The organism is Thermostichus sp. OS-CIW-30 (assembly GCF_054060215.1).
Genome location: NZ_JBSSCZ010000026.1, coordinates 1 through 55,092, shown reverse-complemented (window position 1 = coordinate 55,092; position 55,092 = coordinate 1). Strand labels below are relative to the sequence as shown.

55 protein-coding genes, 2 tRNA genes and 1 pseudogene are annotated in these 55,092 nt (G+C 58.2%); 35 read left to right on the top strand and 23 right to left on the bottom strand.

Annotated elements, in window-relative coordinates; translation table 11 throughout:
- Positions 1-74: 74 nt before the first annotated feature.
- Entirely contained in the window at positions 75-2,858 is a 2,784-nt protein-coding gene (topA, locus tag ACVWZF_RS11455; protein ID WP_457411485.1) for a type I DNA topoisomerase, read from the top strand.
- Positions 2,859-2,918: 60 nt separating this feature from the next.
- Here the strand turns inward: topA and ACVWZF_RS11450 are convergent, their stop codons facing one another.
- The 6 genes from ACVWZF_RS11450 to grxD all read right to left on the bottom strand — a co-directional run bounded on the left by ACVWZF_RS11450 (position 2,919) and on the right by grxD (position 7,315).
- A complete protein-coding gene (locus ACVWZF_RS11450) occupies positions 2,919-3,119 on the bottom strand; it encodes a hypothetical protein (RefSeq protein WP_457394488.1) in 201 nt (66 codons plus the stop codon).
- Between the two features lie 37 nt (positions 3,120-3,156).
- Positions 3,157-4,317, bottom strand: coding sequence for a SpoIID/LytB domain-containing protein (locus ACVWZF_RS11445; protein ID WP_457394491.1), 1,161 nt, complete (start codon positions 4,315-4,317; stop codon positions 3,157-3,159).
- 51 nt (positions 4,318-4,368) lie between these two features.
- Positions 4,369-5,925, bottom strand: coding sequence for a B12-binding domain-containing radical SAM protein (locus ACVWZF_RS11440; protein ID WP_457394494.1), 1,557 nt, complete (start codon positions 5,923-5,925; stop codon positions 4,369-4,371).
- Positions 5,926-6,252: 327 nt separating this feature from the next.
- Entirely contained in the window at positions 6,253-6,609 is a 357-nt protein-coding gene (locus ACVWZF_RS11435; protein ID WP_011433930.1) for a phage holin family protein, read from the bottom strand.
- 44 nt (positions 6,610-6,653) lie between these two features.
- A complete protein-coding gene (locus ACVWZF_RS11430) occupies positions 6,654-6,944 on the bottom strand; it encodes a BolA family protein (RefSeq protein ID WP_414383123.1) in 291 nt (96 codons plus the stop codon).
- A 29-nt stretch (positions 6,945-6,973) separates the two neighbouring features.
- Positions 6,974-7,315, bottom strand: a complete 342-nt coding sequence (grxD, locus tag ACVWZF_RS11425; RefSeq protein WP_011433932.1) for a Grx4 family monothiol glutaredoxin — start codon at positions 7,313-7,315, stop codon at positions 6,974-6,976.
- Between the two features lie 450 nt (positions 7,316-7,765).
- On the opposite strand from grxD, the gene arsB reads away from it, so the two are divergent.
- Together arsB and ACVWZF_RS11415 are read left to right on the top strand one after the other, a co-directional pair.
- The gene (gene arsB, locus ACVWZF_RS11420; protein WP_457411484.1) at positions 7,766-8,776 is read left to right on the top strand and encodes an ACR3 family arsenite efflux transporter; all 1,011 of its coding nucleotides are present in this window, start codon (positions 7,766-7,768) and stop codon (positions 8,774-8,776) included.
- Positions 8,777-9,193 (top strand): arsenate reductase ArsC, encoded by a 417-nt coding sequence (locus tag ACVWZF_RS11415; RefSeq protein WP_414328749.1) that lies wholly within the window; start codon positions 8,777-8,779, stop codon positions 9,191-9,193.
- Between the two features lie 51 nt (positions 9,194-9,244).
- On the opposite strand, the gene ACVWZF_RS11410 is transcribed toward ACVWZF_RS11415, so the two are convergent.
- The 3 genes from ACVWZF_RS11410 to hrcA all read right to left on the bottom strand — a co-directional run bounded on the left by ACVWZF_RS11410 (position 9,245) and on the right by hrcA (position 12,618).
- Positions 9,245-10,141 (bottom strand): T9SS type A sorting domain-containing protein, encoded by an 897-nt coding sequence (locus ACVWZF_RS11410; RefSeq protein WP_414328748.1) that lies wholly within the window; start codon positions 10,139-10,141, stop codon positions 9,245-9,247.
- 288 nt (positions 10,142-10,429) lie between these two features.
- Entirely contained in the window at positions 10,430-11,413 is a 984-nt protein-coding gene (gene tilS, locus ACVWZF_RS11405; protein ID WP_457411482.1) for a tRNA lysidine(34) synthetase TilS, read from the bottom strand.
- 53 nt (positions 11,414-11,466) lie between these two features.
- Positions 11,467-12,618, bottom strand: coding sequence for a heat-inducible transcriptional repressor HrcA (hrcA, locus tag ACVWZF_RS11400; protein WP_414344420.1), 1,152 nt, complete (start codon positions 12,616-12,618; stop codon positions 11,467-11,469).
- 427 nt (positions 12,619-13,045) lie between these two features.
- On the opposite strand from hrcA, the gene ACVWZF_RS11395 reads away from it, so the two are divergent.
- The 3 genes from ACVWZF_RS11395 to ACVWZF_RS11385 all read left to right on the top strand — a co-directional run bounded on the left by ACVWZF_RS11395 (position 13,046) and on the right by ACVWZF_RS11385 (position 14,202).
- Complete coding sequence (locus ACVWZF_RS11395; protein WP_457411481.1) at positions 13,046-13,348, top strand: urease subunit gamma; 303 nt, start codon at positions 13,046-13,048, stop codon at positions 13,346-13,348.
- A 49-nt stretch (positions 13,349-13,397) separates the two neighbouring features.
- Positions 13,398-13,826: an urease subunit beta gene (locus ACVWZF_RS11390; RefSeq protein ID WP_414383119.1), complete on the top strand. Its 429-nt coding sequence runs from the start codon at positions 13,398-13,400 to the stop codon at positions 13,824-13,826.
- A gap of 121 nt (positions 13,827-13,947) precedes the next feature.
- Positions 13,948-14,202 (top strand): hypothetical protein, encoded by a 255-nt coding sequence (locus ACVWZF_RS11385; protein ID WP_011433939.1) that lies wholly within the window; start codon positions 13,948-13,950, stop codon positions 14,200-14,202.
- 95 nt (positions 14,203-14,297) lie between these two features.
- Here the strand turns inward: ACVWZF_RS11385 and ACVWZF_RS11380 are convergent, their stop codons facing one another.
- A complete protein-coding gene (locus tag ACVWZF_RS11380) occupies positions 14,298-16,733 on the bottom strand; it encodes an endonuclease MutS2 (RefSeq protein ID WP_083757661.1) in 2,436 nt (811 codons plus the stop codon).
- Positions 16,734-16,740: 7 nt separating this feature from the next.
- Complete coding sequence (locus ACVWZF_RS11375; RefSeq protein ID WP_187147233.1) at positions 16,741-16,911, bottom strand: hypothetical protein; 171 nt, start codon at positions 16,909-16,911, stop codon at positions 16,741-16,743.
- Between the two features lie 295 nt (positions 16,912-17,206).
- Here ACVWZF_RS11375 and ACVWZF_RS11370 point away from each other — a divergent pair, with 295 nt between their 5' ends.
- The 6 genes from ACVWZF_RS11370 (at position 17,207) to ACVWZF_RS11345 (ending at position 20,516) form a co-directional block, all read left to right on the top strand.
- The gene (locus ACVWZF_RS11370; protein WP_011433941.1) at positions 17,207-17,611 is read left to right on the top strand and encodes an NIL domain-containing protein; all 405 of its coding nucleotides are present in this window, start codon (positions 17,207-17,209) and stop codon (positions 17,609-17,611) included.
- Between the two features lie 112 nt (positions 17,612-17,723).
- On the top strand, positions 17,724-17,945 hold the full coding sequence (ndhL, locus tag ACVWZF_RS11365) for an NAD(P)H-quinone oxidoreductase subunit L (RefSeq protein WP_011433942.1): 222 nt from the start codon (positions 17,724-17,726) through the stop codon (positions 17,943-17,945).
- A 28-nt stretch (positions 17,946-17,973) separates the two neighbouring features.
- Positions 17,974-18,309, top strand: coding sequence for a DUF3007 family protein (locus ACVWZF_RS11360; protein WP_011433943.1), 336 nt, complete (start codon positions 17,974-17,976; stop codon positions 18,307-18,309).
- A gap of 266 nt (positions 18,310-18,575) precedes the next feature.
- Positions 18,576-19,148, top strand: coding sequence for a DNA-binding transcriptional response regulator (locus ACVWZF_RS11355; RefSeq protein WP_187147234.1), 573 nt, complete (start codon positions 18,576-18,578; stop codon positions 19,146-19,148).
- A 273-nt stretch (positions 19,149-19,421) separates the two neighbouring features.
- Positions 19,422-20,345 carry an NAD(+) kinase gene (locus tag ACVWZF_RS11350; protein ID WP_011433945.1) on the top strand — a complete coding sequence of 308 codons (924 nt, stop codon included), beginning with the start codon at positions 19,422-19,424 and terminating at the stop codon, positions 20,343-20,345.
- A 90-nt stretch (positions 20,346-20,435) separates the two neighbouring features.
- Positions 20,436-20,516, top strand: a tRNA-Leu gene (locus ACVWZF_RS11345).
- A gap of 76 nt (positions 20,517-20,592) precedes the next feature.
- Here the strand turns inward: ACVWZF_RS11345 and ACVWZF_RS11340 are convergent.
- Positions 20,593-21,084, bottom strand: coding sequence for a pentapeptide repeat-containing protein (locus ACVWZF_RS11340; protein ID WP_041436730.1), 492 nt, complete (start codon positions 21,082-21,084; stop codon positions 20,593-20,595).
- Between the two features lie 167 nt (positions 21,085-21,251).
- Positions 21,252-21,548: a hypothetical protein gene (locus ACVWZF_RS11335; protein ID WP_457411479.1), complete on the bottom strand. Its 297-nt coding sequence runs from the start codon at positions 21,546-21,548 to the stop codon at positions 21,252-21,254.
- A 265-nt stretch (positions 21,549-21,813) separates the two neighbouring features.
- Between ACVWZF_RS11335 and lptB the strand changes: the two genes are divergently transcribed.
- Positions 21,814-22,542, top strand: coding sequence for an LPS export ABC transporter ATP-binding protein (gene lptB / locus ACVWZF_RS11330; RefSeq protein WP_457411478.1), 729 nt, complete (start codon positions 21,814-21,816; stop codon positions 22,540-22,542).
- A gap of 12 nt (positions 22,543-22,554) precedes the next feature.
- Here lptB and ACVWZF_RS11325 read toward each other — a convergent pair whose 3' ends face one another.
- The gene (locus ACVWZF_RS11325) at positions 22,555-24,024 is read right to left on the bottom strand and encodes a pyruvate kinase (protein WP_041436732.1); all 1,470 of its coding nucleotides are present in this window, start codon (positions 24,022-24,024) and stop codon (positions 22,555-22,557) included.
- Between the two features lie 254 nt (positions 24,025-24,278).
- On the opposite strand from ACVWZF_RS11325, the gene ACVWZF_RS11320 reads away from it, so the two are divergent.
- Positions 24,279-25,400, top strand: coding sequence for an LptF/LptG family permease (locus tag ACVWZF_RS11320; RefSeq protein ID WP_414344403.1), 1,122 nt, complete (start codon positions 24,279-24,281; stop codon positions 25,398-25,400).
- Between the two features lie 72 nt (positions 25,401-25,472).
- Positions 25,473-25,625: a hypothetical protein gene (locus tag ACVWZF_RS11315; RefSeq protein ID WP_414328994.1), complete on the top strand. Its 153-nt coding sequence runs from the start codon at positions 25,473-25,475 to the stop codon at positions 25,623-25,625.
- A gap of 75 nt (positions 25,626-25,700) precedes the next feature.
- On the opposite strand, the gene ACVWZF_RS11310 is transcribed toward ACVWZF_RS11315, so the two are convergent.
- From ACVWZF_RS11310 to upp, 3 genes are all read right to left on the bottom strand, one after another.
- Positions 25,701-26,408 carry a tetratricopeptide repeat protein gene (locus ACVWZF_RS11310; protein ID WP_457411477.1) on the bottom strand — a complete coding sequence of 236 codons (708 nt, stop codon included), beginning with the start codon at positions 26,406-26,408 and terminating at the stop codon, positions 25,701-25,703.
- Positions 26,395-27,279 carry a hypothetical protein gene (locus ACVWZF_RS11305; RefSeq protein WP_457411476.1) on the bottom strand — a complete coding sequence of 295 codons (885 nt, stop codon included), beginning with the start codon at positions 27,277-27,279 and terminating at the stop codon, positions 26,395-26,397. The genes ACVWZF_RS11310 and ACVWZF_RS11305 overlap by 14 nt, the downstream gene beginning before the upstream one ends.
- 270 nt (positions 27,280-27,549) lie before the next feature.
- Positions 27,550-28,239, bottom strand: a complete 690-nt coding sequence (gene upp, locus ACVWZF_RS11300) for a uracil phosphoribosyltransferase (RefSeq protein ID WP_011433955.1) — start codon at positions 28,237-28,239, stop codon at positions 27,550-27,552.
- Positions 28,240-28,810: 571 nt separating this feature from the next.
- On the opposite strand from upp, the gene ACVWZF_RS11295 reads away from it, so the two are divergent.
- The 4 genes from ACVWZF_RS11295 to ACVWZF_RS11280 all read left to right on the top strand — a co-directional run bounded on the left by ACVWZF_RS11295 (position 28,811) and on the right by ACVWZF_RS11280 (position 32,617).
- Positions 28,811-29,887 carry an ABC transporter substrate-binding protein gene (locus ACVWZF_RS11295; protein ID WP_011433957.1) on the top strand — a complete coding sequence of 359 codons (1,077 nt, stop codon included), beginning with the start codon at positions 28,811-28,813 and terminating at the stop codon, positions 29,885-29,887.
- Between the two features lie 536 nt (positions 29,888-30,423).
- Complete coding sequence (locus ACVWZF_RS11290; protein ID WP_457411489.1) at positions 30,424-31,572, top strand: FAD-dependent oxidoreductase; 1,149 nt, start codon at positions 30,424-30,426, stop codon at positions 31,570-31,572.
- Positions 31,560-31,757 (top strand): sulfur carrier protein ThiS, encoded by a 198-nt coding sequence (gene thiS / locus ACVWZF_RS11285; protein ID WP_457387925.1) that lies wholly within the window; start codon positions 31,560-31,562, stop codon positions 31,755-31,757. The genes ACVWZF_RS11290 and thiS overlap by 13 nt, the downstream gene beginning before the upstream one ends.
- Positions 31,758-31,789: 32 nt before the next feature.
- Positions 31,790-32,617: a thiazole synthase gene (locus tag ACVWZF_RS11280; protein ID WP_457411474.1), complete on the top strand. Its 828-nt coding sequence runs from the start codon at positions 31,790-31,792 to the stop codon at positions 32,615-32,617.
- Positions 32,618-32,639: 22 nt separating this feature from the next.
- On the opposite strand, the gene ACVWZF_RS11275 is transcribed toward ACVWZF_RS11280, so the two are convergent.
- Positions 32,640-33,272, bottom strand: a complete 633-nt coding sequence (locus tag ACVWZF_RS11275; RefSeq protein ID WP_414416753.1) for a class I SAM-dependent methyltransferase — start codon at positions 33,270-33,272, stop codon at positions 32,640-32,642.
- 159 nt (positions 33,273-33,431) lie between these two features.
- Here ACVWZF_RS11275 and ACVWZF_RS11270 point away from each other — a divergent pair, with 159 nt between their 5' ends.
- From ACVWZF_RS11270 to ACVWZF_RS11260, 3 genes are all read left to right on the top strand, one after another.
- A complete protein-coding gene (locus ACVWZF_RS11270; protein WP_457411487.1) occupies positions 33,432-34,163 on the top strand; it encodes a M50 family metallopeptidase in 732 nt (243 codons plus the stop codon).
- 131 nt (positions 34,164-34,294) lie between these two features.
- Entirely contained in the window at positions 34,295-34,435 is a 141-nt protein-coding gene (locus ACVWZF_RS11265; RefSeq protein WP_414330515.1) for a hypothetical protein, read from the top strand.
- 139 nt (positions 34,436-34,574) lie between these two features.
- Positions 34,575-35,690 (top strand): glycosyltransferase family 4 protein, encoded by a 1,116-nt coding sequence (locus ACVWZF_RS11260; protein WP_457411472.1) that lies wholly within the window; start codon positions 34,575-34,577, stop codon positions 35,688-35,690.
- 95 nt (positions 35,691-35,785) lie between these two features.
- Here the strand turns inward: ACVWZF_RS11260 and ACVWZF_RS11255 are convergent, their stop codons facing one another.
- On the bottom strand, positions 35,786-36,769 hold the full coding sequence (locus ACVWZF_RS11255; RefSeq protein WP_011433966.1) for an ABC transporter ATP-binding protein: 984 nt from the start codon (positions 36,767-36,769) through the stop codon (positions 35,786-35,788).
- A 415-nt stretch (positions 36,770-37,184) separates the two neighbouring features.
- Between ACVWZF_RS11255 and ACVWZF_RS11250 the strand changes: the two genes are divergently transcribed.
- The gene (locus ACVWZF_RS11250; protein WP_414419232.1) at positions 37,185-37,844 is read left to right on the top strand and encodes a CDP-alcohol phosphatidyltransferase family protein; all 660 of its coding nucleotides are present in this window, start codon (positions 37,185-37,187) and stop codon (positions 37,842-37,844) included.
- Positions 37,845-37,966: 122 nt separating this feature from the next.
- The gene (locus tag ACVWZF_RS11245) at positions 37,967-38,824 is read left to right on the top strand and encodes a methyltransferase domain-containing protein (protein ID WP_457411470.1); all 858 of its coding nucleotides are present in this window, start codon (positions 37,967-37,969) and stop codon (positions 38,822-38,824) included.
- 47 nt (positions 38,825-38,871) lie between these two features.
- On the opposite strand, the gene ACVWZF_RS11240 is transcribed toward ACVWZF_RS11245, so the two are convergent.
- A complete protein-coding gene (locus ACVWZF_RS11240) occupies positions 38,872-39,612 on the bottom strand; it encodes a uracil-DNA glycosylase (protein ID WP_457384204.1) in 741 nt (246 codons plus the stop codon).
- Between the two features lie 160 nt (positions 39,613-39,772).
- On the opposite strand from ACVWZF_RS11240, the gene ACVWZF_RS11235 reads away from it, so the two are divergent.
- The 7 genes and pseudogenes from ACVWZF_RS11235 (at position 39,773) to ACVWZF_RS11205 (ending at position 46,266) form a co-directional block, all read left to right on the top strand.
- Positions 39,773-41,233 carry a TldD/PmbA family protein gene (locus tag ACVWZF_RS11235; RefSeq protein ID WP_457387919.1) on the top strand — a complete coding sequence of 487 codons (1,461 nt, stop codon included), beginning with the start codon at positions 39,773-39,775 and terminating at the stop codon, positions 41,231-41,233.
- Between the two features lie 20 nt (positions 41,234-41,253).
- Complete coding sequence (locus ACVWZF_RS11230; protein WP_457394531.1) at positions 41,254-42,120, top strand: DUF4351 domain-containing protein; 867 nt, start codon at positions 41,254-41,256, stop codon at positions 42,118-42,120.
- A gap of 4 nt (positions 42,121-42,124) precedes the next feature.
- Positions 42,125-43,474: pseudogene (locus ACVWZF_RS11225) on the top strand (RNA-guided endonuclease InsQ/TnpB family protein).
- A gap of 54 nt (positions 43,475-43,528) precedes the next feature.
- Positions 43,529-44,869 (top strand): TldD/PmbA family protein, encoded by a 1,341-nt coding sequence (locus tag ACVWZF_RS11220; RefSeq protein WP_011433975.1) that lies wholly within the window; start codon positions 43,529-43,531, stop codon positions 44,867-44,869.
- A 15-nt stretch (positions 44,870-44,884) separates the two neighbouring features.
- On the top strand, positions 44,885-45,682 hold the full coding sequence (locus ACVWZF_RS11215) for an MBL fold metallo-hydrolase (protein WP_011433976.1): 798 nt from the start codon (positions 44,885-44,887) through the stop codon (positions 45,680-45,682).
- A complete protein-coding gene (locus ACVWZF_RS11210) occupies positions 45,679-46,107 on the top strand; it encodes a DUF2358 domain-containing protein (RefSeq protein ID WP_011433977.1) in 429 nt (142 codons plus the stop codon). Before ACVWZF_RS11215 ends, ACVWZF_RS11210 begins: the two co-directional genes overlap by 4 nt.
- A gap of 74 nt (positions 46,108-46,181) precedes the next feature.
- Positions 46,182-46,266: transfer RNA gene (locus ACVWZF_RS11205), tRNA-Ser, on the top strand.
- Between the two features lie 346 nt (positions 46,267-46,612).
- Here the strand turns inward: ACVWZF_RS11205 and ACVWZF_RS11200 are convergent.
- Both ACVWZF_RS11200 and ACVWZF_RS11195 read right to left on the bottom strand, forming a co-directional pair.
- Positions 46,613-46,990 carry a hypothetical protein gene (locus tag ACVWZF_RS11200; RefSeq protein ID WP_457411468.1) on the bottom strand — a complete coding sequence of 126 codons (378 nt, stop codon included), beginning with the start codon at positions 46,988-46,990 and terminating at the stop codon, positions 46,613-46,615.
- Between the two features lie 43 nt (positions 46,991-47,033).
- Positions 47,034-49,445 (bottom strand): DEAD/DEAH box helicase, encoded by a 2,412-nt coding sequence (locus ACVWZF_RS11195; protein WP_414406825.1) that lies wholly within the window; start codon positions 49,443-49,445, stop codon positions 47,034-47,036.
- 195 nt (positions 49,446-49,640) lie between these two features.
- On the opposite strand from ACVWZF_RS11195, the gene ACVWZF_RS11190 reads away from it, so the two are divergent.
- The 3 genes from ACVWZF_RS11190 to ACVWZF_RS11180 are packed head-to-tail and all read left to right on the top strand — an operon-like array spanning position 49,641 to position 51,680.
- Positions 49,641-50,294 (top strand): anthranilate synthase component II, encoded by a 654-nt coding sequence (locus ACVWZF_RS11190; RefSeq protein WP_011433980.1) that lies wholly within the window; start codon positions 49,641-49,643, stop codon positions 50,292-50,294.
- Positions 50,291-51,109 (top strand): MBL fold metallo-hydrolase, encoded by an 819-nt coding sequence (locus ACVWZF_RS11185; RefSeq protein WP_041436742.1) that lies wholly within the window; start codon positions 50,291-50,293, stop codon positions 51,107-51,109. The genes ACVWZF_RS11190 and ACVWZF_RS11185 overlap by 4 nt, the downstream gene beginning before the upstream one ends.
- Positions 51,110-51,113: 4 nt before the next feature.
- Complete coding sequence (locus tag ACVWZF_RS11180; protein WP_011433982.1) at positions 51,114-51,680, top strand: ankyrin repeat domain-containing protein; 567 nt, start codon at positions 51,114-51,116, stop codon at positions 51,678-51,680.
- Positions 51,681-51,690: 10 nt separating this feature from the next.
- On the opposite strand, the gene ACVWZF_RS11175 is transcribed toward ACVWZF_RS11180, so the two are convergent.
- Positions 51,691-52,668 carry a deoxyhypusine synthase family protein gene (locus ACVWZF_RS11175; protein ID WP_457411466.1) on the bottom strand — a complete coding sequence of 326 codons (978 nt, stop codon included), beginning with the start codon at positions 52,666-52,668 and terminating at the stop codon, positions 51,691-51,693.
- Positions 52,669-53,037: 369 nt separating this feature from the next.
- On the opposite strand from ACVWZF_RS11175, the gene ACVWZF_RS11170 reads away from it, so the two are divergent.
- The gene (locus ACVWZF_RS11170) at positions 53,038-55,038 is read left to right on the top strand and encodes a HAMP domain-containing sensor histidine kinase (protein WP_041437572.1); all 2,001 of its coding nucleotides are present in this window, start codon (positions 53,038-53,040) and stop codon (positions 55,036-55,038) included.
- Positions 55,039-55,092: the final 54 nt, after the last annotated feature.

Sequence of the window (55,092 nt, the reverse complement as noted above, 5' to 3'; positions counted from 1 at the left end):
CAGTGTATGCTGGCCCGCCCAATCCTTGGGGCGGGAAATGCGACAACCTAAGCCGATTGCTGCCAACCTCAATTATGCCTAAGCTGGTCATTGTCGAATCTCCCACCAAAGCCCGTACCATCCGTGGGTTCTTGCCTGCGGGGTATGAGGTTCAGGCCTCGATGGGACATGTGCGGGATCTTCCCGATTCGGCATCTGAAATTCCAGAAGAATTGAAAGGAGAAGAGTGGAGCCGCCTGGGGGTCAATGTCCACGCCGACTTCGAGCCCCTCTACGTCATCCCCAAGGACAAAAGAAAGGTGGTCAAGGAGCTGAAGGAAGCGCTCAAGAAGGCGGACGAGCTGATCCTGGCCACCGACGAAGACCGCGAAGGGGAAAGCATTAGCTGGCACTTGCAACAGGTGCTGCAACCCAAAGTGCCCACCCGCCGCATGGTGTTCCACGAGATTACCCGCGAGGCCATTCAGGAGGCGCTGCAAAACTGCCGTGAGGTGGATGAACAACTGGTGCGTGCCCAGGAGACCCGCCGCATCTTGGATCGCCTGGTGGGCTATACCCTGTCGCCGCTGCTGTGGAAAAAAATTGCCCCCAAACTCTCGGCAGGGCGGGTGCAGTCGGTGGCGGTCAAGCTTTTGGTGGATCGAGAGCGGGAGCGGCGCGCCTTCAGAAAAGCCTCCTACTGGGATCTCAAAGCAGAGCTGCAGCCCAAAACGACCGTCGCCGGCCAGCAGGCTGTCTTTCCAGCAGAGCTGGTGAGCTTGGGTGGCAAACGCCTGGCCAATGGGCAAGACTTCGATCCCAGCACCGGCCAGCTCATTGCCGGGCGGGATGTGGTGTTGTTGGATCAGGCCCAGGCCGAGGCCCTGCGGGATCGCTTGCTGGGAAAAGCCTGGATCGTCAGCTCTGTGGAAGAGCGCCCCTCCACCCGCAAACCTGCCCCTCCCTTTACCACCTCCACCCTGCAGCAGGAGGCCAACCGCAAGCTGCACCTGTCGGCCCAGCAGACGATGCGCATTGCCCAAAAGCTCTACGAAGAGGGCTACATCACCTACATGCGCACCGATTCGGTCCACCTGTCGGAGCAGGCCATCCGCGCTGCCCGCGCCTGCGTGGAGTCGATGTACGGCAGAGAATATCTCAGCCCCGAGCCCCGTCAGTACACCACCAAAACCAAAGGGGCGCAAGAAGCCCACGAGGCCATTCGTCCTGCTGGATCGGAGTTTCGTCTGCCCAGCCAAACCCCCCTCTCCGGCCAGGAGCTGGCCCTCTACGACCTGATCTGGAAGCGCACCGTCGCCAGCCAAATGGCTGAGGCGCGGCAGACCCACACCATCGTACTCATCGCCGTAGACGATGCGGTGTTCCGGGCCAGCGGCAAGCGCATCGATTTTCCCGGCTTTTTCCGCGCCTATGTGGAGGGATCCGACGACCCAGAGGCGGCTTTGGAAGATCGGGAGGTGCATCTGCCTCTGTTGCGGCAGGGGGATCCCCTCCGCTGCCAGAAGCTGGAACCCGTTGCCCACGAAACCCAGCCTCCAGCCCGATATACGGAAGCCTCCTTGGTCAAGGTGTTGGAAAGTGAGGGCATTGGCCGCCCCAGCACCTACGCCACCATCTTGAATACGATCATGAGCCGTGGCTACGTCAGGCCGATGGGAAGTGCCCTCGTGCCCACCTACACGGCTTTTGCAGTCACCGAGCTACTGGAAAAATACTTTCCCAACCTGGTGAATACCCGCTTCACTGCCGAGATGGAGCAAACGCTGGACGACATTGCTTCTGGACAGGCGGAGTGGCTGCCCTATCTGCGCCATTTCTTCTTGGGCGAGCAGGGTCTCGAGGGACAGGTAAAGGCCCGCGAGCTGGAAATTGATTCCGGCCTGGCCCGCTCCATCCATCTGGAGAACCTGCCTGTCAAGATCGGCATTGGCCCCTATGGCCCCTATGTGGCGGTCGAAACCGAGTCCGGAGAGGTGCGCGCCAACCTGCCGGAGGATATTCCCCCCGCCGATCTGAGCGCAGAACACATCGCGGAGCTGATCCAGCGGAAGCAGGAAGGCCCCAAGCCCATTGCCTTTCACCCGGAAACCCAAGAGCCCATCTACGTGATCCCGCAGGGCCCCTATGGCCCCTATGTGCAGTTGGGGGAAGTTTCTGAGGACAACAAAAAACCCAAGCGCACCTCTCTGCCCAAAGGGCTGAAACCGGATCAGGTCACGCCAGAGATTGCCTTGGGGTTGCTGAGCTTGCCCCGCACCTTGGGGGAACACCCGGAATCGGGGAAAAAAGTGCAGGCCGGCATTGGCCGCTTCGGCCCCTACGTGGTCTGCGATGGCGATTTTCGCTCTCTGCCCGCCGATGAGGATGTGCTGACCATCAGCCTGGAGCGGGCGCTGGAGCTGCTGGCCCAGCCCAAGAAAGGCCGTGGGCGCGCCTCGGCCAAGCCGCTGCGGGAGCTGGGATCCCATCCTGAGGATGGTGAGCCGGTCAATCTGCACGACGGCCCCTACGGGCTGTATGTCAAACATGGCAAGGTCAATGCCTCTTTGCCCAAAGGGATCCCTGCCGAAGCGGTTACCCTGGAAATGGCCCTGCAGGTGCTGGCTGAAAAAGAAGTCTCTTCTGCAGAGGTCAAGGGGAAAAGCCGCTCGACCGCTTCTGCAGGTAAAGCCCAAGCCAAAGCTGCCTCCAGCAGCCCTACAGCCCAGCCGGCTGGAGATGCTGTGCCGCAGAAGCGGCGTAAAGCACAAACAACTTCCACCGGCGGCGGGATGGCCAAAGAGCCGCAAGCGAATGGGTCAGCCCAGGTGGGATCCCGTCCCACCATTGTGAAGATCACCCCCAAAGCCCCCGCCTGAGGTCAGCTTCTTGGGGTGCGATGGCCCAAGGTCGCCTGCTCAAGGTGGCTCAGGGATCGGCTATGTAGCAGCTTTGCTGACGAAACAACTGCTCCAAGGGCCGCAAGCAGCGGCCACGGCGGCTTCCTGATTGGCAATGCAACCCATTGCTTCTGCAAACGGCAAGGGATCCTGCTGCTGGCGCTTGGGAATCTGGGCGTGTTCCAGCTCACTGCAGTAGCAGTAGGCAGGATGGCGACGATGGGGGTGTGCAAGGGACACGGGAGTAAATGAGAGTTGGAGTCGGGGCCAACAGCCTTCAGCTCAACGTTATCACCTGGGTGCCGGGGAAGTAGTGATTGAGAATTTGCGGCGCCGTGTAGCCCTTCTCGGCCAAGCCACGGGATCCCCACTGACACAGTCCCACCCCATGGCCGGCCCCACGATAGGTGAAAAGGTACACTTCCTGCTGGCCGGCCTTTGGCTGGAGACGTTCCCATGTGAAGCGGTTGCTGGGGAGGATCCCCCAACCCAGGGTTTGGCCAAGGCGCAGCACAAACTCTTGGCCAGTCAACAGTTGGGATCCAACGCGGATGCGCAGGGGGCGACCCCAGGGATCCGACTGCACAATCTCCAGATCGCCGTTGCCGAAGGCTGGCTCCAACTCCCGTCGGCTGAGTCGGACGCTGTGAGGGCCATAGAAAGGAGAGGCGCGACACCCGTCACAGATCACCCCTTGTAGGTAGGGGCGGGCGGGTGGGGCAAAAATATCCTGGTTGGCACTGGTGTGACCGCCGCAGGTGGAGTGAAACAGAACCTCTATCGGCTGGCCGGCATGGGTTAGGATCTGCCCTCGGGTTGCCTGCACCGCAGCAGTGGTCGCCGCCGTTTCATAGGCCAGGCCACCATAGAACTGGTGGGCGGTGGAATCCTGCAATAGCCTTATCGAGGTAGAGGGCCATTCTCTTCTGGGGCCGGGGTGCAGATGGGGAACGGCCAAGGTACGGGCCAAGATGGCTTGCGCCTGCAAGGCGGCGGCTGGCCAATCGGCAGGCATTTCGCTGGGCACCAAAGCCAGCAGATAGTCTTCCAACTTGACCCAGTTCACCAGATGCAGGCGACCTAAACCCTTGGGACGAATCTGTACCCAGCCCCGATAGCGACGCTCCTCCCCTGCGAGGGAGCGCAGAGCTCCCCCCTGTAGCCAAAGGGATCCCTGGTAGCGACGAGGCTGTCCCGGCCCGGTCAGAAGGAGCTCTTGGCGGCGCACCTGTAACTTCCAGGTGCCTGTTGGAAAAGGCTGCTGATTTAAAACAAAAGGGCCCATCAGCTCCAACTCGGCCAAGGGATCCGCACTCCAGCGGCTGAACAGCTCCACGGCCAGCCAATCTCCGCGCCCGGACGTTTGGGCCTGCCGAGAGCCTCCCCAAACAGCCCACAGGGATCCCAGCACCATCGCCCCCAACTGTCGTCGCCGCATAGGCCCCATCCGGGCATCCTCTATCGATAGACCATTCCCCCAGAAATACTGTCAAGATGAGCTGGCCAGCAAAGGATCGTATCCCAGTTGCTGGGTAAGCCGGGCGCGGGCCAATTCCCGATATTCCCAAAAGTGTTCTCCTGCAGCGCAGAGGCCCAAATATAGGTTCAGCAGGCTCGGTTTCTGTCGCCAAATCGTCCATAGCTGCCGCCAAAATTGGGCGCGGATTTCGGGATGAAGGATCCCTTGCCGCCAGATGAGTTGTAGAAGCAGGTGGATCCCTTTGCGAAGGGGCAGCTTCATCATTTGCCGTCGGCCATCTTTGATGCCGATATTCAGGCACTGTTGCAGGCAGCGAGATAAATATCGCGCAGGATCATACAGTTTCCAAAAACTTTCCAGATACTCTCGGGCAATCTCCGATAGAGAACGGGTGGGAATGAAATTCATCAGCGTATTTTGATCGCCGAACTCAGTCACGCCGATCCCTTCCAGCAACCGTTCCTCTTTCTTCAAGCGATTCCAGAGCTGTGTGTTTGGCAAAGCCTGTAAAATGCCCAGCATTGGCTGAGGAATACCGGTTTGCTCGACAAAAGCCTGAATGCGCTCCCCTGCTCCTGGCCGCTCTCCATCAAAGCCCAGAATAAACCCAGCGTAGATCAGCAGTCCGGCCTCGTTGATCTTGCGACAGGCCTCCACCAAAGGGTGGCGGGTATTCTGGAGCTTTTGGGTCATCTGTAAGCTGTCTTGGTCTGGAGTCTCAATGCCCAAAAAGACAGCATAGAACCCCGCTTCTACCATCAACCTCATCAGCTCTTCGTCTTCCTCCAGGTTGACTGAAGCCTCTGTCATAAAGGTAAATGGGTAATTGCGCTCCTGGCTCCAAGGGATCAGCTCTCGCAAAAATCGCTTGACGTTGCGCTGATTGCCGATAAAATTGTCATCCACTACAAATACCGAACCCCGCCAGCCCAAGTCATAGAGGGCCTGTAGCTCAGCTAGCATTTGACTTGGCTCTTTGGTTCTTGGCTTGCGTCCGTAAAGAGAGATGATATCGCAAAACTCACAATTGAAGGGGCAACCTCGCGAAAATTGGACTGACATCATGAAGTATTGATCCATACGCAGCAGATCAAACCTTGGCAAAGGACTTTGGGTTACATCCGGTTTTTCCGCAGCCCGAAAAATGCCCGACTCTTGCCCAGCTTCTAGAGCCTTGACAAAGGCCGGTATGGTCACTTCCCCTTCATCCAAAACCAAATAGTGAGCACCAGATTCCAGGGCATCCTGTGGCACAGAAGTTGGATAGGGTCCGCCCACCGCTACTTTTTTGCCCAACTGCACCGCTTTGCGAATGAGGGCGTGGAAATCCTGCTTCTGCACCAACATGGCTGACAAGATCACCAGATCGCACCACTGCCAATCGGCTTCTGTTTCATCAGCTACATTGCGATCCACAAAGCGAATCTCCCAGTGTTGGGGCAGCAAAGCAGCAACGGTGATCAAGCCAAGAGGTGGCATTAGCGCTTTTAGCCCCACCATCTCAATGGTGCGATTGTAAGACCAGAATGATTGAGGAAAACGCGGATAGAGCAGCAACGCCTTCATACCAACCAGCTCCTGAGTTGCAGATCGACCAACTTGATCCCCTACTGGTTTCCTATCGATTTGCTAGGCTTAGATAAAGCAGCCACAGATCAAACGCCTGCTCGCAATATCCTGCTGATGTTAGCCATTGGCAGATCTTGTGCAGGCTATCTGTGGAGAATCCTATGGTTCTGCGGCAAAAACTTAGCGGGCAGGGCCAATGGAGTAAAGCTTATCGGGATCCCTTAAAGTTGGTTTTGGTTATCGTCGGGCTGAGTGTTGACGTTCCCCTAGCGTACCCCCTGCAATCTTGAACCAAACCCTGCCCTCTCACGGCTGGGGACGAAGTCAGTTCGGCGCACCTTGCTCAAAAACCTGCTGAACCAAGCCGCTGACGATGGAAAGTACAATTGCGCCGATAAACGCCCAGCCGAAATTATCGATGTTGAAAGCATTCCCGGCCAGCTTATCGGCAATGGCTAGACAAATGCCGTTCAAAATCAGCCAAAACAAACCCAGGGTAAGAACCGTAATCGGCAGGGTGATCAGCCGGAGAATCGGCCTAACCAAACCATTGACCAGACCAATGGCCAGAGCCGCCACCAAAGCCCCGCCAAACCCGGAGACGTGGATCCCGGGCAAAAGCCAAGCCAGGATCATTACACTCAAGGCTGACATCAGCCAGGTGGCCAAAAGAGTTGCCATGCTCCCTCCTCTGCCCTGATGGGGCCGCGATTTTGCCCTCTATGCTAGCCGATCTGCTCAGGGATCCCTTGCGCAGAAACCTCTTCAGGGCTGTAAGTTTGCAGGGCCAAAGCATGAATGCTCCGCCCCATGTGTTCCGCCAGAGCGGCATACACCAGGCGATGTCGCTGTAGGGTCGTTTTGCCGACAAACGAAGGCGACACTACTTGAACTCGGTAGTGCCCTCCTGTCCCGCCCCCGTGGCCGATGTGAAGGTGGGACTCATCCTCCACCTGCACATGAAGAGCCTGCAGCTTCTCCATCAGGTGCTGCCGAAGGTAGTCGGGGGTAAGCATGGCAACCCCTCTGGATGAGATGGGATCCCTTAAGATTGAGCCGTGGCCTTAGCAAAGGCTGCCTCGACCAGCGGACGCAGCTCGTTGCGGGCGTGCATCTCTTGGATGATGTCGCAACCGCCCACAAACTCCCCATCAATATAAATCTGCGGGATAGTAGGCCAGTTGGAAAACTCTTTAATCCCCTGGCGGATCTCAGGATCCTCAAGTACGTTAATCGCCGTGTAGGGGAAGCCCAAACTATCCAGCACACGAACGGCGGCATAGGAAAACCCACATTGGGGCATTTCCGGGGTGCCCTTCATGTAGATGAGCACCTTGTGGGTGCGGATTTGCTCACGGATTTTCTCTTCCAAAAGGGGATCCAGCATGGTGTTCAGCCACTATAGCGACAACAGTCGATAGGCAAACTGGCATCCTATCGAGATCTCATTTTCGTCTACTTTTAACATGCTCGACACTTTTCCCACGGTTGGGCCGAGAGATTCTCTCATAGACTCTGTTCTACGGACGCCACCAGCAAGCCCCATTGCCCAGGGCTGGCCCAAGCCCCCAACCTATCCAGGCAGCGACCCCAGGATCCATGTTAATTTCTACACCAACATGGTTAGCGACAGGGTCGGCGACAAACCTCAAACCCTGATTCTTCCGTTGACCCGGTCGATCCCGCTCTGGGCAAGGGTTTCAGGCCCCTCGGCGGAGAAAAACAAGGGGAAATTGCAGCCGAAAACAAGACCTCTGGGCAAGGGTTATAATGGGGGGGAGTCGCTTCCCTTCGGGGAAGTGGAATTAATGGAAACGCTGTAATTAAATTTCAACCCATGAAGTTTTTTGAAAAATACCTTACCGTTTGGGTCTCGCTATGCATTGCTGCAGGCATTGGTCTTGGGAAAATACTGGGGAATTCTGTTTCGGTGCTTGAAAGCTGGCAGATATATACCATCAACATTCCGGTAGCGGTGTTGGTTTGGATGATGATCTACCCGATGATGGTACAGGTTGATTTTTCATCGATAGGCGGTGTTTCAAAAAATTGGAAAGGGCTGGCGCTGACAGTTACTGTAAACTGGCTGATCAAACCTTTCACCATGGCATTGTTTGGATGGATTTTCTTTAAAAATCTGTATGCTACCTGGATCACTCCGGAAGATGCAGACCAGTACCTGGCAGGCGCCATTCTGCTGGGTGCCGCACCCTGCACAGCCATGGTGTTTGTGTGGAGTTATTTGGTAAAAGGCGATGCCAATTATACGTTAATACAAGTTTCAGTCAACGATCTTATTCTGCCGGTTGCATTTGTACCCATTGTAAAATTGCTGCTGGGAGTAACCAACATACAGATACCGTATGAAGTACTGATTACTTCGGTGGTTGTTTTTGTTGTTATACCGCTAACTACGGGTTATCTGACCAATCGGATATTGCTTCAACGAGAAGGAAAGGATTGGTTTGAACAAAAATTTCTTCCGGCACTTCGTCCTGTTTCCATACTAGCATTGCTTTCAACCCTGGTTTTACTCTTTGCCTTTCAGGGCGAACACATACTGGATCATCCATACACCATTTTGTTGATAGCCATACCACTGACCATTCAAACCTACTTCATATTTTTTATAACCTGGCTGGGTGGAAAATTGCTCCGTTTATCACATCCGGTTTGTGCACCGGCTGCGATGATTGGTGCCAGTAATTTTTTTGAACTCGCAGTTGCCGTGGCCATATCACTTTTTGGTCTTAATTCAGGTGCGTCGTTAGCCACGGTGGTTGGTGTACTCATAGAAGTACCCATCATGTTATCGTTGGTAGCCATCGCTAACAGTTGGAGGTATTAAATGAAAAAAATCTTGGTTTTATGCACAGGTAATAGCTCCCGTAGTCAAATGGTACATGGTTATTTAGAAAATCTGTTACAAGGTAAAGCTCATATTTACAGTGCCGGTATTGAGATACATGGCGTAAATCCGAGAGCCATACAAATCATGAAGGAAGATGGAATTGATATCAGTCATCATACCAGCAACCATGTAAATGAATACTTAAACATACCCTTTGATTACATCATCACGGTATGTGATCATGCCAGAGAAAACTGTCCGTACATACCAGGTAATTCCATTCGCATACATCATAGTTTTTCTGATCCTGACAAAGCAACCGGAAGTGAAGAAGAAATTATGCATGCATTTCGTATGGTTCGAAATGAGATACGCACATTCTGCGAAGAATTTTCAAAGACTATCATTGCTTAATCCTAGTAAGAAAACACAAACAAAAAAGCCCTGTAACCGGGGCTTTCTGATTTATTTTACAACCATGATGCGTTGTGTTATCGCTTGTTTTCCGTCAGATATTCTAAGAAGATAAATTCCAGAAGACAATCCGTCTGTGATCAAAGTTATTTGCTGCTGAGATGGAGCAATGGTAAATTGCTGCAACACCTGACCCAGTGTTGTTATCAGTTCTCCTTTCAACGGTTCGGCAGAAGCCAATTGCAGAGCAATGGTAATCATATCAGTAGCCGGATTGGGATACACCAAAAAGTTGGAGGTATTCATCACTTCATCCACCGAAGAACAGTTAAGTACTGTAACCGATGCAGTCGCAGTTGCTGTACATCCGTTAGTAGCTGTGGCTGTAACGGTATAGGTAGTAGTGGATGCAGGGCTTACATTGATGGAAGCAGTATTAGCACCTGTATTCCAAGTAAAACTATTACCACCAGAAGCAGTAAGATTTACAGAGCTTCCCTGACAAATAGTACCGCCACCACTTATAGTAGGTGTGGGCAAAGGATTCACCACAATACTGGCTGTTGCCGTGTTTGTTCCGTTTAAATTGCTAGCTGTTAATGTTACAGTATATGTCCCCGCTGAATTAAATGTTACAGTAGGACTGGCAGCTGTACTTGTTGAAGGAGTTCCGCCGGGGAAGGACCAGCTATAGGAAGTAGCATTGGTAGATGTATTGGTAAATGTAATACTTTGCCCTGCACAGATGTTAGTTGATGAAACATTAAAAGAAGCGCTTGGTGGTGTATTGGTTGCAGCACTAATGTTTATATCATCCAGATAAGTAACATTTCCCCATCCACTTCGCAATTGGAATCTGATTCCGGCGGCGGTTTGAGAAGCATACGGGCTTAAATCTATTGTCTTGGTTGCCCATTGTGATGGGGTAGGTACAAATGCAGTGGTCATATCAGGTGCTGTAGCCAATGGACTCGGGCCTGTATTATTACCATAAGATGCTAATCGTATCCAAGTATTGCCACAATCAGTGGTGATACTTACTATTAATGAATCAGTCGCTTCCCTTCGGGGAAGTGGAATTAATGGAAACGTGGTTTATCCGGAGCTGGTAACAAGTATGCCGGCCAGTCGCTTCCCTTCGGGGAAGTGGAATTAATGGAAACTGGAAGGTGGAGAGGGGAGAGATGACGGATCGAGTGGTTGCTTCCCTTCGGGGAAGTGGAATTAATGGAAAAATTAATGGAAACAAACCAAGTGATCCCCTTTCACTTCCAGCCAGTGCCCACCTGGATAATCGGGGCTACGGCTGCCTCGGTCTGCTTTTAAGAGCTGGATCCCGGCTTCTACCTGGTCAAAGGTGGGGTGGTGGGGCAGCACCAAAGACAAAAATTGAAACATCACCTGCCGCTGCAGAGCCAAGGGGGCAGCCCGCAAGGGATCCCGTCGCAGCCCTGGCAAAGCGGGCTCATACACCTGCTGCCATAGCTGAGCTGCTTGGGCTACCACCAGCTCATGTTCTGCTTGGAGCAGCGTGGCAGCCCGATTCAGGGCCGCTTCCAGTTGCGGATTAAAGTGCTGCTTCAAGTAGGGCATCACCTCCAGGCGGAGACGGTTGCGGCCATGGGCCAGATCTTGGTTGCTGCGATCCGGCCAGACCGGCAATTGGTGCTGCTGGCAAAATTGTTCGGTTTCCCAACGGTATAGACCCAGCAGGGGTCGCACCACCTGGGCAGAGGTGGGATCCCGGTCGTCCAGGCGACGCTGCCAATCTAGGCTGCTCAGCCCGGCGGCTCCTGTCCCTCGCAGCAAGTTCCATAAAAATGTCTCGGCCCGGTCGCTGGCCGTATGCCCCATCACCACGGCGCTGCAGTCCCAGGTGCGGGCCCATTTCTCCAGTTGTTGGTAGCGCCAAGCCCTGGCCCCTGCCTCATCTCGGCGGATGGGATCCGCAGTCTCAACAGCATGAGGTAGTCCCTGCTGCTGCAGCCACCCCTGCAAAAAGCGGGCACACTCCGTTTCATCTGCCGACCAGCGGTGATCACAATGCAGAACAAATATCTGCCAGCCCCAGCGAGGCTGTAGATCCCGCAGGATTTGGAGCAGGCAAAAAGAATCTTGCCCGCCCGAAAAAGCCACCAGCAGCCGCTGGCCAGGGTGAAGAAGTTGCCGCTGCCGAATGGCGCACTGTACCCGCAGGTGGAGAGGAGAGAGCCTGGCCACAGCTTGTTATTGCTCAGGTGCAACCCAGACCCTGCCTGCCTTCATGGGATCCCTTAGGCAAGAGCTCGGGTCAGATGAGAGGCCACCGCCTGCACAGCAGCAATGCTGCGCTCGTAGGCCATTCGGGTCGGCCCCAGCAAGGTGACCGTACCCAGAGGAGCTGAGCGACGGTGGTAAGTGGAGGCGATAACCGTACAGTGGTGCAGAGACTCCAGTGGATTCTCGCTGCCAATGTAGATGATCACCGGGGTCTTGCGGGCAGACTGTCCCGACTCCTGATCCATCTCCGTTGAGCTCGGCAGAGAGGGCAAACCCCCATCGGCAAAATGGAGCCCAATCATCCCCTGAAGTTGCTTGGCTCCCTCCTCGATCAACTGCATCACTGCCTGCACCTGCCGGGCCTGGGAAAACTCCGGCTGACGCATCAACTCGGCCATACCGGCACTGAACACCTGCCCCAGAGAGGGCTGTAGACAGCGTTGCACCACCGAGCGCAGCAGTTGCTGGAGCCAATGGCCGTAGGTACGAAATTCTTCATCCAGTTTCAGCCAGCTCAGATCCTGCAACTCGGCAAAGGTTTTGCCCCGCAGCTTCAGGGTGAGAAAGTTGCTGAGCAATTGCAATTCATCTTCCAAATCCTCTCGGGAGTCGCTGGGCCAGTCGGGGGGGCTGACCAGAGCTGAATGGGTTTGATAGGAGTCGGTTACCACCAACACCATCACCCGCCCTGGCGCTACCGACACCAACTGCACATGATGAATGGCTACCACCGGCCCCTGAGGAGGAGTGATGAGAGCAATGCAACCGCTCAGATGGGCCAAAAGCTGAGCTACCCTTTGCAGGAGGCTGTCTAGGTCGTCTCCCAGCTCACGGCCAAGCTGATCCATCAACTGTTGCAGAGCGGGATGGGGATCCGGCTGAGGAGCATCGTGAGGGATCCCACCGCTGTTGGCAGAGGTCAACAAATCGTTGACATAAACCCGATAGCCAAAGTCGGAAGGAACCCGTCCGGCGGAGGTGTGAGGCTGAAACAGCAATCCCACTTGCTCAAGGGTGGCCAAGTCGTTGCGAATGGTGGCCGTGCTTACCCCAAAGTTGTAGGACTGGGCCAAGGTTTTGGAACCGACAGGTTCAGCTGTAGCAATGTAGCTACGCACTGTCGCCCAGAGAATCTTCCGCTGGCGGGGAGTCAGTTCGAGTTTCATAGCCGATCAAAAGAACCCAGTCAACGCCTATCAAAGGAAACTGTTAATACAGAGCCGGTAAATTGCTCCAGGATAAACCAACTCAGAGCTGAGATAGGAATCCAGACAGACTTTTACATCTTCTAATCTATATGCATCTATTGTTACTCTTTATATAGCGGGTTGCCTAGGAAGGAAGTTGCAAAACCCGATGTCGGAAGAGGTTGAGACTGCTGCTTGTGCAGGAGAGAGTGAAATCTCTTGTAGCCTGGGCTCCCCTTTTTTGCCCAGAGGTGGTAGAAGATGAACTACGGCTAGCCACCTTGTTGCGTAGCAACAGTCCGCTGCGCCAAGACTGGGGATTTCTGCGCATGAGTTCGGTCAACTCTAGGCCAACTGGGCCTGCTGCTGTCCCCCCTGTATCCTTTTGTATCTTTGAGGTTGTCCCATGTACTTATCCCCCCAGGAGAAAGACAAGTTGTTGATCTACCTGGCTGCCCAGTTGGCTCGGGATCGGCGGCAGCGGGGCCTCAAACTCAATTACCCTGAGGCGGTGGCCTACTTGAGCGCAGCAGTCTTGGAAGGGGCGCGGGAGGGGAAAACAGTCGCCCAATTGATGAGCGAGGGGCTGACGTGGCTGACCCGCGAGGACGTGATGCCCGGGATCCCAGAGATGATCTCGGAAATTCAAGTGGAGGCTACTTTCCCCGACGGAACCAAGCTGGTTACCCTACACCACCCCATTCGCTAGGGATCCCCCAGATGCTCCAAAGACCGAAAAACTTCAGGAGGTTGTCCCCATGCCCTCTGGCCGCAAATCCAAAACCACGCCTGGCGCCAACGCGGAGCCAGCCCTAATCCCAGGGGAACTGCTGCTGGCAGAGGATCCCATCCAGGCCAACGTCGGGCGGGCCACCGTGACCCTGGAGGTTACCAACCGAGGGGATCGGCCCATTCAGGTGGGATCCCATTTTCACTTTTTTGAGGTGAACCGAGCCCTGGTTTTCGATCGCGCCGCCAGCTTTGGCATGCGCCTCAACATTCCTTCCGGCAATGCGGTGCGTTTTGAGCCAGGCCAAACCCATCGGGTGACGCTGGTGGCTTTGGGGGGCAAGGGGTTGGTGCATGGCTTCAATCGGCTCACGGAGGGTACGGTACGCTCTGCCGCCCAAAAGCGGCTGGCCCTGGCCCGATTGCAGGAGTGGATGGGTCAAGCAGCCAATCCCTAGGGAGTACCGCCCCCCCCAAGTGTGCAGCTTTGGGCAGCCGTGCCAAGGTTCAACCCCATCCCCGTCTCTGCTCAGATTCAGGACAGTAGGGCTATCCTATTTCTCCTCTAGGAGCTGACAGATGTCAGAGCGCGAGACTGTCTTGTGGATGTGGGTGCAAGGCTTGGGGCTAAATCTTTCTGGGTTGGCGCTGTTGGCAGCAGCAGGCGCCGCCTTTGGGCCTCTCAGTTGGACAGGTGCAACGGTGGCGGTGATGTTGAAGCTCATTGGGGATAGCCAACTGGTGCGGGGCTACTGGCTCTGGCAAAGCCAGCGGCAACAGAAGGGATCCCAGCCCGTCAGCTCAGCAGCGGCAGTGCTCCACAGTCAAGCTTGAGACATTGCCCGGCACTTGTCCGGTCTCCGACTCGAGAATGCCAACGCGACCACCCCTACTCCCTTCTGGCACTGGCAAGCCTCACTGTACAAGCCTCACTGTAAATGAGCCACGGTCACTCCAGTACCGCCGTCTTCGGGATCAGCGGCTGAAAAACGCTGAACGCGCGGGTGATTTTGGAGATAAGCCTGGACGCCGGCTTTCAGGCGCCCTGTGCCGTGGCCGTGGATGATCCAAACCGGGCCGGGAGGAGCTTGGGCAAAGTGCTGTTCCAGAATGGCCTCAGCATCAGCAACGGTTTTCCCCCTCAGATCGAGGGTGTTCTGGCTGGTGCGCAGGTTCAGGGGAGCGGTGGCTGCAGGGGAGGGAGGTGGGGCTTTGGGGCGTTGGCGTTGCTTAGCCTGGTGTTCGTCAATGGGATCCAACTGCCCCCGTGGCACTGTGAATTTGAGGATGCCGCTGCGCACCACATACACATCCCCTTCGATGGCGATCACTTCCCCCGTCTGACCCAAGCCTCTCAGCCGCACCCGATCTCCCACCTCTGGCACAAACTCCATATCCACGGGCGGCGGTGGGGGAGAGTAGCGCTGCTGGATTTGCGCCAGCTCGGCAGTAATGCGTTGGGGATCCTCTCCCTGCTGCAATCTGCGGATGGCGGCAGCCACTTCCTGACGGGCAGCAGCCAACAGGGCTTGCAGTTCTTGGTTTTGCTTCTGCTCCAGCCGGGCTTCTCGCTCGGCGATTTGGCGGCTACGCTGTTGCATTTGTTGATATAGGCTCTCCAGCTCTCGATGCAGGGATCCCACCTGGGCCGCCCGCTCTTCCAATTGAGCCCGCTGCGCTTCCAGGCCGGCAATGACCCTATCCACCTGGCTTTCCCCTTGCAGGTGCCGCTGGGCCCGCCGCAGAATCTCTGGATCCAACTGCAGCCGTTGGGCAATGGCCAAGGCGTTGGAGCGGCCTGGGATCCCCCACAAGAGGCGATAGGTGGGGGCCAGGGTGACCTCGTCGAACTCCACCGAGGCATTTTCAAAGCAGGGATGTTGGTATTTCAGGGCCTTTAGCTCGCCGTAGTGGGTGGTAGCCAGGGTGAGCAGTGCCCTTTCCGAGAGGTACTCCAATAGCCCAGCCGCCAGGGCAGCGCCTTCGGTGGGATCCGTGCCCGCCCCCACCTCATCCAACAGGACAAGGGCCGGCTCCGGAGCAGACTGCAGGGCCTGCACGATGCGGCTGATGCGGCGGATGTGCCCCGAAAAGGTGGAGAGATTTTGTTGCAGCGACTGCTCGTCCCCAATGTCGGCGTAAACCCCGTCGAACCAAGGCAGCTGGGGCGGATCCTGAGCCGGCAGGAAGATCCCCGCCTTGGCCATGAGCACCAGCAGGCCCAGGGTTTTCAGGGCAACGGTTTTGCCGCCGGTGTTGGGGCCGGTGATAACCACGACACGAATGGAGTCCGCGAGGGTGAAGTCGATAGGGACAACGGCAGAGCCTTGACCCTCCGAAGGGGCGGCGGCGCGGGACTGCCAGAGCAGCAGGGGGTGCTTGGCCTGACGCAGGCGCAATCCTGCCGAGACAAACTGGGGACGATTGCCCTCCAGCCAGAGGCTGTAGCGACCCCGAGCCAGAGCCACATCCAACCCCACCATCACCCCCTGCAGATGCTCCAGATCGGTGGCCACGGCTGCCACCTGAGCCGAGAGCGCGGCTAAGATCCGCTCTTCCTCCGCCTGAATCTGAACTTGGGTTTCTCGCCAGCGGTTGCCCAGTTCCACCACGGCGTAGGGCTCCACATAGAGGGTGGCCCCACTGGCAGAGCTGTCATGCACAATGCCGCGGATGAGATCCCGATGGGTGGCCTTGACCATCAGGACAAACCGCCCCTGCCGCTGGCCAATCAGGGTATCCTGCAGCGCCTGGGGATACTGGCTCATCAATTGTTGCAGCTGCTCTTGGATCTGGCTGCGTTGCCGCCGCTGCTGCTGGCGCAGATCCGCAAGGGTAGGGCTGGCGCTGTCCCGCACCTCGCCATGTTCCTCCAGGCAGCGGAAGATCTCCTGCTCCAGCTCCGGGTAGGTGCGCAGGGTGCTCACCCAAGTTTGCAAGCGTGGCAGATGGTCGTGGTCGTCGATCAGGCGGCGGATGCGGCGGGCTGCCCCCAGAGTTGTAGCGATCTGCACCAGCTCTTCCCCGCTCAGGATCCCCCCCCGTTCGGCCCGTTCCAAAGCCGGCAGCAAGTTGTGGATCCCTGCCATAGAAAGTCCCCCGGCCTGTGTGCGATCGAGGCGGATCGCCTCTTCCGTCTGCTCAAGGTAGGCTTCGCTGTCGGCGCGGCTCTGCCAGGGATCCAGCTCCAAGCAGGCGCGGCGGCCCAAGGGTGTGGCCGCAAAGGTGGCCAAGTGCTGACAAAGGCGGGGCCACTCCAGCAATTCCAAGGTTTCTTGCCGTTCGCCTTGGCAGGCCGTAGGCCTTGGGGAGGGATCGGGCTTGGAGAAGACTGGCAGCGGGTGCAAGGTGGGGACGGTGGGCATTAACCATTCAGCGATGCAAGGAACCCTGGAGACGCAGTTGCTTCATCTCTTGCAAAAACTGCTGTTGATACTTGAGGAAGGCAGTGTGCCACTCGCGGAAGCGACGTTCGCCATCCCGCACCAGCATCTGGCGGTACTGCTCTGAGTTGAGACGGGGCTGAGCAAAAGATGGGTTCATAGGGATCGGGGACGCTCTCCATCCTATTGTGGCAGGCTCTGGGTCGGCTTCCACAGATAGCTTTTGGTGAGAGGGGCACGCTGATAATGGCGCCGTTGTCTCACGCGCTGCCTCTGGTGATCTTCCCAAGAAGCTGAGCTCACCGAAAAACTGGGTTCAAAGCCCCGCCCTACCGCTGTGGGGTTCGCCTTGGGTGTCCTGTGGAGGGTGGAAGTGAGCTGCATTCACGGCCAAACTGAACCTCACAAGCCTGCCATACTGAAGGAAGTTGCTGCACTCAAAACACTCAAGATCCGTGCGCAAACGAGTCACCCTCATTTTCCCCCGCCATTTGGTGAATGTGCCTCTCACCTATCGGTTGGCCAAAGACTTCGATGTGGCTGCCAATATCGTGCGCGCCAGGGTAGCCCCCAACGAAGTGGGTACTTTGGTGGTGGAGCTGTCGGGGGATATCGACCAGGTGGAAGCAGGATTGGAATGGGTACAGTCTTTGGGCATTGAGGTGACTGAACGGGCCAAGGAAATTCAAATCGACCCAGACTTGTGCGTGGACTGTGGATTGTGTACGGGAGTTTGCCCAACCGAGGCCTTGAAGATTTCTGCTCCCAACTGGAAGCTGGAGTTCTCTCGCAACCGCTGTGTCATGTGCGAACAGTGTGTTGCCACCTGCCCCGTTGGGGCGATCAGCACCAGTTTGTAGTCAGTTGGCCGAGTTACCGACTTCCTTCAGCCGACAAATCTCTTCACAATGCCGTTAACAATGCTGTTAGACTTGTTGGACACAGGTCAAATAGCTGCAGGACGCACTCGACATGGCTTCTACTCCATCGTTGATCGGGTTAACTTATGCCGGTTTGGCTGTTCTCTATCTGCTGGTGCTGCCTCTGTTGTCTCTGCTGTACGTGGACAAACGCTGGACTTCAGGCAGTGCTTGGGAAAAGGTGCTGATGTTTTTCTTGGTCTTGTTTTTCTTTCCCGGCATGGTGCTCTTGGCTCCCTTCATGACGTTTCGGCCCAAGCCCCGGTCGCTGTAAGGTCAGCCGTTTGTCGGTTCACTGAGCCATGCGCAGATTGGATGTTCTTGCTATAGGCTTAGCCCTGCTGTTGGGGGGAGGGATCCTCTATGGCCTGCTGCTTTGGGCGGGCTTGGATACGAGGGCCGCGCAGCAGATATCGAGCGTGGTGCTTCTATTGGCCTGCTTGGGGTGGACTTTTGGCTACCTGAAGCGGGTGCTGCGTGGGGAAATGACCCTGAAGGCTCAATGGGCCAGCTTCGAGACCCAGCAGATTCAAGAGAGGCTCCGCTCCCTCTCCCCAGAAGAGTTGCAGGCCCTGCAAGCTGAATTGGAAAGCGAGAAAGAAGGGATCCCAGATTGGGTTGAGCAGGAGAAACATTGAGGCCATTGGACAGGCCGCACCCAGAAATGGGCTGTCGGCTGCTGGGGATCCAGGTTTAAGGGTATGGAGCGTCGGGCTTAAACCGCAATACTTGTATATCTGTATATCCGGTTACCATTTGCTTCCCCTAAGAATGCTACATTGCGCCCCGCACAAGATTCTGGCGTACGACGGATTATTAAGTGGTGCAAGCCTTTGCCTTTCCTTCTACTCGCATATCTCCATCCACTGTGAGAAAAACCATACTGCTAGCTCAGGGCCAGCCCTTGCAATCTCATCTCTGGCAGTTGGGGCTGGAGTCTCAGGGGCACTCTGTGGTGCCGATTTCCCCACGTGAAGATCTGCTGGAGGTGGCAGCAAGTCAGCCTCTGGATTTGGATCTGATGGTGGTGGACATGACGACGGGGCTGTTTAACCCCTATGCCTTTTGTCGAGAGTGTCAAAGCAAGCTGCCCAACATCCCTGTTATCCTGACTCATCACCCCCGCCGCCACATCGAGCCCGCAGAGCGGCGCTGGGCAATCTACCAGGGGGCAGCAGATGTGATCCCTGGCTTGGCGGAGGCCGGCGACCTTCTCCACTCCCTCGAACGGATTTACGAGGCTGCCAGGTGGTTTTTGCCTATTGACACGGAGGCGCTCCACAGGGCTCTGAAGCAAGCGGGCTTATGGCCGGCGGAGGTCAGCCGTACATCTTCTTCCACCCCTCCCCCGCAGCCGAGCGCCCACTCTCCCACCGCCCCTCCACAACCCATCACCGCGGAAGGGGATCCAGGGCAAAAAGACTTGACCCCGCAGGTGAAGTACCGACTGATGTACCGGGGTCGCCCTGTCGATTGAGGTACTCGTTCCAACCTGCCGTCACTCGTTTTTCCTCGTAGCTTCTCGTAGCTTCTTGCCCTGCCAGGGTTGAGCTGCCGATTGGCAACGAGCAGGATGCAATCGCTGCAGCCCCGGGCAGCAGTGTATGGCCTCGCCATGCAAGCTACCCGTCTTGTTCAGCGTCAATGTATCAGCGAAGTCTGCTGGCAGAAATTGTGGAATGGATCACCTGGCCAGCAGAGGGGCCTGCAGAACTGATAGAGTTTTGGCACCTCTGCCTTCCCATTGCCCATGACCAAGCCCAAAGCCGGGATCCTCTACAACGACGCCAAACCCGCCGCCAAACGCAGCAGCGAAACCCTAGCCCGCTGGTTTCAGGAGCAGGGCTGGGAAGTCTGTGTGGCCCCCAACTGGGGCGGTATCCTCGGTTATGCCAAGCCCGACAGCCCCATCTGCCTGACCAAAGTAGATAGCCTGGCCCCGGCTGGATTTGATCAAACCATGAAGTTTGCGGTGGTGTTGGGGGGAGATGGCACCGTCTTGGCAGCAGCACGGCAACTGGCCCCCAAAGGGATCCCCTTGTTGGCGGTGAATACGGGCCATCTGGGCTTTCTGACGGAGACCTACCTTCCTCACCTAGAAGAGGCAGCCAGTGCCGCCATTGCCGGGGAATACACCCTGGATCGCCGCAGCATGTTGCTGGTGCAAGCCTACCGAGGGCAAGAATTGCGCTGGGAGGTCTTGAGCTTAAACGAGATGGTGCTGCACCGCGAGCCTTTGACCAGCATGTGCCACTTCGAGATCACCATCGGGGATCACTCACCTCTGGATGTGGCTGCCGACGGAGTCATCTTGGCTACTCCCACCGGCTCGACGGCCTATGCCCTCTCGGCGGGTGGGCCGGTGATCACACCGGGGGTGCCGGTTTTGCAGCTGATTCCCATCTGCCCCCATTCCATGGCGTCGCGGGCCTTGGTCTTCCCCGATTCGGAGGAGGTATGGATTAGCCCCGTTACCCCTCAGCCACTGGTTTTGGTGGTAGATGGAAATGCCGGCTGCTACATCATGCCGGAAGACCAGATTCGGGTGGTACGTGCCCCCTATTGGACAGATTTGATGCGCCTGCGCCGACCGGAATTTTTCCGGGTTATGCGAGAGAAGTTGGGGTGGGGACTGCCCCACGCTTCCAAGCCCACGTCGGTGGAGTTGCCTTAACTTTGCCGAGGCAGGACAAGCCATAGCTGCAAAATGGCCAATGCCCTTAACAACTCCACCCCTCTGTCGCTATGATGGTTAGGCTCGGAAGCGGATGTGGCGGAATTGGTATACGCGCACGTTTGAGGGGCGTGTGGCTTTGCCTTGCGAGTTCGAGTCTCGCCATCCGCATTACGCAATTAGTACGCGTTATTCATTAGTCCCTCTCCCAGAGAGGGAGAGGGGAAGCTGGCTTCGGCCTTTGGCACTATTCCCGAACGGCACCCTGCAGGCGTGCGCCCCAGGTGCGAGCAAAGCGCAGGTCAGCCCCAACCAGGTTGGCGTCGCGTAGATCGGCCCCCCGCAAGTCGGCGCCGTACAGGGATGCAGAAGAGAGATCGGCCCCCCGCAGGTTGGCCCCCCGCAAGTCTGCCCCCTCCAGGTAAGCGCCACTCAGGTTGGCTCCCCCCAATTGAGCCCGCCGCAAATTGGCCCCCACCAGGTAAGACTGGCTGAGATCGGCGCCCGTCAAGATGGTGCGCTCCAGATTGGCCTCGATGAGATCGGAACCGCTGAAATTGGCCTCCGCCAAATCCAGATTGCTCAGCTCAATGGATCCCAGGCGGCAGTTGGGACAGGTGCGGGAAGCCATGAGGTAGCGCATAAAACAAGAGTTGTAGGTTGTGGCTGCGGCAGAGGAAGCCAAGGCTGCCGTGGCCAGTAGTGCCCAAATGGCGGGAACTTTGAGATTGAGGTTCATGGTTACCAAGCCTCACAATTTTGAAGGTTTACGTGAAGGGACACAGCAGAGGGGGATGGTTCTGCGCTGGTCACATGATAGTGGCATCTTCTGGCTTCGGCCACTCCGCAGGTCTGTCTGGCCCACCTGATAGCAGGCTCTCTCAGGGCGGGATGACGTTTGGAGTCCTATCGTCCCGAAGCTGCCGGGCCGTTGCCAACACTGGGAAGGGGTGGATCTTTGAGCAGCAGCTGCACCCAATGCCAAGACAGTTGCCCCAACCCCACCAAAACCCCGAGTATTGCCGAGGAAGTCAGGACGCGATCCCAGCGGATTTCCCGCCAGCCGGCAGGGCTGGTTGTTGGCCTTCTTGGGTTGAGTTTCTCGGCAACAGGAAGCGGGCGATGGCGCAAAAAGTGCCCACAGCGACGACAGCGATAATCGGAGTTGGAGTTGAGCCAGTAGCAAGCTGGGCAGCGAAGCATGGGAAGGCCAGGGATCCCCTAGTGAAATGATCCCATTTTGAGGGGGGCGAGCAGTTGCCGTGAGCTATATGAGAACCCCATTAAGGATCCCTCCAGTTGGCTTGAGAGGGATCCACTTTGCCTACACTCCCCTGGATTGTGGGCGGGGTTTGGGGCATCTTTGAGGAAGTAGCCTGTGCGCTGCGGCAGCCGGGATCCCTGTCGGTTGGAGAGAATCAGCCCTACAGAATCAGTAAGCATTGATCAGCAGCCCTGTGCCGGCCCTATGCAGATCTACTTAGAAAACATCTGTAAGCGCTATGGCCGCCGTGAGGTGGTGAGCGACGTTAGCCTGAACATTCAGCAGGGGGAAATCGTGGGGCTCCTGGGCCCCAATGGGGCGGGGAAAACCACCACGTTCTACATCATGACTGGCCTGATCCAGCCCAACCGCGGCCATGTCTGGTTGGATGACCAAGACATCACCCACCTGCCCATGCATCGCCGGGCTCAATTGGGGATCGGCTACCTGGCCCAGGAGCCGAGTATTTTTCGTCGCCTCAGCATCCAAGACAACCTGCTGCTGATCATGGAGCAAACGGGGGTGCCTCGCCGCCTCTGGCAGCAGCGGCTCAACCAACTGCTGGAGGAGTTTCGCATCGCCCACGTGGCCCGCAGCCTGGGCCTGCAGGTATCGGGGGGGGAGCGTCGCCGAGCGGAGATCGCCCGTGCCTTGGCCGCTGGGATCCACGGGCCGAAATTTCTGCTGCTGGATGAGCCCTTTGCGGGGGTGGATCCCATCGCGGTGGCGGATATTCAGGAGGTGGTGGCCAAGCTCAAGCAGCGGGGCATCGGTGTTTTGATTACTGACCACAATGTGCGGGAGACGCTGGAGATCACCGACCGGGCCTATATCCTCAACGACGGGGCCATTTTGGCCAAGGGCACGGCGGCGGAGCTGGCGGCGGATCCCTTGGTGCGCAAGTATTACCTGGGGGAGAAGTTCCGTCTCTAGGGCAGCTCCAGGTCACCTCCAGGAGTACAGAGCTCGCAGGCGTTGGCTTTTCTTGTGCTGGTGGGTCTGCATCCGAGCCAGCAGCTCGTCCAGGAGGGCAACCGCCTCCAGCAGGTAGGGGCCCTTGTTGAGCATCACACATTCGGCGCGGGCAGACATCACCGCATCGGAAAGCTCAGGCCGCGAGGGCAAGCCCTCCTTGGTGAGCTGATCCAGCACCTGGGTAGCCCAGACCACCGGCACCTGGGCTGCCTCGCAGATCCACAGCAGTTCCTCCTGGATCTCGCCCAAGCGCAGCCAACCGATCTCCACGGCGAGGTCGCCACGGGCAATCATCACCCCCAGGGGCCGGCAGCCGGCAACGGTCGCGATCAAGGCCGGCAGGTTTTTCACCGCCCGCTGCGTTTCCATCTTGAGGATCAAGCCCAGATCGGGGCGAGCCTGCCGCCGCTCCAGCTCAGAAACCAGCAACTGCAAGTCCGCGGGCTGCTGGACGAAGGAATAGCCCACCAAGTCGGCATGCCGCACCACAAAGTCCAGGTCTTGGCAGTCTTTGTCGGTAAGGGAACGGATCTGGAGCTGACTGTCAGGAAAATTGAGGCCTTTTTCTGCTCGCAACTTCTTGCCCTGAGGGGCAACTTTGTCCACCTCCAGCACCACGCCTGCCGGCTCGATCCTTACCACGCGGGCGCCGATTTTGCCGTCGTCGATCCAAACGGTTGCCCCCACTTGCAGGTGCGCCAAAACCTCCGGCAGGCTGCAGGTCACCTGGCAGGAGATATCGGCGCTGGCCTCAGGAACCTTCGCGGTGAGCAGGATGCGATCCCCGCGGTACACCTTGGTTTTGCCGGGGGGCATGGCCACTGGGCCGGTGCGGATCTTGGGGCCAGCCAGGTCCAGCAAAATCTTGCAACGCCGTTGGGTCTGGGCTTCGGCCTGGCGCAAGTGGGCCACCATTTTCTCCCACACCGAGGGCTCGTCGTGGGCGCAGTTGATGCGGGCCACGTTCATGCCCCGCTCCAACAACTGCAGCAACAGCTCCGGCTGCTCGGCGGCTTCGCTGGGCAGGGTCACCATGATGCGCGCGCGGCGATGGGGAGAAGGAGGGCCAAACAGCGCCTCGGCGTGCTGCTCTAGTGCCGTATCCCCGGCGTAAAACTCTTCATAGCTGGGTGCCGTATGGGTCAAACCCTGGGTGGCTGCCAAAATAGCAATCACCGCATCCAGGCTCTCCAGAACCCGCGACTCACAGCGCCCCAGCGAGGACAGCCCCGCAGCCGCTAGCTCCAGTTGCAAGCTGCGCAGATCCTGTTGGCGCAGCGCCAGGTAGCGCGCCAGGTTGTGGATGGCCGCAGGAGGGCTCGTAAGGCAGCCCCAAGCGGCCAAGTATTTCTGGGATCCCTCTACAACCTGCTGCCGCAGCTCCAGGAGCCGCTCCAGCAAACTCCTAAGATTGCAGGAGGGGGAAGAGGAGGAAACCATGTCGAAAGTCTTCCCAAGACAAACCCGGCCCAATTCTATGCCTGAGCTTACTTGGGGTCGATCATAGGCGGGTTAGGTTGAGAAAGGAAGGCGATAGCCTTTCATTGCCCAGTGTTCCGGTCTAGAGTCGTTAACAGCCTTCGGCTGTCCTGCCTACTACTTCCTCGGGTTGCGTGAAACTTCATTCTCTCCCTCCTGCCCGTTCCCGCGAGCGGCCTGACCACAGGCTCTCCCTCGTTTGCGCGGTGGGCCTGATGGATCGCTATGTCCTCTCGGAGATGCTGCTGCCGTTTCTCTTTGGGGTGGGAGCTTTCACAACCTTGGTGATGGCGGTGGGATCCCTGTTTGAGCTGGTGCGCCTGGTGGTGGAAGCGGGTCTGTCGCTTTCGGCGGCGTTACAGGTGTTTGTGTTGCGGGCGCCGGGGATCATCGTTTTGACGTTCCCGATGTCCATGTTGCTGGCGACGTTGCTGGCCTATGGGCGCTTGTCTGCCGACAACGAGATCACGGCCTTGCGCGGATGCGGGGTGAGCCTTTACCGCCTCATGGTGCCTGCCCTCGTCCTCAGCTTGCTGGTGACGACGTTAACGTTTCTGTTCAATGAGCTGGTGGTGCCGGTGAGCAATCGCCAAGCGGCCACGACTTTGAATCGAGCTTTAAATCGGGATCCGGACTTCCGGCGGGAGAATATCCTCTACCAAGAATTTGGCGAGATCCTCATGCCTGAGCCGGACGGCACCTTTTCCCGGCGACAAGGGCTAACCCGTCAGTTCTACGCCCGCAGCTTCGATGGGAAGCAAATGCGCGGCATTATCGTCCTAGATTTTTCCAACGAAGCGCTCAACCAAATCCTGCTGGCCCAACGGGGACGCTGGGATCCCCAAGAGAATCTTTGGGTGTTTGAGGATGGCACCAACTACATCGTTTCTCCTGATGGCACCTACAGCAACATTGCCACCTTCAGCCGGCAGGAGTTGCGTCTGCCTCGCGCGCCGCTGGAGCTGGCTCAGGAGATTCGCAGCCCTGAGGAAATGAACATTCGGGAGCTGAAGCATTACATCGAGGTGATCGCCAGTTCTGGAGATCTGCAACGGGTGCGCCGTCTACAGGTCAGCCTCAACCAGAAGTATGCCATTCCCTTTGCGTGTCTGGCGTTCACCCTGATTGGGGTGCCTTTGGGATTGCGCCCGCAACGCACCGGTTCCTCTTTGGGGTTGGGCATCAGTGTGCTGATTATCTTTGCCTTCTATGTGCTGCTGTTCATCACCCAGGCGCTGGGACAAATTGGGACGCTGGGGCCAGCAATGGCGGCTTGGTTGCCCAACTTGATCTGTGCCGCCGTAGGGCTGGGGTTGCTTTACCGAGCCAATCAGTAGCTGCTGGGCACCGTTTCTCCAGATGTAGGATAAAACTGCCCAATGGATTCTCGTATTCTGGAGAGCTCCCCCATGGAAGTTCAAGCTTGGATGAATTGGATGTTTGGCGGATTAGCCCTGCTGATCTTGGGGGGAGGCATGCTGATGATGTTCACCACGGTGTTCACCACCAAAGGGCCCCAGCCCGAGGATTCTCAGTCGGATCCCCAAAAGGGGCGAGCCTAGCCCAAGGCCCGGTGACGGGATCCCTGGCATCCAGCTACATGCCTTCATGGGTTGTCAGTCTGGGCCGAGAGAGAACTAGTCCCGCTCCTGTTGGCGGAGCCGCTGCAGAAGCGAGAGGGGTTTCTCTTCCTCTGGCCCTTTCTTTTCAGTCGCAGTTGGCAGGGCGGCTGTTTCTGTTTTCTGAGGTTCGAGCAAGAGCTTGGCGGCTTCTGACTCGACGGCTGGAGGACGAGCCGGGTTTTTCCCTTGTTGGCCGGGCAGGGGCACAGACTCCAGAGTGGCCAGTAAAGATTGAATATGGCTGTGGGTTTCGGGATGGTTGCTGGCGGCATGGGCCAAGAGGGTGAGCTGCTCTTTGGCAGCGACCAGGTTCCCCAGCTTGAGATCCACCAAGGCCAGTTGATAGCGGGCCTTAAAGCTACTGGGATCCACCTCCACCGAGCGTTGAAAGGCGGCGCGGGCCTCCGCCAGCTTGCCCTGACGGGCGTAGATCAAGCCGAGGTTGAAAGGCACATCGGGATCCCGTTCGCTGGGCAGCACCAAGGTTTTTTCTTCCAGTTCAATCGCGCTCCGGTAGGCGTTGATGGCCAAGGTATGAAAGCCCATCTGCAGGTAGCGGGCTCCGTCTTCCTTCAGTTGGGCGACCGTCGGTTCTCCTGTCAGTAGGGTCATGGGCGGTTGTGCGTAGGCGGGCATGGCCATCGCCAAACTCAGCAAGCATCCCGCCGTTCTCAAGCCCAGGGGGACAGCCTGACAACCGCTCTGCTGCTTATTCATCACCATGATCTGTTTCCTCCAACCACATCAACACCACTTCATTCCACCCCTCTGGGCCGGGGAGCTGAGCCAATTGCCATTGGGGCAGGGCCTCACTCCAGAGGCTATCCGCAATGGGGCTGGGAAGCACCACTTTTTGCTCCGTCCACCGCAAAAAGGCCACATCTGGCGGGGAACACCCAATGCCCAAAGCTTTGATAGGGCCCAGATGCCGTTGGTAGCAATCCAGCAGCCGCTGCACCGCCTGTTCCCCCGGCGAGAAATTGGGTTCTGCGGCCATCGTTGGCCGTATCCATCCGGTCAGATACCATTGCGGCAGGCTGGAGAAGTGGAGCTGACGCACCCGCAGCAGATGTTGGGTGAGGTTGGCTTCTTGCTGGGCAAAAGCTTCCCGCAGGGTTTCGGGATCCCCGGAATAGCTGAAAATCTCACTGTACTCTCGCTGCTGCGCCCGCTCTGCCTCTTCCAAAGGGATCCCAGTGGCAGCGGCCAGCTCAGAGGCAGTCCAATCCCCAAACCCGATCAAGTCCAAGTGGGACTCTTGACGCACCTGTTGCAGGATGCTGCGCAGGCGAGAATAGGGCAGACCCAAAGCATACACGTAGTAGGGCGGTCGGTGTTGCCACTGCTCGTCTAGGATGCCCGCCGGGAAGTAATGCTCGGGAACGTAAACGGCAGAGCCATCCTCACAGATGAACGGATGCTCCAGGCGCAACTGCCGCCGCACATGTTCCAGTTGAGCGCGGGTGCGCAGGCTGTAGAGCACCAAGGGAATGGAGCGGCGCTCTAGGGCAGCCAAGGCTTGTCGGGCAGCACCATAGCTGTTGGACTCCAGATCCAGCAAGCTGCCATCCAAACTGGTAAGGACAAGTCGCATAGGTGCAGGAAAGGGAAAGGCGCTGGCCCCGTCAGAATTGCAAGTAGCGCGACCGGCTGAAGCGTCCTACAGTACCTATGATCCAATAGCTTGACCAACCTGAGGGGGATTAGCCCCAAATGCTCTCCCTCACAGCATCTGGGTGAATGGGCAATCCGTGCGCCAGAAGTGGTAAAAGCTCGATTGAGCACTACAGAATGCGTGTGTCGCCGAAGATCTTGGCTCAAAAACCAGCAGCAGAGAAGACAGACAGATTGAGTGGGTCAGTGGCTAGTTTTCTGTGCCAAAGGCACGATCCCCTGCATCCCCCAGCCCGGGCAAAATGAACCCTCGATCGTTCAGCCGCTCGTCAATCATGGCGCAGAAGATTTGCACCATCGGGTAGTGGGATCCCAACCGCTGTAACCCTGGGGGCGCTGCCAATGCGCTGACAATTCTAACCAAGCTGGGATCCGCCCCCCGTTTTTTTAGCTCATCCAAAACCCAGAGCAGCGTGCCCCCGGTGGCCAACATCGGCTCGGGAATGAGAATGCGCATCTGTTCAGGGATCCGCTCTGGAAGGCGATTGAGGTAGCAACTGGCCTGCAGCGTTTCCTCATCCCGCACCATGCCAATGTGAAAGATCCGCGCCTGGGGCAAAAGAGCCTGACAGCCTTCCAGCATCGCCAAGCCAGCCCGCAATACAGGCACAATGCCCAGCAGGGTATCCGGCGCGATGACCTCTGCGGCAACGGGTTCCAAAGGGGTTTGCACCTGAACGGTTTGGGTGGGGATCCACTCCCGCATCGCCTCATAGGTTAGCCAGCGGCCCAGCTCCGACATGGCCGTGCGAAACAGGGGCATGGGAGTCTCCGCATCCCGAGCCACGGTTAGCCAGTGCTTAATGAGCGGGTGAGGGGGGACATAAACACGAAGCTGCTGACTTGCCACGGGAGAATGCCTCAATCTGGGCGGTAGCATAGCGGGTTGCCTTAGCAGAAAGCAAGCTCTAGAAAGCAAGCTCTCCAATTGGCCGCAACTCCATCCCGACCGGGGATAAATTGCCAACAGCTCCGGCAAATGCTCAAGGGGTGGGGCTCTTTGACCCAGCAAGATTGCGGCAGAATGAGATCTGCAGGTTACTTCGAGCGCCGGTCATGTTCGGTGGCTACAGGTTTGGGATAGACCAGGGCAAGGCTGGTTTCGGGTTTTGTTCCTCTTGCCATTTGCGAACTGAGGTGCTGGCCCCAGGGCAGCTTGGCCTCCCGCCGATGGAACCGAACGCCAACGGCTCTCGTCTGCAAGTGCCGGTAGCCGGAGATACCGCTCTGCCCAAGGGTTTCTGGCTTAATGGGGTGTCGCAAGTTACAGCCTGTTCACAAATTAAGGGATACAAAACTTAAGGGATACAAAACATCGTGTTTCTGAGGCTTGACTCCGATGAGGTTTAGAACAAGTAGGTTTACAACCGTATCCGTAGCCCCTCAATAGGCTGTACCTGCATCTTTAGCCCCCTCACACCTTGCAAGGATTAGCTTAGGGAGAATGGATTATGGCTTCGTCTCAACCCTCTGACTCGAACACCAAGGCTCTGAGCCGCCGTCAACTTCTCAAGGTGGGGGCCGCAGCCCTTGGGGGCGGTCTGTTGGCGGCAGGGGGTGCCCAAGCTCAGCGCAAACCCTCTCCCACCCTGATCGTGGCTCAGGGATCCGGCCTGGATCGCGTTTCCTATGCTACCAACTGGTATGCTCAGGCGGAACATGGGGGCTTCTATCAGGCGGTGGCGACCGGCATCTACCGCGAGCATGGCCTGGATGTGACCATCAAGATGGGTGGCCCTGGCATCAACATCACCCAAGTTTTGGCCGGTGGAGCTGCCGAGTTTGCCATGGGGGGAAGCACAGGGGTGATCAATGCTGTGCGAGAAGGGATCCCCTTGGTGTGCGTGGCGGCCATTTTTCAAAAAGACCCGCAGATCATCATGACCCACCCCGGCACCCAGCGCTTTGAAGAGCTCAAGGGCCGGCCCATTTTCGTCTCGAAAGGGGGGCTTGCCACCTACTGGCCCTACCTAAAGGCCCGCTTTGGCTTCACCGACGATCAGGTTCGTCCCTACAACTTCAACCCCGGCCCCTTTTTGGCGGATCCCAGCTCAGCTCAGCAAGGCTATCTGACATCCGAGCCTTTTGCCATCCAACGGGAAGGGGGATTTGAGCCGGTGGTCTTCCTCCTGGCGGATTTGGGCTACAAACCCTATGCCACCACCATCGAAACCCGTCGCCAACTGGTGGAAACCAAGCCCGACTTGGTGGAGCGATTCGTGGATGCCTCTATCAAAGGCTGGTACAGCTTCTTGGAGGATCCCCGTCCGGCCTATCGCTTGATCAAGCAGGACAACCCGGAGATGACCGATGCCCAGTTGGCCTACAGCTTCGAGAAATTGCAGGAGTACGGCATCATCTTGTCCGGCGATGCGTTGGAAAAAGGCATTGGCGCCATGACCGACAAACGCTGGCAAGACTTCTTCGACAGCATGACGGTGGCCGGCGTATTTGAGCCAACCATCAACTACCGGGCTGCCTATACGCTGGACTTCGTCAATAAAGGCACTGCCTACTACACTGCCTGACGGACTTCCACCCTTGGCGCTTCTCAGCCCAAGGGATCCCCCCTCGCCCCCAGCCCCTCTTCCACCAAGGGAGAGGGGAACTATAGTCATTTCAAACTAGATTGAGACACCCCCTAAACGCTCCGCGCCACTGCCCTCACCCCCATTCCTTCTCTCAGGGGGAGAAGGGGGCTAGAGGGAAATGTTTCATTCCGGTTTAATTGAGAATGCCAGAACACTGCGTGATCACCTCCCCCAACATCGCCAGCAACACCGGCACCCCCAGACGGATCCCGGAGACCAACAGCGAGATCAAACAAAAAGCTCCAAGTGAAAAGGCGTTCCAGCGAAGCTTGGCCCAGCACTCCATCAACAAATGCAGGCACAGGTGGGAGCAGATTCATCGCCGAGCTGGAAAGCCTATCATGGGATCCAGTATGGAATCCATCGTGCCAGTGGTGCGGGGCACTTTAACCCTTCCACCCTCCTCTTCTCTGACAAATCCGGCAGCCAGCCTGACGGGCCCATCCGCTGCTGCGTCAGCAGTAGGGATCACTTTGCCTTGGGCAGCGCAGCGGGATCCCATCCTTGTCCTCGGGGCTGGGCTGATGGGGCGTTTGTTGGCCGCCAGCCTTGTCGAGGTTGGGCATCCCGTCCGCATTGTGGAGGCGGCTCCTGCTGCTGCTGTTGAGAGCAGCGCTGCCCATTTTGCCGCTGCTATGCTAGCTCCTTTGGCCGAGTCCGCCGTCGCCGAAGCCAGTGTGGTGGCCCAGGGGTACTATGCCCTCTCCCGCTGGCCCGCCCTTCTGGCCAGCCTGCCAGAGCCGGTTTTCTTTCAGCAAGAAGGCACTTTGATCCTCTGGCACCGCCAAGATGCCGGGGAAGCCAAGCGCTTCTCGGCGCTACTGGCCGCTGTGGGGGAACACCTCCCGCATCTCCCCCGCCCTCAGCCGCTGGATGCCCAGGCTATTGCCGAGCTGGAGCCGTCGGTAGCCGGGCGATTTGCGCAGGGCCTGTATCTTCCCCAAGAGGGCCAACTGGACAACCGCCAACTGTTGTCGGCTCTGCTGGCCAAGTTGCGGCAGCACGAGGTGGAAGTGGAGTGGGGTTGCCCTTGGGATCTGGAGCAGGCCCAAGCTTGGCAGCAGCAAACCGGAGGCTGGGTTTTGGATTGCCGCGGCCTGGGGGCCCAAAAAGAATGGGGCGGGCCAAGACTGCTGCGCGGAGTTCGGGGTGAGGTGGTGCGCCTGTATGCCCCAGAAGTCTCTTTGCGGCGCCCAACCCGGCTGTTGCACCCTCGCTATCCGATCTACATCGCTCCCAAGCCGGGACACCTGTTCGTAGTGGGGGCCACTGAAATCGAATCTGAGGATCGCTCGCCGGTGAGCGTTCGCTCGGCTTTGGAGTTGCTCAGCGCCGCCTACGCCGTACATCCTGCCTTTGCAGAAGCGCGTATCCTGGAATTGGGCAGCCAATGTCGTCCCACCTTGGCAGACCATTTGCCAGCCGTGGTGGAGCGCTCACCTCGCCTGTTGCAGATCAACGGCCTCTATCGCCATGGCTTTCTGATCTCCCCGGCCATCCACGATGCTGTCTTGGAGTATCTCCACCAGGGCAGTTGTCGCTTGGCTCAGCAGCTTGGGATCCCCTTTCAGGTGCAGGCTGCCCCTCTTTCCGGTGAGTTCCCATTGCCATGCGTGTCTTGATCAACCAAAAGCCTTACGATTTGCCGGAAGGCACCACTTTGGCCGAGGCAGTGGCTCAGGTGGGGGCCAGCGGCCCTTTCGCGGTAGCGGTTAATCTGAAGTTTGTGCCGCGTGCCCAATACGAGCAAACTCGTCTGCAAGAAGGCGACCAGGTGGAGATCGTCGCTCCGGTTGCCGGCGGCTAGCGCTCAAGTCCGCTTTTCTATCTGCCTCAGCCATGTCCACCCTTCTCCATTGCTCTCCCTCAACTCTGGCCGATGAGGATCCTTTGGTGCTCTATGGCCAACCGTTGCCCAGCCGTCTGATGTTGGGTACGGCTCGCTACCCTTCGCCGGCCATTTTGGAGCAGGCGGTGGCGCGCGCGCAGCCCTGTTTGTTGACGGTTTCTCTGCGGCGGCAAGGGGCACTGGGGCCAGAAACTTCCCAGAGGTTCTGGGCTCTGTTGCAGAAGATGGGGATCCCAGTTCTGCCCAACACCGCCGGCTGCCACAGCGTGCAGGAGGTGATCACAACGGCGGAGATGGCGCGGGAGGTGTTCGGCACCGACTGGATCAAGCTGGAGTTGATCGGGGATGACTACACGCTGCAGCCGGATCCCGTGCAACTGCCCACTGCTGCTGCTGAGCTGGTCCGGCGCGGCTTTAAGGTGCTGCCCTATAGCACCGACGACCTGGTGCTCTGCCAGCGGCTTTTGGATGCTGGCTGTGAGGTGGTGATGCCCTGGGCGGCCCCCATCGGCACCGGCAAAGGCCCCCTCAACCCCTACAACTTGCGCCTGCTGCGGGAGCGGATCGAGGCGCCGCTGATCGTGGATGCCGGCTTGGGCCTGCCCTCCCATGCCTGCCAGGTGATGGAGTGGGGCTTCGACGGGGTGCTGCTAAACACGGCGGTGGCCTTGGCCCGGGATCCGGTGGCCATGGCCGAGGCCTTTGCAGAAGCGGTGCGCTCAGGCCGCCGAGCCTACCTGGCCGGGGCCATGATCCCTCAGGAAACAGCTCAGCCCAGTACGCCTGTCATCGGCACTCCCTTTTGGCACCAGGGCTGACTGCCGCTCTCAGGGGTGCAGCTCAGGCGGCAGGCTTTCGCGCCTGGATAACCTGCAGAGCTCCCCCAGCGTGGAGGGTCTGCCGGATGGATTGCCAACCCTGCTGCTGCAAATGCTCGGGCAAGTCCAGCTTGAGTAGCTCCCAGGCGGTCTCGGTTTCAAAAAGGGCCAGAAAGAGGGCCAGACCAGGCCAGATCAGGGGTTGCCGAGGCGCATGCAGATCCAGGATCAAGAGTCCTCCCCCCGGCTTGAGCACCCGCCACACTTCCCGCAGCACCTGCTCCAAATCTGCGAAGGACAATTCGTGCAGAGCCAAGCTGGTATGCACCCAATCAAAGCTGGCATTGGGAAAGGGCATATCTTGGGCAAAGGCCTCCACAAACTCCACCTGGGGAAGGCGTTTGCGGGCTGCCGCTAGAGCTTTGGGGGAAGCATCCAGGCCCACCACCTGCTGGCTCAGCTCCGCCAACAGTGGGGTTACTTCAGCTGGGCCACAGCAGAGATCCAACACCCGCTCCTGGGGATGAATCTGGATCCCTTGCATGGGCAATCTCCGCAACCGCTCATATCCGCCCACTGCCAGGGCAGCCCCGCGACTGATGCTGCGGTAAAGCCAAGGAAATTGATAGCTCCAATCCCGCAGGAAGGTGGCCATCGCCAGGGATCCCTCAGAGTCTTTTTCAGCCTACCTAGCCCCTCTCCCAGCAGGGGAGTTGGCCTGGCTATTTTCTTGGCCTATGTGGAACTTTTTCCCGCCGGCAGTCGTCTGGGGCGATGGGCCATCTTAGGCCTTTTCTCCATCCACCTGCTGATGATGACTCAGTTTGAGCTGCCTTCTCCCCCTTCTGGAAGACCTAACCGGCACAGCTTGGTTTGGCTGGTGGTTGCTGCAGGTCTGACGGTCTTGCTCTGGCGGTTTCCCTGGGGTAACTACATCCTCTACCCCTTTACCTTGTTGGCCACCTGGTTTCACGAGATGGGCCATGGTCTGATGGCAGTGCTGTTGGGTGGGGAGTTTCATCGTCTGGAGATCTATCCCGACGGCTCGGGGCTGGCCATTCACAGTGGCGAGCTGTTTTTGGGACGGGTGGGGCAAGCTTTGGTGGCCGCTGCTGGGCCGATGGGGCCGCCGCTGGCTGGGGCCCTGTTCATCCTTGCCTCCCGCCGCCACAGCACAACTCGGTTGGGGCTGGTACTTCTGGGATCCCTGCTGTTGCTATCGACGCTGCTCTGGGTTCGCTCTCCCTTTGGCCTCCTGTTCCTCTTGGGTATGGGTTTGGGGATCCTGACGGTAGCTCGCTGGGCCTCCCCCTGGCTGCGGGGCTTCGCTGCACAATTTTTGGGGGTGCAGGCCTGTGTGAGCACCTACCACCAGCTCGACTACTTGTTTACGGCCTCTGCCGTGATCAATGGGCAGGTGATCCACTCCGATTCCAGCCAAATTGCCCAAAACTTGTTCTTGCCCTACTGGTTTTGGGGAGGGGTGATGGCGGTATCTTCTTTGGTGCTGCTGATAACCAGCTTGCAACTGACGTTCCGAGACTAACCGGCGGGGGGCAAAGCCGCAATTTTGGCAGTGATTTGTGTCACGCAAAAATCCGTCCTCCATCACTGCCCAGTCGAGAAAACCGCCGCTACAGTAATGGGCAAGAGGAGTGAGGAGCTGAGGAGTGGAGCATGTGGCGGGATGTTATTGGGCTGGCCCTGGCGGCGACCCTACTGTTGATCAGCAAAACCGCCGCAGACACGCTGGGCCAAAGCCAGGTGCAGACTTTCACCGAACCTGAGCCGATGCCCTACTCTGCACCGGTGGAATGAGGTACTTGAGTCTGCTGACGGAGGTCGTAGCAGCGTTGCCGTTTTGTGCAACACTCATTCTAGAGTCTTTAAGGGCTCCGTCCGAGTAGCGCGGTCGCAGCAGCGTTGCGGAGCAATAACAGTAGGCTTGGGATCCCTGATGCGCATAGCCCTGTTTACGGAGACGTTTCTGCCCAAGGTGGATGGCATCGTTACCCGCCTCTGCCACACGGTGCGTCACCTAACCGCTCGTGGTAACTCGGTGCTCATCGTCGCGCCCCGGGGAGCCCCGCGGCGGTTTGCACGGGCACGGGTTTACGGGATCCCGGGGATGCCACTGCCTTTGTATCCAGAGTTGAAGCTGGCCGCCCCCGGCCCGGCCATCGGTAAGTTGCTCAGCCGTTTCCGACCGGATGTGATCCACGTGGTGAACCCGGCGGTTTTGGGATTGGGGGGCCTCTACTACAGCCAGACGATGGGGATCCCGCTGGTGGCGTCCTACCATACCCATCTGCCGAAGTATCTGCAGCATTATGGGCTGGGCTTTCTGGAAGGGGTTTTGTGGAATCTCCTGAAGCTGGGGCACAATTTGGCGCGGGTCAATCTTTGCACCTCGACGGCCATGATGCAGGAGCTGAGCGCCCACGGCATTGAGCGGGTGCAGCTGTGGCAGCGGGGAGTGGATACGGAGTTGTTTCATCCCCAGGCGGCCAGTCCAGAGATGCGGGCTCGGCTCACGGCGGGGCAACCGGAACGGCCTCTTTTGCTCTACGTGGGACGGCTTTCGGCTGAGAAGGAAGTAGGGCGGATCCGGGTGTTGCTAGAGCGGATCCCGCAGGCGCGCCTAGCTATTGTGGGGGATGGGCCAGAGCGGGGATCCCTGGAGCAACATTTTGCCGGCCACGATGTGGTGTTTACGGGCTACCTACAGGGAGAGTCTCTGGCAGCGGCCTTTGCTTCGGCGGATTTGTTCGTGTTCCCCTCCCGCACCGAGACCTTGGGGCTGGTTCTGTTGGAAGCCATGGCTGCCGGTTGTCCGGTGATCGCCCCCCGCTGCGGCGGCATTACCGATGTGGTGGACAGTGGGCGCAATGGCTTTCTGTTCGATCCCAATTCGGATAGCGACTTTGTCCAGGTTACCCAGCAACTCCTGAGCAGCGTCGGGCAGCGACAGCTCTTCCGACAGCAAGCCCGCCAAGAGGCAGAACGCTGGAGCTGGTCGGCAGCCACCCAACAGTTGGAAGGCTACTACCGGGCTGTTATTGCCGCCGATTAGCGGTGCGGAGCACAGAGTCCCCTACTGGGAAATACTCAGGGCAGAACTCCGTCCTGCTCTCGGGGTTCTCCATAGCACCAGTGCGAACGGCCAGCCTAGGCAGAGACCGGATGATCCCCTTCAATGGCCCGCACTTGCTCCACAAAGAATTCTTCTAGGGATTGCCGTTGCCAATGCAAGTCGGTGACCAGTGCCCCCGCTTGGTTCAAAAGGGCCAGCAACTCCGGTAGGGATCCACTCCATTCCCCCGACCAATGGGATCCCTGAATCGAGAAGTGCTCTAGGCGGTCGCGGAACTGTTCGACGGCGCCACCGTGCCCCTGTACCCGATAGCTTTTGCTCTCTCCCAGCAAGTCATCCAAAGTTCCCTGATGCACCAATTTGCCGCCGATGATCAGGCCGACTCGGTTGCAGATAACTTCCACATCCGCCAGGATATGGCTGTTGAAAAACACCGTTTTGCCCTGCTGCTTGAGGGACAGAATGATCTCGCGCATTTGATAGCGGCCCATGGGATCCAGTCCCGACATCGGCTCATCCAGAAAAACCAGCTCTGGGTCGTTGATCAGCGCTTGGGCCATGCCAGTGCGCTGCAGCATGCCCTTGGAGTAGGTGCGCAGTTGTTTTTTGCGGGCCGTATCTATAGAAAGCCCCACCAGCTCCAGCAGTTGCGGGATCCGCTCCTTCAACAGGCTATTGGGCAGACCAAACACCTTGCCGGCAAACTGGAGAAACTCCCATGCCGTCAAGTAATCGTAAAAATAGGGGTTCTCCGGCAAATATCCCACCTGTTGCTTGATGGAGCGATCCCCCAGGGGTTTGCCCAGCAAAGTGCCGCTGCCGCGGGTGGGCTCCACAATGCCCAGTAGGCATTTGATGGTGGTGGTTTTCCCGGCCCCGTTGGGCCCCAGCAGCCCAAAGGTTTCTCCGCGGGCCACAGTCAGAGAAAAATCTTTGAGGGGGCTGACCACCTTGTTCAGCCAAAATCCTGTGCGATAGGTTTTGGTCAGGCCGGTGATGGCAATGACCGGCTCTGGTGCCGCGAACGCTTCTGCTGGGGAAGTGGGGGTCTCGCTCATGGACTCGCTCGTAGGTATGTTGGAGTTGAGGGAGAAAAAGGTGCCGCGAACACCGAGTTAAGGAGCACACAGTCCGCCAGGCGATAGGCTACCCAGCCTAACCTTTAGTTTACCCACAGGCTTTGTCCCAGCCTAGGCTTGCCGCAGCACTTCCGGTAGAGGAAAGGGGCCAGAGCAAACATACTCCGCGTAGGTATCCGCTTCATTCGCAACAGCGGTGCGGTTCCTTTGCCGTAGGCACAGCACTTTGCTCTGACCTCCCTTCAATTCTCATCATCTGGGATGATTCTGGGATGATGATTTCCATCGCGTTGGCGGTGCGGAGCAAGAAAATTGAATCCAGAGGTTTTGTGGGATCCCAGCCGGTGGTGATCATCGGCAACAGCGTTGCAGAGCAATAAGAAAGGAGTGTTTCTTGCTGGATAAGGTGCTTAGGCAGTGGAAGGAGCGGCTGTTGGCTCCAGTGCTGCAAACCCCTCTCCAACAGGTGCATCCCCTAGCCATTACCCTGTCGGGGTTTGCTGTGGGCCTGGCCTCTGGGACAGCGGCAGCTTACGGGGCCTACGGGTGGGGGCTGGGCCTGTGGTTGCTGAACCGGTTTATGGATGGGCTGGACGGCACGTTGGCTCGTCTGCAGGGACGGCAAAGCGATCTGGGGGGCTACCTGGATATGCTGCTGGACGTGGTGGTCTACGCGGTCGTTCCCCTGGGGCTGGCCTTTCACCAGGGATCCCTGCTGGGCTATGCTTCTCTGGCTCTGATGCTGGCCAGCTTTTACATCAACCTTTGCTCCTGGATGTATTTGGCAGGGCTGTTGGAAAAACGGCGTTCGCGACAGCGTTGCGGAGCAACAAGGACGGATGGCACTGTCGGGGCGGGATCCCTGGATGAACTGACCAGCTTAAGTATGCCGTCGGGGCTTATCGAGGGCAGCGAAACCATCTTTTTCTACGGCTTGTTTTTCCTTTTCCCAGAGTACATGGTGGGCTTGTTTGGGCTGATGGCAATTCTGGTGCTCTTGAGTGCTGTGCAGCGGTTGGTTTGGGCGCTGGGATCGCTTTCTGCTCCAAGGTGAGCCCGGAAAGGGTCTGTTACTATGGCTCCGTCCGGCTGGCGCGAGTTGGGTTACAAGGGTTCCCCATCAGATTTCACCGGGCGAGAGGATCCAAAATAAAAAAGCCATGGAGATCTGTTGCCATGACCTCCACCCTCAACCAACGCATTCGCCACTTCTACGATGCCTCCTCCGGCCTCTGGGAGCGGGTGTGGGGGGAGCACATGCACCATGGCTATTACGAGCCGGGCCAAACCGGCAAGGATCGCCGCCAAGCTCAGATTGACTTGATTGATAGGGTTATCCAGTGGGGCCAGATCGGGGATCCCTGCCCTCCCCAGCACATTCTTGATCTTGGCTGTGGCATTGGGGGAAGCAGCTTGGAGTTAGCCCGGCGCTTTGGGGCACAGGTTACGGGCATTACCCTCAGCCCCGTCCAAGCCAAGCGGGCTACGGAGCGCGCCCAAGAGGCCGGCCTGAGCAACAAGGTGCGATTTCAGGTGGCCGATGCCCTGGAGATGCCCTTTGCAGACAACACCTTTGATCTGGTGTGGTCTCTGGAAAGCGGCGAGCACATGCCGGATAAGCGGCAGTTTCTGGCCGAGGGCTGGCGGGTCTTGCAACCGGGCGGGCAGGTGATGGTGGTAACCTGGTGCCACCGCGAGGGATCCCTGAGCCAGCAGGATCAACAGCTTTTGCAGAAAATCTACGAGGTGTACTGCCTGCCCTATGTGATCAGCCTCTCCAGCTACGAGGCTCTGGCCCAACAGGTGGGCTTTGAGCAGGTGCGCAGCGCCGACTGGTCGGAGCGAGTGGCCCCTTTCTGGGATGAGGTGATCGCTTCTGCCCGCGACTGGCGCTGGATCTGGGCTTTGCTGCGCAGCGGTTGGGTTACCGTTCGCGGGGCGCTGGGGCTGGGCCTGATGCGTCGGGCTTATGCCACCGGCTTGCTCCGCTTCGGCCTCTTGACTGGGTTCAAACCTGGGGATCAGCCAAGGTAGGGATCCCTTGCTCTCCTTTGGGAGGAGGGGCGCTTGGGGAAATGGGCTCAAAAGTTGGGCTGGGGCGGTGCTGTGCCGGTGAGTTCCAGATACTTTTGCTTCACCGCCTGAATATCCTGCCACATCAACCACTTGGGGCTGCCAGGGGTGCGGTCTGGGTTGCGCAGCAGATAGGCCGGGTGAAAAATGGGCATACACCAGCGTCCCTGCCACTGGATCCATTCCCCGCGGATCTTGGTGATCCCTCGCTTCTCGCCCAAAAGGGAGCGCACCGAGGTGGCCCCCGTGAGCAGAATAATCCAGGGATCCACCAGGCGAATCTGCTCCAACAGATAGGGACGGCAGGCGTCCATCTCCTCCTGGGTGGGCACGCGGTTGTTAGGGGGGCGGCACTTGACCACATTACAGATGTAGGTGTCCTGCTCGGGATCCAGCCCCACCGAAGCCAGGATTTTATCCAGCAATTGTCCCGACTTGCCCACAAAAGGCAGCCCCTGCAGGTCTTCGCTTTCCCCTGGCCCCTCTCCGATGATTAAAATCCTTGCCTTGGGGTTGCCCCGATGCACCACCACATGGGTACGGCTGGCTGCCAAGTCGCAGCGCTGGCATACCAAACAATGTTGCTTCAGTTGCTCCAAATCCCTGTAAGTGCCGGGGGGGATGGACACCTGGGCCGACAGGGGGATCTGATCCCACTGGGGGAGTGTCTCCTCCGCCGGGGCTGGCGGCTCGATGGGATCGTCAAATAGGCTGGGCTGAAGCTCCGGCGGTTTTTTCTTGGCAGCCATTGCAAGTCGAGGTTTCCTTGTGCAGCGATCTTCGATTGCTCCCCCGCCCTTGTCAAGCTCAAGGCCAACCTGCCGGCAGGGGAGAACCTTTACTCCTTGTTAAACTGAGAAAACGAAAACTTGCGCCGGCCTTAGCTCGTCTCTACTCCCTGAGCCTGCCATGCTGCTTTTGTCCAAAGAACTGCCCAACCTGAACTACCGTCATACTCTACAGCGCTTCGACGAGGATTGGCGGGATCCCCTCTCTGCCCTGTTGGGCTGGGGGCGCGCTGCCGGTGCCGATTTGGTGGAGATTTTTCTAGAACGGGGCAATTCCATCAGTTGCCTGGCCGAAGATGACGCCATCACCAGCATCACCCCACGGCTCTCCACCGGGGCCGGCGTGCGGGTGTTTCGCGGCTTGGCCGACTGCTACGTCAGCACCAACGATCTGTCCTTTGCCGGTCTCAAGGCTGCTCTGGAGAAGGGCCTTTCGCTGATGGGCTTCACCCCTCCTGGCCCCACAGCGCTGGTTTCTGCCATCAACCTGGAGATGCTGCAGGACTACGGCGAGCGTCGCCGCAAAGATGGCTGGTTGAAGGAATGTAGCCCCATTGCGGAGATGGGGGAGATCCTGCTCAAAGCCAACGAGCAACTGGGTCGCCAAGCCCGCCATGTGCAGTCCCGCCGCACCACCTATTTCCGCGATTGGCAAGAGATTCTGGTGGCCTGCAGCGATGGCACCTTTGTGCGGGATGTGCGCCTCACCCAATCCGTGAGCTCTACGCTGCTCTGTGCCGATGGATCCCATCGCGCCTCTGTCAGTCAACGCTCCGGCGGTACGGGGGATCCCAACTTTTTGCGCCGTTGGGATCTGGAGGCCCACAGCCGGGAGCTGGCAGAAGCTGCCGGCCAGATGCTCTATGCCGACTATGTGGAATCCGGCACCTACCCGATTGTGATGTCCAACGCCTTTGGCGGCGTCATTTTCCACGAAGCCTGCGGGCATCTGTTGGAAACCACCCAGATTGAGCGCAAAACCACTCCCTTTGCCGACAAAAAAGGCCAGAAAATTGCCCACAAAAACCTCACCGCCTGGGATGAAGGTCTCTCTGAAGGGGCCTTTGGCAGCCTGGATGTGGATGACGAGGGGATGCCCGTCCAGCGCACTCTGCTGATCGAGAAGGGCATTTTGAAAAACTTCTTGGCGGATCGGGCTGGCTCAATGCGCACCGGCCACCCTCGCACCGGCAGCGGTCGCCGACAGAACTACACCTTTGCCCCCGCCAGCCGTATGCGCAATACCTACATTGCCCCCGGAGATGCAGAACTGGACGATCTTTTTGCTTCTATCGACAAAGGCATTTACTGCAAGCGTATGGGGGGAGGGAGCGTCGGCCCCACTGGGCAATTTAACTTCGCCGTCGAAGAAGCCTATCTCATCGAAAACGGCAAGATTACCAAACCCCTCAAGGGAGCCACCCTGATCGGAGAAGCCAAAGACATCTTGACCAAAATCTCCATGTGTTCCAAAGACCTCAGCTTGGCAGCTGGGTTCTGTGGCTCCGTCAGCGGCAGCATTTATGTGACGGTGGGGCAGCCTCACATCAAGGTAGATTCCATTACCGTGGGCGGTCGCTAATTCCAGGGATCCACCTCGACATGGCCTATGACAACGTCTGCAAATATCTGGCCGAGCGTTTCCCAGAGCAGTTTGCCCGCTGGCTCATGGGAGAAGTGGCTCGGCTCCGACTCTATCGGAGGTATCCTCACCTATCGGTGCAGCAGGTGGTCAAGGTGCTCCGCACCGCTAACGCGATTGACTTGCGCAAAACGGGGTCGGAGGGAGTTTTCCAGACCTCTTTTCGTCTAGAGAGGCTGAGCCATGAGTTCGATGTTGTCCGCCTGTGGGAATGCGATTTGAGGGCCGGAGCGGATCGGCAAGCCCTGCTACCGTTTCGGGTTCTAAGCCAGGTGGAAGATCCAGCAGAAACCTTGCGAGAGGTGGTCAGTGAGCTAGAGAGCTTGGCAGACCCCAGTGAGAGAAGGGAATTGGCAGCCGCAACAGCCGTCTTGGCGGGACTAGCATTGGATCGGGGTTTGATTCGACAAATCATGAGGTCTTTGGATATGAGGGAATCGGTGATCTACCAAGAGTGGCGGGCAGAAGCTCTGCGAGAGGGGCTGGAAGAAGGGCGCAAAGAAGGACGCAGAGAAGGACTACAACTGGGCCTGCAACAAGGGCTACAACAAGGATTGCAACAAGGATTACAACAGGGATTGCAACACGGGGAAGCAACGCTGGTTTTGCGGCTGCTCAGGCGGAAGTTGGGATCCCTTGACCCGGCCCTTGAGAATAAGATTTGGGCTTTGTCAACGTCACAACTGGAGGCGCTGGGGGAAGCTCTGTTGGACTTCAACAGCTTGGAGGATTTAACTGCCTGGCTAGCCCGTCAGCTAGAAACCGCAGGAGCCCCGCTCTCTGCCCACAGGGCAAGGGTCGGGAGGAATGTGAGTAAAATGCAATAAGGCTATGACCCAAGTCCTGACCGTTTCTTGCAAGCTCAAGGTGTCCCAGTCGCAAGCCGCCAAATTGGACGAGACATTGGATGCTTTGTCGCTACGCGACGCTAACGCGAACGGCCAAGCCTTGAACTGGGTCAACCAAAACACACCCGAGAAAGTCGTCAACCCACTGAAACTCCAATCCCTGTGCTACTACGAAATCCGTGCCCGTTTCGGCTTGTCCAGTAATTTGGCAAGGACTACGTCCCGCTTACGCGACCAACAGATATGCAGACGGGTAGCGTCTGCTCGCAAGGTGGCACAACAGAAAAACCGCCCGGTCAAAGCGTTGTCGCTACGCGACGCTAACGCGAACAAGGGTGGCTTCGCTACCTACGACGCTCGTATCTTTTCGTTTCGCGAGAAAGACTGGACGGTGTCGCTCACCACGGTGGAGGGTCGAGAACGCTTTGAGCTGGCGATTGGTCATTACCAGAGAGAACAGTTGGCAGGCTCCAATCCCAAAAAGACCTCCGGTCCGCTGACGCGAACGGCCACTCTGGTCAAGCGCAAAGACGGTTCCTACTCCATCCAGATTTGCGTGGAAGCAAAGTTACCGGAACAGCAGAACACCGCTCAGGTGGTAGGCGTGGACTTGGGAAGGACAGATATTGCCCATACGTCAGAGGGGGACAACTGGAATGGACAGCAGTTGAACAGAGTCCGAGACCACTACTCCCGGTTGAGGGCGGTACTCCAACGCAAAGCCAGTAAGGGCACACGCAGTTCGCGGCGCAGATGCAGAGAACTGTTGCAACGGCTGTCTGGTAAGGAGAGACGCTTTCAGTCGCGTCAGCGTTGCGTAGCAAAAACGTGGGTCAATCATCGCATCTCTAAAGCTATTGTTTCTAGGGCAAAGGCCACAAATAGCGCTATTGCTTTAGAGGACTTGACAGGGATACGGGAGCGTATCAACCAACAACCCCGCAGCAAAGCCGAGCGGCGCAGGGCCAACAGTTGGGCGTTCTACCAACTGAGGCAGTTTCTGGAATACAAGGCGAGAGTTGCAGGGGTTTCTCTAATCCTTGTTCCGCCTGCTTATACCTCGCAGACCTGTCACAAGTGTTTGCACATCCATCCCGACCCTGCGCAATCCTGTCGCGTCAGCGTTGCGTAGCAAAATCGCAGTGGGAAGCAGTTTAAGTGTGGGCACTGTGGATGGGAAGGGGATGCGGACTGGAATGGGGCCAACATGATTGCCAAACTTGGGGCTGCTGTAAACCAGCCTAGAGGTCCGTGGTTGGCTTGCCAACTACAGGGCTACCGAAAGCCTGCACTCTTTCGCTTTAGCGGTGCGGAGCGCTCTGCGTCAGCATGAGTGCGGGTAGTTTACTAGAGGCGCTGGATGGCAACAGGAACTTGGGGAGTGGCAATGGTGCAAGTCGAGGTGTTGGCAGAACAGACACAAAGCTGTGCCCGGCGGCTGGGGATCCCTCAGTTTGATCTCTACGGGGCTCAAGTGGATGAAACCAGCGTGCAGGTAGATCATGGGGAACCTCGCCAGGTCAAGGCTTCCCACCGCTGCAGCGTGACGGTGCGGGCCTGGAACGACCAAGGGCAGGTGGGAGTAACTTCCACCACCGATGTGGATGAGGCGGGGCTGGAACTGGCCCTGCAAACGGCCTTTGAAGCCAGCCATTTTGGCGTGCGGGAACATGCCCCTCAATTCAGCCCGGAAGCCACTCTGCCCATTGCCCAGCCTTGTAACGACAAAGGGCCGTTGGCTTTGGCTGGCGACTTGTTGGAACAGTTGGTGGCTGCTGAAAAGGCACTCCTGGGATCCCATCCCGCCATTCAGGGGGTGCCCTACAACGGCCTAGCGCAGCGGCAAATCAACCGCTTCTACCTCAACAGCCACCAAGCCCTGCGACAAGAGGAGCATACCCTCGCTTCGGTTTTTCTCTACAGCAAGGCAGAGCAAGAAGGTCGCAAACCCCGCAGCGCCGGAGCCATGCGAGTGGCTCGCAGCCTGGATGAGTTGGATATCCAGGGTTGTGTGCAGGAAGCTGCTGAGAAACTGATTAGCCATCTGGAGTACGAGCGGATCCCTTCTGGAAAATACACAGTGGTCTTTTCAGGAGAAGCCTTTTTGAGTTTGTTGGGCGCCTTCTCCAATGTGTTCAATGCCCAAAACATTTTGGACAACCAAAGCCTGTCCACCCCAGAATCCCTGGGCAAGACCATTGCCTCACCTCTTCTGTCGGTGTGTGACGATGCCCTGCACCCGACCAATGTGGGAGCGATCAGCTTTGATGGAGAAGGCACCCCCACCCGCCGTGTCCCTCTCATCACCAATGGGGTCTTGACCCACTTTTTGCACAGCGCCGGTACGGCTAAGCGCCTAGGAGCCAAGCCCACTGGCCATGCCAACATCGGCGCCAAGGTCACAGTTGCCGCCCACTACTACCATGTATTTGCCGGGGCACCGCCGGAGAGCACCTATGACTTGGCTACGGCTGAAAATGTAGTTTGGATCGATGAGCTGCAAGCGCTTCATGCCGGCGTTAAGCCCCTACAGGGATCCTTCTCGCTGCCGTTTCAGGGGTGGTGGGTACGCCAAGGAGAACGCATCAGCATCGAAGCGGCCACGGTGGCCGGAGACTTCCTGGAGCTGTTGAAGTCGATTTTCTACGTCGAGCCCGAGCCGCAAGTCACACCGGGTGGGCTGTGTCCCCGCATCTGGGTTGCCGATCTCTCCATTACCGGGCAATAACCTCACTTCAAACTCATGCAACTGACCCGCATCGACCTCAACAGTTGGCTCATCCACACCCGGGAGCAAACCTTCCTATTGGATCCGTGGCTGGTGGATCCCCTGGTGTTTCTGGGGATCCCCTGGTTCATCCGCCTGGAGCACCGCCAGCCGCTCCCTTTTACGCCGGAGACCTTGCCCAAAATCGACGGGATCCTCCTCAGCCAAGCCCAGCCGGATCACTGCCACCCACCAACGTTGCAGCGCCTGGATAAGCGGATCCCCGTTTTGGCCTCGCCGGCTGCAGCCAGAGTCGTGAAGAGTCTAGGATTTGCAACGGTTCAGGCTCTGGATCCCTGGCAGTCTGTTCGCTGGGGGGATCTGCGGGTCACGGCCATTCCCGGTGCGCCCCTAGGGCCTGTCCGTGAGCTGGGCTATCTGCTGGAAGAGGTGCCCTCTCAGACACGGCTTTACTACGAGCCTCATCTTTCCCAACCGGATGTCCGCCCGCGGCTGCAGCAGGAGTTTGGCTCCATCCATACCCTACTGATTCCGGTGGTGGGGCAGATCTTTCCCCTCTTGGGAGAGGTGATCATGGGGCCAGAGCGGGCCCTGGAGGTGGTGGCAGCCCTACGCCCCCAGCAGGTGATCCCTACGGCGATGGGAGAGGTGGACTACCACGGGTGGTTTGCCGCCCAGATCCGCCCCTTGGGCAGCCTGCAGGAGTTTCGAGAAAAGCTGGCAGCCTTGAATGCCGCCACGTCCCAATCCATCCAGTTGTGTTGCCCCGCCCCTGGGGAAACGGTGTCTCTTTCTGTCGTGGCCAAGACATGAGCCTTCCTTCCCAAGCCCCGCCTAGCGCCGATCTGGTGGCCATCTTGCGGGCAGATTACGCTCGCTTTCCCCGGGATCAGACCTATGCGATCTACGACCCGCAGGTTTACTTCCGGGATCCCCTCAACGAGTTTCGCGGCTTGGATCGCTATCGCCGCATGATCGAGGGGATAGGGCGTTGGCTACAGGATATCCGTCTCGATCTGCAGGATATTCGGCAAACCGGCAACCAGATCCGCACCGAGTGGATCCTGAGCGGTGCTTTGGCTTTGCCTTGGCGTCCCCGCCTGTGCATCCCCGGCTGGACAGAGATGCAGATCAATGAGACGGGGTTGATCGGATCCCATGTTGATTACTGGCGGTGCTCTCGCCGGCAAGTGTTGCTGCAAATGTTTCGGCCTGGGGATCCCAAAGGATCCCGTTAATAGCTTCCATCCTTTGCTAGGATCACAAAGCTGACTTTTTAGCCCTCCTGGAAAGTCGCCCCTGTTCTCAATCTGGAGAGATGGCCGAGTGGTCGAAGGCGCAGCACTGGAAATGCTGTGTGGGGCAACTCACCGTGGGTTCGAATCCCACTCTCTCCGCTGGAACTTGTTTGTCAGAGCAACTCACCGTGGGTAAGGCCATCCGGCCCGCTGGCGCGACCGAATCCTACTCTCTCCGTAATCCGATAACGTCCACTGAAGTCCAGAAAGCTCTTACCCAGCAAGGCTTCTGGGCTTTTTAGTGTCCACGATAGACCGGGGAAACCCACTGTAATCCAGGCTAAAGTGGGACACAATAGGGGATATAACAGACGGGGTGGGACATGGCCCTGTCAGAGATGGCCATTCGGAATGCCAAACTCAAGGACAAGCCGTACCAGTTGCCGAATAGAGAAGCAAGGCCATCCTGCCTGCCGAAGTTTTTGCCGAACCAGCTGACTATAGACTATAGACTAACGGCCAACCGTAGGACGATGCCGACAAGAGCTACGGTGGCAGCTCCAATCAAGGCAAAAGCCAGGTTAACCACTTGGGCGCTAGCCTTTTGATAGGTGTCAATTCGTTCTAGGATCACCCGGTTTTCTATCCCCTGCTCGGCCCAACGTCTCTCCTGCTCGGCCCAACGTCTCTCCTGCTCAGCCCAACGTCTTTCCTGCTCGGCCCAGCGCTTTGCTTGATCGGCTGCCAGGGCTTCTAGCCGCTCGTTGGTTCTGGAGACATCCTGCCGTAGTCCTTCCACATCCTGTCGGATCTCTTCCACATCTTGCCGGATCTCTTCAATAACACTCAACACATCCCTGAGGGTGGGTTCACCGGCGGGCATCATAGAGCTGCAACCTCACTGAACAGCAAACGGTCTGAGCTCGCTAGATCAACTCGCTCACCGGGAAGCGATCCAGCATTTTTTGGGCTTGACGGGCATTTTCCCGTAACTCCGCCGGCAGATGGGGAACATAAGGGATCTGAGAAAGCAAATCCAGCGTGCGGCGGATCAGGCGCACCAAGTCTCCGGCATCTAGGTTGGTGCTGGCTTCTAGGGTTTCCCAAGGGATCCCTTGCGCCCAATGTTCGACGATCCCAGCCAAGCTGGGCTCAAACCCAATCGGCACATGAAACACCTGGTGTTGCCGTTGGCTGCGGAACAGCTGCCGCCGTAAACCCCGCAATCCGTGCAGCACATCCTCCACCAGCCCCGAGGTGCGCAGCCGGCTGTAGGTACCTGAACGGGGAGCCTCTGAGACCAAGGCAGCCACAACTCCGGCCAAATGATGGGGAGCACAGCCCTGACACTCACCCGAGAGCAGAGCCAGCGCCAGCCAGAGCTCGTTATCCCCCCGCAGCGCGGCCACCACCTCTCCGCTATCGGTAGGTTGATACTCTTGCAGACAGTTGAAATCCTGCAACACCCCCACCAAGGCCATAAATTGCTGCCAGCGCAACTCCTGCACGGAATCGCTTTGCCGCTCCAGGTGCTCGAGGCGCTTGAGCAAGCGCTGGCGTTTTTCTCGCAAACCCAGCAATTTTTTCCCCACTTGGTGAGCGGGGTTCTCTCGGATTTGAGCTTCTAGGGCACGGATTTTTTCCTCTTGGGCATGAATGTGGGGAAAGGCCAACAGCCGCAAGGTGGGATCCGGCTCAGCTTCCCGTTGTTTGAGCAAGTAGCGCAAAATGCGTCGTTCTTCCCGCCGTTGCGCCTGCATCTTCTCATAGCGGGCGATATCTTCGTCGGCAATGCCTCCCAAGAGACGGTCGATCTCCTCCAGCTCGGCGCGCGTGTGCAGGATCTCCTGTTGTTCGGGCAACTTTTGCAACGAGAGCAAATACTGGCCGAAGCTGCGGTTGATCAGATCCCGTGCTGCTTCCAAAGAGTGCTTTTGCAGCAGGTTCAGCACCATGCCATAGGTGGGGGTAAACTGGCTCACCAAGGGATCCGCTCCAGAGGTGGCCAGCCGCGCAGCTTCTTGGGCCCCCTCAAACGGGGATTGCACCGTCACCACATGGCCGATGATGTCCTTGCCCCGCCGTCCGGCTCGGCCCGACATTTGCATGAACTCGGAAGCGGTCAAGAGGCGGTGGCCGTTGTCGGTGCGCTTGGAAAGGGAAGAGATCACCGTGGTTCGCGCAGGCATGTTGATCCCGGCGGCCAAAGTCTCAGTGGCGAAGACCAGCTTCACTAGCCCCTGCTGAAACAGATGCTCCACCAGTCCCTTCCAGGCAGGCAACATGCCGGCATGGTGAGCGGCAATACCCCGGTAAAGGGCATCCAACTGATCTCGGCGGACAGCTTCGGGCGTTTCTCGACAAAAGCGGTCGATCTGCTCGGCCAACTGCTGCCGTTCTTCCTCGCTGGCTACCAAGTCCAGATCCCTTACGCTGGCCACGGCCATATCACAGCCTTTGCGACTGAAGATGAAATAGATGGCCGGCAGCATGTCCCGCTGGCGCAAGTTCTCCACCACCTGCACCATATCCGGCACTCCCCCATAGGGAGACTGACCTGACTTGGGGAGTTTGCTTTTCAGGCGGCGATTGCAAACCCACTGGCCGGACTCGGTTTGCTCCAGCAGGGGGAACAGCCCTTTGCGATTGGCAAAGTGAAATTGCAGCGGCACCGGGCGGTGGTTGGAGTCGATCAGATGGGTGGGGCCATGCACCTGGTTCATCCAATCGGTGAGCTGGTCGCTGTTGGCCAGGGTGGCAGAAAGGGCAATGAGCTGGATCGTGGGGGGGCAGTAGATGATTGCTTCTTCCCAGACGGTGCCCCGCTGCTGGTCGTTCATGTAATGGCATTCGTCCAGGATCACCGCCTGCACCTCTCGCAAGGGATCCCGACTCAAGGCCTCCGCCTCCTCCCAAGGTTCCATCCCATCGCCGGAGGCTCCTCTCTGAACGGCCAGAGAGAGCGGCGTGCCATAGAGCATGTTGCGGAAGATCTCGGTGGTCATCACCAAGATCGGCGCCTCCCGGTTGATGGAGATGTCGCCGGTGAGCAGGCCAACCTGTTCTGGGCCGAATTGCTGGCCAAAATCCCGGAACTTTTGGTTGGAGAGGGCCTTCAGGGGCGTTGTATAGAAAACCCGCTTGCCCTGGGATAGGGCCCGATAGATGGCATACTCTCCGATCAGGGTCTTGCCGGATCCCGTGGGAGCACAGACCACCACCGATTCCCCAGCAGCCAGAACCTGAATGGCTCGGATCTGAAAGTCGTCCAGCTCGAAGGGGAAAAGCTGCCGCAACTCGTCCAGCAAATCGGTTGCCGGGGAGAGAAGCGCACTCATGGGATCCAAATCAACATTGGGAAACCTGGAAACCCGCCCAATTCACTGCTTCCTGTGGGTTGTACCTTCTAGGATACAAGCTTTCTTGGGGCGTCGACTGCTCCCCTGCAAAAAGCGCCAGTTACTCTGCTTCTTTGGATCAAGAACAGCAGCTCAAGCAAGTGCTAAAATGGGGTGCCGTTGCCGGATGCTATCGTGCTGGTCGTCATCGACAACTACGACAGCTTTACCTACAACTTGGTGCAGTACCTGGGGGAGTTGGGAGCTCAGCTTCAGGTTTTTCGCAATGACCAGCTCTCCGTTGACGACCTGCGCCGAATGCAGCCGCAAGCTGTAGTTATCTCTCCTGGGCCAGGGCGGCCGGAAGATGCCGGGATCTCCCTGGAGTTGATTCGGGAGCTGGGGCCAGAGCTGCCGATTTTGGGGGTTTGTCTGGGGCACCAGTGCATTGGCCAGGTCTACGGTGGTCAGATCGTGCGCGCACCTGAGCTGATGCATGGCAAAACCTCGCTCATTTACCATCGAGGGGTGGGGGTGTTTGAGGGGTTGAGCCAGCCTTTCACGGCCACCCGCTACCACAGCTTGGTGATCGAGCCTTCTACGTGTCCTGACGAGCTGGAGGTGACGGCTCAAACAGGCGATGGGATCATCATGGGGGTACGCCACCGCCGCTATCCCCACGTTCAGGGCGTGCAGTTCCACCCGGAGAGCATCTTGACTGCAGAGGGCAAGCGCTTGTTGAGCAACTTCCTGCGCAGCGCCAAAGCCTCAACTGCTGCTCAGCCCAATGTTTCGCAGAAACCTCAGGAAACCGTTGCCGTTGTTACATCAGGGATCCCCACTCCATGAAGCGTCGCCAGCTTCTGCAAGCCAGCGCTGGGCTGCTGGGATCGATGGCCGTGAACCTGGCCAGAGGGCGCAAAGCGGGCGCTCAGACAGCTCCGGCACAAGGTTCGGAAACGCCAACAACCCCAGGGTCTATAGAGTTCACTCCCGGCTCCAGCTCGCAGGGGCTGCAACTGACTTGGCTGCACCACAGTTGTGTTTTGTTCGAGGGGGAGGGCCAACGGTTTCTGGTCAACCCGTTTCGGCCGGCGGGCTGTACGGCTGGCTATCCTGCCCCACGAGTTGCTGCCGATCTGGTGTTGCTCAGCAGCCGCTTGTTGGATGAGGGTGCTTTGGATGTGGTGCCCGGCAACCCCAAGGTGCTGTTTCAGCCGGGAGACTATCTGATTGACGGGATCCGGGTGCAAGGAGTACGCATGCCCCGTGGCCCTCGCTTTGGCGTAAACGTGGGTTGGCGCTGGCGCATGGCTGGGATCGACATTGTCCATTTGGGAGGGGCGCTGCAGCCAATTACGCGGGAGCAGTCCATCCTGCTTGCTCGTCCCGACCTGTTGCTGGTGCCAGTGGGGGGTGGGCCGAAAAATTACGATCCTGCCGGGGCCAAGGCGGCCATTGAGGCGCTGCAGCCCAAGCTGGTCATCCCCACCATGTATCGCACGGCCGCCGCCGAGGAATCCCAATGCGAGCTGCTGCCGCTGCAGGAGTTTTTGCGTCTCTTCCCCGCTGCTGCCCCGCAACCTGCCCTCAGCAACCCGTTGCTGCTCTCGGCCCAGGCTCTGCCCAGGCAGGGGCTCGCCATCCTTTTCTTTGAGGAATAGGGCTATGCGAGGTCAGGTCCTAAAAATCGCTGTCGGACTGGGATCCCTGCTAGTGGGGGGTCTGGGATTCTATGGATACTCCCTACCAGAAGATCCACAAGCCTTGGCCCAAGCCAACCCGCTGCGGCTGCAACTGGCTCTCTGGCTGGGGAAAGACGCCAACGCTGTCGATGAGCGGGGCAAGACAGCCCTGTTTTTCGTGGAGAGCGGCCTCAACGCCCGTCTTTTGCTGGCAGCGGGGGCGGATCCCAATCAACTAGACCATGGGGGAGCTAGCCCACTGCACCAAGCGGCTCGCCTGGGCAACCCTGAGGTTACGAAAGCCCTGCTCCAGGGAGGGGCCGAGGTGAACGCTCGTTTTGGCGCCGGTGGCCTTCCCCTGCATTTTGCCGCTTGGTCCGGCAACCCCGAGGTCGTTCGGCTGCTGCTGGAACATGGCTCCGAGATCGACGAGCCGGACGGCTACGGCCTCACGCCCCTGCGCATTGCCCAGGATCTGCGCCGCTGGGAAGCTGCAACCCTGTTGTCCCGCTGGCCCCGCTCCGCCTCAACCGACGGGCATACAGATTGATTCCCCTTCTCTACCACCCCAGCACCGAGGCGAAGATCAAAGGCGCCACGATGGTGGCATCCGACTCGATGACAAATTTGGGGGTGTCGATCCCCAATTTGCCCCAGGTGATCTTCTCATTGGGCACTGCCCCCGAGTAGGAACCGTAGCTGGTGGTGGAGTCGCTGATCTGGCAGAAATAGCCCCACAGGGGTACGCCCTGGCGACCCAGATCTTGATGGAGCATGGGCACCACACAAATGGGGAAATCCCCAGCAATGCCGCCGCCAATTTGAAAGAAGCCAATGGAGCACTCCGCCGAGGTGTGCGTGTACCAGTCCGCCAGGTGGATCATGTACTCGATCCCTGTGCGGACGGTATGCACATTGCGGATCTCACCCGTGATGCAGTGGGCGGCATACATGTTGCCGGTGGTGGAGTCTTCCCATCCCGGCACATAGATGGGCAAGTTGGCCTCCATAGCGGCGTAAACCCAAGAATCCCGGGGATTAATTTGGTAGTAGGGCTCCAGCCGGCCGCTGCGCAGGATGCGGTAGATAAACTCGTGCGGGAAGTAGTGTTCCCCGGCCTGGTCGGCAGCCATCCACTCTTCCAAGAGGGCTTTTTCTAGGCGCCGCATCGCCTCCTCTTCGGGAATGCAGGTATCGGTTACCCGATTCATGTGCCGCTCCAGCAGCTCCTGCTCCTGCTGCGGGCTAAGATCGCGGTAGTGGGGCACGCGCTCGTAGAAGTCGTGGGCGATGAGGTTGAAGATGTCCTCTTCCAGGTTGGCGCCGGTGCAGGAGATGGCGTGAACCTTACCCTGCCGGATCATCTCAGCTAGGGAAAGGCCCAGCTCTGCTGTGCTCATGGCACCGGCCAAGGTCACCATCATCTTGCCGCCCTTTTCCAGGTGAGCACAATAACCTTTGGCTGCATCCAGCAGCGCGGCTGCGTTGAAGTGGCGAAAATGATGTTGGATAAATTGGCTGACGGGGCTGTTGGTCACGATTTTTCCGGTCACTCTGACCTGGTGAAGCACGATTTTCTAGTCTATCAACTTTAGGGGCGCTGACAAGCTTTGCTTGGGGATACCTTTATCGGTATTGGCAACCATTCCCCTGCAGGTCGGCTGGAGCAGGTTGCGTTGCGAAGCCGGGATCCCATACCGGTTCTCACCCGGCCTTGGCTGAGACAAAGGGATCGCCTGCCCATGTCAGAATGGTGGCGAATCACCGCCCTATATCCGTTCACGCTATCTGTTCACGTTGGGTTCATGCCTCCTGTCAGCACTGTCGAGCCAGCCGAGCCCATTGCCGAAGTCCAATCTCCTGAGCTGGCTTCTTCTCCTGCCGAGCCATTGCCTGGCGCTGTGGACATGTCAGTGCCAACAACGACCGGGATCTCTATGGGATCCCTGCGGCGCTGGTGGGCGCGATGGAAGCAAAAACTGCGGTTGGAAACTCAGTTGCTCTTTGTGGCAACGCTGGTGGTCTCATTGGTGGTGAGCAGTTTCACCTTCTGGGCCGTCAGCACCGTGCAGCAGGATGCTCGCTTCAACGAAGCCCGCTTTGGCCGAGATCTGGGGCTGCTCTTGGCCGCCAATGTCGCCCCCCTGATTGCGGAAGATCGCATTGGCGAAGTGGCGCAACTGTCCCGCCAGTACTTTGAGAGCACCAGCAGCATCCGCTATCTGCTCTATGCCGATCCCGAAGGAAACATCTACTACGGGATCCCGTTTTCCAACCAAGAGGTGAAAACCTCCCTCAGCCTCACCCGTCGCATGCAACTGCCGGACAATCGCCCCCCTGCTGAGGGCCAACCGCTGGTGCGCACCCACCTCACTCCTGCCGGGCGGGTGACGGATATTTTCGTCGGCATCTACCATCAGGGCCGCTTTTTGGGCACCCTCGGCTTGGGCATCAATCCCAATCCCGCCCTGGTGCGCTCCACCCAGCTGGCGCGGGAGGTCTCGATTGGGGTGTTTTTGGCGGTGTGGGTCTTGGCCATCCTGGGAGCGGTGGTCAATGCCCTCACCATCACCTATCCCATCAAAGAGCTGGTCAAAGGTGTCCAGGAGATCACCAAAGGTAACTTCAAGCAGCGCATCGACCTGCCCTTCGGGGGAGAGCTGGCCCAGCTCATCGACAGCTTTAACGAGATGGCGGAGCGGCTGCAAAGCTACGAAGAGCAAAACATCGAGGAACTGGCTGCAGCCAAAGCCAAGTTGGAGACCTTGGTCTTCTCCATCGTCGATGCTGCCATTTTGCTGGATGCCGAGTTGCGGGTGCTGCTGCTCAACCCTGCCGCCTCCCGCATGTTTGGCTGGGAAGGGGATCCCGTTTTGGGCAAACCCCTGCCGGAGCTGTTGCCGGAGGATCTGCAGCAGCAACTGGCCCGCCCCCTGATGCAAATTGCCCGCGGGGATCAAGAGGCAGAGGAAGTTCGCGTCAACCTCACCGGCCCTACCAAGCGCGTCATTCGCATTCTGCTTTCACCGGTGTCGGATCCGCGGCGGCAAAATCTCAAGGGGATCGTGATGACGGTGCAGGACATCACCCGCGAGGTGGAGCTCAACGAAGCCAAGGCTCAATTCATCAGCAACATCAGCCACGAGCTGCGCACCCCCCTCTTCAGCATCAAGTCTTTTATCGAGACCCTCTACGAGTACGGCGAGCAGATGTCCTCGGCGGAGCGGCTGGACTACCTGGAAATTGCCAACCGCGAAACCGATCGCCTCACCCGCCTGGTCAACGATGTTTTGGATTTGTCTCGTCTGGAATCGGGCAAGCAGTACCACTTTGAAGGTGTCGACATCGCGGCAGTGATCGAGCAGACTTTGCGCACCCACCAACTGCAGGCCCGCGACAAAGGGATCCAGCTGCGCAAATTCGTTGATCCCGATCTGCCTTTGGTGTGGGGCAACTACGATCTGCTCTTGCAGGTGATGACCAATCTCCTGGGCAATGCCCTCAAGTTCACTCCCTCAGGGGGCCTGGTGACGGTACATGCCCACCTGGTGGTTCAGGCGGATGGATCCCCGCAGGCAGTGCGGGTGGCGGTGGCCGATACAGGCATTGGCATTGCCCCAGAAGATCAGGAGCGGATTTTCGACCGCTTTTTCCGTGTCGAGAACCGGGTCCACACCCTAGAGGGCACCGGCCTGGGGTTGGCCATCGTGCGCAACATCCTGGAGAAACATCGAACCCGCATCTGCCTGGAGAGCAAGCTAGAACAGGGATCCACCTTCTGGTTCGACCTGCACCTGTACACTGAAGAGGGACCGCTGGAGTTCGAGGTTCAGCCAGCCGAGACGGATCCCCCCAGTTGCTGCTGGCGGGAGCATGCCTCTAACCCCCAAAACCCTGAACTTTGCTGAATTTACTGAGCTTTAGGCGGTTTGGCAAAAGTCATTGAGAGGGATATAGTAGAC

Coding starts and splice junctions, on each gene's coding strand:
- ACVWZF_RS11440 (WP_457394494.1), bottom strand. CDS start 5,925: ATGAAGGCGTTGCTGCTCTATCCGCGTTTTCCTCAATCATTCTGGTCT.
- upp (WP_011433955.1), bottom strand. CDS start 28,239: ATGCTACCGCCCAGATTGAGGCATTCTCCCGTGGCAAGTCAGCAGCTT.
- ACVWZF_RS11340 (WP_041436730.1), bottom strand. CDS start 21,084: ATGAACCTCAATCTCAAAGTTCCCGCCATTTGGGCACTACTGGCCACG.
- ACVWZF_RS11185 (WP_041436742.1), top strand. CDS start 50,291: ATGAAGCGTCGCCAGCTTCTGCAAGCCAGCGCTGGGCTGCTGGGATCG.
- ACVWZF_RS11240 (WP_457384204.1), bottom strand. CDS start 39,612: ATGGCTGCCAAGAAAAAACCGCCGGAGCTTCAGCCCAGCCTATTTGAC.
- ndhL (WP_011433942.1), top strand. CDS start 17,724: ATGGCTTCTACTCCATCGTTGATCGGGTTAACTTATGCCGGTTTGGCT.
- ACVWZF_RS11170 (WP_041437572.1), top strand. CDS start 53,038: ATGTCAGTGCCAACAACGACCGGGATCTCTATGGGATCCCTGCGGCGC.
- ACVWZF_RS11390 (WP_414383119.1), top strand. CDS start 13,398: ATGCCCTCTGGCCGCAAATCCAAAACCACGCCTGGCGCCAACGCGGAG.
- ACVWZF_RS11255 (WP_011433966.1), bottom strand. CDS start 36,769: ATGAGCGAGACCCCCACTTCCCCAGCAGAAGCGTTCGCGGCACCAGAG.
- ACVWZF_RS11445 (WP_457394491.1), bottom strand. CDS start 4,317: ATGCGGCGACGACAGTTGGGGGCGATGGTGCTGGGATCCCTGTGGGCT.
- ACVWZF_RS11360 (WP_011433943.1), top strand. CDS start 17,974: ATGCGCAGATTGGATGTTCTTGCTATAGGCTTAGCCCTGCTGTTGGGG.
- ACVWZF_RS11415 (WP_414328749.1), top strand. CDS start 8,777: ATGAAAAAAATCTTGGTTTTATGCACAGGTAATAGCTCCCGTAGTCAA.
- ACVWZF_RS11305 (WP_457411476.1), bottom strand. CDS start 27,279: ATGCGACTTGTCCTTACCAGTTTGGATGGCAGCTTGCTGGATCTGGAG.
- hrcA (WP_414344420.1), bottom strand. CDS start 12,618: ATGAAACTCGAACTGACTCCCCGCCAGCGGAAGATTCTCTGGGCGACA.
- ACVWZF_RS11220 (WP_011433975.1), top strand. CDS start 43,529: ATGGTGCAAGTCGAGGTGTTGGCAGAACAGACACAAAGCTGTGCCCGG.
- ACVWZF_RS11410 (WP_414328748.1), bottom strand. CDS start 10,141: ATGACCACTGCATTTGTACCTACCCCATCACAATGGGCAACCAAGACA.
- ACVWZF_RS11430 (WP_414383123.1), bottom strand. CDS start 6,944: ATGCTTACCCCCGACTACCTTCGGCAGCACCTGATGGAGAAGCTGCAG.
- ACVWZF_RS11295 (WP_011433957.1), top strand. CDS start 28,811: ATGGCTTCGTCTCAACCCTCTGACTCGAACACCAAGGCTCTGAGCCGC.
- ACVWZF_RS11215 (WP_011433976.1), top strand. CDS start 44,885: ATGCAACTGACCCGCATCGACCTCAACAGTTGGCTCATCCACACCCGG.
- ACVWZF_RS11385 (WP_011433939.1), top strand. CDS start 13,948: ATGTCAGAGCGCGAGACTGTCTTGTGGATGTGGGTGCAAGGCTTGGGG.
- ACVWZF_RS11265 (WP_414330515.1), top strand. CDS start 34,295: ATGTGGCGGGATGTTATTGGGCTGGCCCTGGCGGCGACCCTACTGTTG.
- ACVWZF_RS11310 (WP_457411477.1), bottom strand. CDS start 26,408: ATGGTGATGAATAAGCAGCAGAGCGGTTGTCAGGCTGTCCCCCTGGGC.
- ACVWZF_RS11325 (WP_041436732.1), bottom strand. CDS start 24,024: ATGGTTTCCTCCTCTTCCCCCTCCTGCAATCTTAGGAGTTTGCTGGAG.
- ACVWZF_RS11195 (WP_414406825.1), bottom strand. CDS start 49,445: ATGAGTGCGCTTCTCTCCCCGGCAACCGATTTGCTGGACGAGTTGCGG.
- ACVWZF_RS11210 (WP_011433977.1), top strand. CDS start 45,679: ATGAGCCTTCCTTCCCAAGCCCCGCCTAGCGCCGATCTGGTGGCCATC.
- ACVWZF_RS11395 (WP_457411481.1), top strand. CDS start 13,046: ATGTACTTATCCCCCCAGGAGAAAGACAAGTTGTTGATCTACCTGGCT.
- ACVWZF_RS11275 (WP_414416753.1), bottom strand. CDS start 33,272: ATGGCCACCTTCCTGCGGGATTGGAGCTATCAATTTCCTTGGCTTTAC.
- lptB (WP_457411478.1), top strand. CDS start 21,814: ATGCAGATCTACTTAGAAAACATCTGTAAGCGCTATGGCCGCCGTGAG.
- ACVWZF_RS11270 (WP_457411487.1), top strand. CDS start 33,432: ATGACTCAGTTTGAGCTGCCTTCTCCCCCTTCTGGAAGACCTAACCGG.
- ACVWZF_RS11200 (WP_457411468.1), bottom strand. CDS start 46,990: ATGCCCGCCGGTGAACCCACCCTCAGGGATGTGTTGAGTGTTATTGAA.
- ACVWZF_RS11180 (WP_011433982.1), top strand. CDS start 51,114: ATGCGAGGTCAGGTCCTAAAAATCGCTGTCGGACTGGGATCCCTGCTA.
- ACVWZF_RS11375 (WP_187147233.1), bottom strand. CDS start 16,911: ATGAACCCATCTTTTGCTCAGCCCCGTCTCAACTCAGAGCAGTACCGC.
- ACVWZF_RS11280 (WP_457411474.1), top strand. CDS start 31,790: ATGTCCACCCTTCTCCATTGCTCTCCCTCAACTCTGGCCGATGAGGAT.
- grxD (WP_011433932.1), bottom strand. CDS start 7,315: ATGCTGGATCCCCTTTTGGAAGAGAAAATCCGTGAGCAAATCCGCACC.
- ACVWZF_RS11260 (WP_457411472.1), top strand. CDS start 34,575: ATGCGCATAGCCCTGTTTACGGAGACGTTTCTGCCCAAGGTGGATGGC.
- thiS (WP_457387925.1), top strand. CDS start 31,560: ATGCGTGTCTTGATCAACCAAAAGCCTTACGATTTGCCGGAAGGCACC.
- ACVWZF_RS11315 (WP_414328994.1), top strand. CDS start 25,473: ATGGAAGTTCAAGCTTGGATGAATTGGATGTTTGGCGGATTAGCCCTG.
- ACVWZF_RS11435 (WP_011433930.1), bottom strand. CDS start 6,609: ATGGCAACTCTTTTGGCCACCTGGCTGATGTCAGCCTTGAGTGTAATG.
- ACVWZF_RS11350 (WP_011433945.1), top strand. CDS start 19,422: ATGACCAAGCCCAAAGCCGGGATCCTCTACAACGACGCCAAACCCGCC.
- ACVWZF_RS11335 (WP_457411479.1), bottom strand. CDS start 21,548: ATGCTTCGCTGCCCAGCTTGCTACTGGCTCAACTCCAACTCCGATTAT.
- ACVWZF_RS11230 (WP_457394531.1), top strand. CDS start 41,254: ATGGCCTATGACAACGTCTGCAAATATCTGGCCGAGCGTTTCCCAGAG.
- topA (WP_457411485.1), top strand. CDS start 75: ATGCCTAAGCTGGTCATTGTCGAATCTCCCACCAAAGCCCGTACCATC.
- arsB (WP_457411484.1), top strand. CDS start 7,766: ATGAAGTTTTTTGAAAAATACCTTACCGTTTGGGTCTCGCTATGCATT.
- ACVWZF_RS11320 (WP_414344403.1), top strand. CDS start 24,279: ATGGATCGCTATGTCCTCTCGGAGATGCTGCTGCCGTTTCTCTTTGGG.
- ACVWZF_RS11245 (WP_457411470.1), top strand. CDS start 37,967: ATGACCTCCACCCTCAACCAACGCATTCGCCACTTCTACGATGCCTCC.
- ACVWZF_RS11380 (WP_083757661.1), bottom strand. CDS start 16,733: ATGCCCACCGTCCCCACCTTGCACCCGCTGCCAGTCTTCTCCAAGCCC.
- ACVWZF_RS11235 (WP_457387919.1), top strand. CDS start 39,773: ATGCTGCTTTTGTCCAAAGAACTGCCCAACCTGAACTACCGTCATACT.